The sequence below is a fragment of the Nocardia sp. NPDC051911 genome (genome assembly GCF_040681035.1).
In the GTDB taxonomy this organism is placed as follows: Bacteria; Actinomycetota; Actinomycetes; order Mycobacteriales; family Mycobacteriaceae; genus Nocardia; species Nocardia sichangensis.
The window spans coordinates 114,305-161,422 of record NZ_JBFAXY010000019.1; the positions used below are offsets into that span (position 1 = coordinate 114,305).

Sequence of the window (47,118 nt, forward strand, 5' to 3'; positions counted from 1 at the left end):
CGGTGTGCCGTGGTTCGACAAGCGCGTCTCGCTGCACGGCTACCAGTCGAACACCCTCATGCTCGTGCTGTTCGGCGTGGCGCTGGCATTGGTCGGTTGGTACGCGCTGCGGGAGGACTACACCGCGCCGCAGCCGTCGGCCAAGACGGCACGTGGCAGGCGGATCCGCCGGTTCGCGGCGATCCCGCTGACCGTGGTCGCCGCGCTGATGGTCGCGCTCGAGGTGCTCTCGCTGGTGAAGGGCGCGGTCTCGCAGTATCCGGCGTACTCGCTGGCCCGGTCGAACATCGACGCGCTCAGCGGCAGCACCTGCGGCCTGGCCAATGACGTGCTGGTCGAGCCGGACCCGAACGCGGGCAAGTTGCAGCCGATCATGGATCCGGCGCACCCGCCGACGAATCCGTCCGATCCGCTCGCCGGTGTCGATCCGGTCGGTTTCGACCCCAACGGCGTGCCCAATGATCTGTCCGCCGACAGCGTCGAGGTGAAGCCGGGCACTGGGAACACTTCCACGCAGTCGGTCGGCGCGGCGTTCGCGGAGGGGCAGAGCGCGGGCACGGGCGGCGGTCAGGGCGCGCGCGGCGTCAACGGCTCCACCGTCGCCCTCCCGTTCGGCCTGGATCCGGCGACCACACCGATCCTCGGCAGCTACCAGAACGGCGTGCAGCAGCCCGCGAACGTCACCTCGAGCTGGTACCAGTTGCCCGCGCGTTCGGCGGACAAGCCGCTGGTGGTGATCTCGGCCGCCGGTCGCATCCTCTCCTTCGACGACACCGGCGCGATGAAGTACGGCCAGTCGCTGACCGTCGACTACGGCAAGCGGCAGCCCGACGGCAGCGTGCAGAAGCTCGGCACCTACCTGCCGCGTGACATCGGCCCGTTCCCGTCCTGGCGCAACCTGCGGGTGCCGCTGGACGAGATCGCGCCCGACGCCGACGCGGTGCGCATCGTCGCCAACGACCCGATCCTGATCGGGGATCAGTGGCTGGCCTTCACGCCGCCGCGGATGCCGAAGTTGCAGACGCTCAACAGCCTGCTGGGTTCCCAGCAGCCGATCCTGCTGGACTGGGCGGTGGGCTTGCAGTTCCCGTGCCAGCGTCCGTTCGACCACCGCAACGGCGTGGCCGAGGCGCCCGGCTACCGCATCCTGCCGGACCGCCCGCTGGCCATCAGCTCGACGAATACCTGGCAGGCCGAGGAGTTCGGCGGCGTGCTCGGCTTCACGCAGATGCTGGCCAGGTCCATCTCCGTGCCCACCTACCTGAAGGACGACTGGGCACGGGACTGGGGCTCCCTGGAGCGCTACGAGCAGTACGACCGCAGCGCCGTCCCGGCGAAGCTGGACACCGGCACCGCGACGCGCTCGGGCCTCTGGTCGCCGGGCAGTATGCGGGTGTTCTGATCCGTTTCGGGCAAACACCAGGCCGTCGCATCGGTACAGGGACCGGATGCGACGGCCTTTGCCTTATCCAGGACATCGTCGCACGGGCTGAGCAGTGCGAATCCGTACCGTGAAATGCGCGAGCCGGCCGGTAGTCTCAGGGCATGACGAGCAGCGCACCCAGCGACTGGTACCGCTGGATCCCGGACCAGATCACGGCGCGGGACTACGAACAGCTGCCCCCTGATTTCTGCCGGACCATCGAGGTCATCGACGGCCATATCGTCAAGTGCGAAAGCCCCTCACGGCTGCATAATCGGGTGGCGCGGCGCATGGCCGCGCATATGGAAGCAGCGCGCAAGCCGGAACCGTGCTTGATGGTCGAGACCGACGTGGACGTCCGGCTCAGCGACGTTCCGCTCAGCCTCCGCCGACCGGACGTCGTCGTGTATCGCTGTCTGGACGACGATGCGCGACTGTATGCCGATGACACCGTGCTCGTGGTCGAGATCGTCTCTCCCGACAGTTCACACCACACCGATACGGTGGAGAAAAAGGCCGCATACGCGGCGGTCGGTATCCCGGTCTACCTCATCGTCTTCCTCACCGAGCCCGGCGATGGAATCGAGCAGATCGAGGAGTACCGGCTCTCCGAAGGTCGCTACCACCTGGTCTGTCTGCATACTCGCCGTCTGGCTGTGGACGTGCCGATACCCATCGACGTCGCGTTCAGCGAGCTGGCCACGGGGTAGGTGCCCAGAACACAGGGCCGCCGCGCAGGTGAATCCTGCGCGGCGGCCCTGCCGTATGTCGCCGGTGCGTTACCGGGCGCTCAGACCTTCAGCCGAAGGCCGAGTTCGCGCCGGAGCACCTCTTGCGAAGGGAGGCGGCCGAGCACGCGCAGCACCGCAGGCCGCAGCTCCCGTTGTTCCTCTTCGTTGAGCAGTCCGACAAGATCGCGCAGATCCATTTCATCGAATGCCGTTGTCATGGATTCAGATTAAGGCCAGCGGCCCGATTCGTCCTGCGATGCATAGCCACAGGTGGGAGCATATTTTTCAGACCGGACAACCGGTTTATTGGACGGTGCGGTCGTAGCGCGCCCGCGCGGCGATCACGTCGTCCATGCGTGTCTCCGCCCATGCTTTGACCGCGCTCATGACCGGCTGAAGACTGTGGCCGAGCGGGGTGAGTTCGTAGTCGACGCGGACCGGGACTTCCGCGGTGATCCGTCGCTCCACCAGGCCGTCGCGTTCCAGTCCGCGCAGCGTTTGCGTGAGCATCTTGGGACTCACGCCCGCGATGATCCGGTTCAGTTCGCCGTAGCGCAACGGCCCGTCGGCGAGGGCGGCCAACACGAGGCTCACCCATTTGTCGCTGATCCGGTCCAGGAGTTGCCGGGTCGGGCACTCGGCGATGTACGCGTCGTACCGCTGTTTTGCCAGCTCACGGCGCTGCGCCGCGGTCTTCGTCGCCATCGGGAGCACCTCGCTGCCTCTAACGCACTTTCGGGTAACTACTACCCATTGGATAGTAACCGTTCCTAGATTGGTCGGCAGCAGACAGGAAGGAACATCATGCGTGCAGTGGTAGTCCGCCGGCCGGGACCGGAAGCCGTGGTGGAGATCGTGGAAGTGCCGACTCCGCAGCCCGGCCCGGGTGCGGTTCGCATCGCGGTCGCGGCGGCGACGGTGAACCCCGTGGATCTGATGGTGCGGGCGGGCGTGGGCGGCACGCCGTTCGCCGCGCAGCGCGATCAGTGGGGCGTCGGCTGGGATGTCGCGGGCACGGTCGACGCGCTCGGCGCGGGCGTCACGGAGTTCACGGTGGGGCAAGCGGTGATCGGCATCAGCGACCGGCTCGACGTCTCGCTCGGTGCGCAGGCCGACTACGTGGTGCTGGAGGTCGGGAACGTCGCGCCCGCTCCGGTTTCCGTGTCGCCGGTGCAAGCGGCGACCCTCCCGCTCAACGGTCTCACCGCGCTCCAGGCGCTCGACGCGCTGGATCTCGCGTCCACCGACACGCTCCTGGTCACCGGCGCGGCGGGGGCTGTCGGCGGCTTCGCGGTCGAACTCGCGGCGGCGCAGGGTATCCGAGTGATCGCCGCGGCCGCACCCGCCGACGAGGACGCGGTGCGCGCCTTGGGCGCCACCGATTTCGTTCCGCGCCAGGCATCCTTGCCGGATGCCGTCCGCGCCATCGTCCCCGGCGGCGTCGACGCCGCCCTGGACGCGGCCGCCCTCGGCCCGGCGACGCTCGCCGCGGTGCGCGGCGGCGGGCGATTCGCGTCGATCAGCGTTCCCGACACCCCGATCCCGTTGCGCGGCACCAAGGTCCACACAGTCCTGGTCCGCGCCGACCGCATCCGACTCGACCACCTCGTAACCCAAGTAGACGCGGGCAAACTAACCCTCCGCGTAGCGGCGACCCACCCCCTCACCGCCGTCCGAGAAGCCCAATCCCGCCTATCCCTCGGTGGCCTCCGCGGCCGCCTCGTCCTCACCCCCTGACACCCTCCACGAGTGGCACACGGCTGCGGCGGATCGCGAGAAGCCCGCTCCACCGTGTGCCACTCGCGGAGTCAGCGGATGCGGATGGGGTCGTCGGTGGAGAGGCCGGTGCGGGTTCGGGTCGTGGTGGTGATGGGGGCAGGAATGGCGGTGGGGTCGTAGGGGGTGAAGCGTTCGAGGGAGCCCCAGTCGCGAGCCCAGTCGCGGTCGAGGTATGCGGGGACGGTTTGGGATTTCAGCAGCAGGCCGGTCCAGCCGAGTGGGCCGCCGCCGATGTCGTCTTGCCAGGCGTTCGAGGCGTCGGAGCCGACCCGGTCGGGCAGAATGCGCCACTGCGGAATCTCGCCCACGCCGTCCTTGTGGTCGAACGGCCGCTGGCACGGGAAGGCGAGGCCGACGTGCCAGTCGAGTAGCACGGGAGCCTGCGATCCGACCACGGAATTCAGCGTGGCCAGCTTGGGCAGCCGGGGCGGGGTGACGGCCAGCCACTGCTTGGGCGTGATGTCGTTGTCGATCGCGACCAGCCGCACCGCGTTCACTTCCGCCGGCAGCCGGTCCAGCGGCACCCGCAGGTTGCGCCAGGACGGCGCTGGGCCGATGTCCAGCGGATCGATCGAGCCGAGCGTGCGCACCTCGCCGTCCGCGCCACGGACGCCGTACTCCAGGTGCAGTTCCTGTCCGTAGGTGAGCACACCGTCGGCGTCCACCGAGCGGATCCGGCCCGCCGCCGTGATCGCGAGCACCTGGTAGGCGGGGTCGTTGCGCATGCTGTCGGTCAGGTCGAGCCGGTACCACTGGGTGGTCAGCTTCGCCTGCTGTTGCTCGCCCTCCTGGTAGCTGCCCAGCACCGGGGTTCTCGCCGGGTCGAGACCGAACGGCAGCGCGACGGTGCTGCCGTTGATGCCCGCCTGCTCGGTGGTGCCGCCGCCGGTGCCCGCGCCGGTGGTGTTGGTGGTCTTGTTCTCCGAATCCTTGTCCACGGAGTTCGCGCCGCCGCTGACCGTCTCCTCCGCGTCCGCGGTGAGGTCACGCGCGACCCCGTTCGGGGTGAATCCTTTGTTCTGCGCGGCCAAGCCGTCCGCAGGCGATCCGGTGAAGGGCTGCAGCAGCGAATCGGCGGTGTCGGTCTCGACGAGCACTTCGTTGGCCAGCGCGCACGAATCCCCGCCGACCGATTGCACATTCGACTTGGTGATCGAGTACGCGGGGTACTGCGTGGCAGCGGCCTTGGCGAGCGAGGCGACCTCGAAGATCACCAGCAGCGCGGCGGCCACGGTCAGCGGCGCGGAGGCCCACCGGTCGAATCGCCGTGGCGCTCCGGGCCGCTCACGCCGGTACGGCTCGCGATAGTGCTGCCATATCGCGACCAGCAGCGCGAGGACACTCAGCCCGAGGAACAACGTGGACAGCCCCTTGCCCGCGACCAACGGCGCCTTGTCCCACCACGGGACACCATAGCTGGACACGTACCACCACCCGTTCGAGCCGGTGAACGTCACGGCGAGCAGGAAGAGCACGGCGGCGGCGAACAACGCGCGGTTGCGCGGCGAGCGAATACCGGTGGTGCCCACCGCGACCGCCGCGAGCGCGGCCAGCGATCCGGCCAGTCCGGCGTACACGCCGAAGTGGTGCGTCCATTTGGTGGGGGTGAACATCATCAGGAACAGCGATGCGAACACGATGCCGAGAATGCGCACCGAGGGGCCGCGCGAGGTGCCCGGAATCCGGCCCTTGCGCAGAACTTGCAGCACGCACACGAGCAGGCACAGCAGCATCACCAGCACGCCGAACCGCCGCGCCAGCGAACCGTCCGGCGAGAGCATGAGCAACGAGTCCCAGCGGGTGCGCTCGTCGAACCACGCGACGTTCGGGCCGACGATCGTGCGCACCCGGGTGGCTTCCAGCACCGTCGCCAAGGTCTGGTCGGCGAAGATCACCACCAGCACCAGCGTGCCCGCGGCGAGGCCGGGGGCGACCAGCGCGGCGAACCGGAACACCGCGCCCGCCCGGGACGGCTCGCGCACCTTCGCGGGGGCGTTCACCGCGGCCGCGGCTTCGGCGGAACCGGCGGCGGCCGCGTCGGCGTCGGGCCCGGTCCGGGCCGGGACGGCGCCGCGAGCGCGCTTGATGATGATCAGCAGCACCGGCCGGGAACCGGCGATCAGCGCCGCGATGCAGATCAGGCCGGTGGGACCCGCCGCGAGGGAGAACGCGGCGATCAGGACGGCCACCGCGGCGGGCAGCAGCCGTCCGGTCGCGATGGCGCGCTCGATCGAGCACCAAGTGAGCAGCGCGCCCGCCGCGATCAGCGGTTCGGGGCGCAGGCCGTTGTCGTAGGGCAGCCAGAACGCGAGGAAGACCAGGCCCGCCGTCCACAGCGCCACTTTGTTGCGGCGCACCCGCGCGCCGAGGCGGGGCAGCACCTCGCGGCTGATCACCAGCCAGCAGATCACGCCCGCCAGCAGCGTGGGCAGTCGCATCCAGAGACTGGCGTCGGAGATCCGCGACATCCACGCCAGCACCTCGTACGACCACCCGAACGGGGCCTCGGGGACCGCGAACCACCGGTAGTAGTTCGCCATGTAGCCCGCGTGCCCGGAGACGCGCGCCATGTTCAAGATGTAGCCGTCGTCGGACGTGTTCGCCCCGATGACGTGCCACAGCGCCAGCGTGCCCAGCACGACGCCGTCCGCGGGGGTGACCCGCCACCAGTGCGCGGGCAGGAACCGGCGCGGTCGGCGCCCGTCGGCGGTGTCCAGCAGATGCAGTGCGACGAGTGCGATCAGCGTGAACACGGCGGCGGCGATCATGGCGGCCAGCTTCAACGGCGTCGGCGTGGAGGAGAAACGCGAGTCGATGTCCGCGTGCACCTGCGCTCCGGCGAGCCGATCGGCCTTCAGATCGGTGAACACGCCCACCAGCTGCGGCCGGATGTCCCGGCCGACCGTGGACTGGAACGGCGTGCCGTCCTGCCGGGTGACGCCGGTGAGTTCAGCCGTCGTCGCGGCGGCGGTCGACTCGATGCGGATCGTGGCGCAGGACCCGACCTCGGCCAGCGGCGCGGACAACAGCGGGATGTCGCGTTGCACCACCGAGAGGACGCCGTCGGCGACCGAGACCACCAGGCCCTTGGTAGCCGCCCGCCCGGAGGCCACAGGGGCGGTGGACAGCAGCGTGCCGCCCGATCCGAGCTCTCCGGTCATCGAGCAGGGCAGCGTCGCACTGAACCGCAGCGGCTCGTAGGACACCAGCGGCGCCGCCACGCTCCTGGCGCCGGACTCGGGCCAGTCCAGGCTCGCCCGATCCTGCCGCACCGGCAGCAGCGGGGTCAGCAAGGCCAGCAGGAATCCGAGAAGCCCGGAGAGGAGGGCGATCAAGCGGATACGGGTGAACGCTGGAGAAGATCGGTCCGGTCGCACGGTGGTTGATGCTAGCTACCGCCCGGTGTGATGCCGACTGCCCCCGACGCGCGCAGCGAATGAACGTCCCACAGCCAGACGTCCTCGACCCGCGTCGGCGTGAATCCGAGCAGCTGGGTCACGGTCTCCCGCAACACTTCGCCGTTCTTCGTCGCGGGCAGCACCAAGACGTCGGCTTGCCAGAACCGCAGATCGTCCAGCGCACGGGTACGCACGCCCGCGTCGATCGGCGGTACGACTCCAGTGTCCTGGGCCTGTACCAGCAGAGCGGTGGTCGGACGGGCCTCGGGACCGTAGATGCCTTTCTTGCTGGTACCGGTAGGGCCGACGAAGTAGCCGCCCGCCAGCGGGAAGGTGAAACCCGCGTCGGCCTGCCAACGTAGCGCCCGTGCGTCGGGTGGCCGGGGCGGCGGCACCAGGACCACCGATCCGTCGCCGACGTAACGGCGGACGGCGCCGTCGGCGAAGAAGTCCGGTGTCGGCGGTCGCTCGACCACCGGCAGGATGGTCGGGATCAGCGGCAGCAGCGCACCGGTGAGCGCCGCGAACCAGGCCAGCGGCTTCCAGTCCACCGCCGATTGCGTCCATGTCCCCACCGCGCGGTCGCTGGCCAGCGCGAGCACCACCGCGATGGCCGGGATCGCGGCCATGCTCATCCTGCTCTCCAGCACGGTGTTCAGCAGCGGAACATGTTCGGCCCAGCGCCACGGCAGATCGATGCCGGTCGGCTGTTTACCGATCGTGGCGACCGCCCCCAGCGACAGCAGGCCGAAGACCGCGATCACCACGCCCGCGGCCCGCACCACGCGGTCGCGCCACAGCATTCCCACCGTGAACACGACCGACAGCAGCAGCGGCCAGCCGAAGTACGCGTTCTGCTCGGTCGGATTGATCGCCACGTTCGCGCCGGGCGCGAACACGCCGCCCAGCGATTCGGACGGGAACTGCACCAGCGCTTCGAGGTCGTTGCCCATCGGGCCGTGGTCGATCGATCGATAGCTCTGCGGGCCGAAGAATTGCCACCACAGCGGAATCTCGGCGAGTGCCAACGTGATCACCGCGGCCAGCGCGAAAGTCGGGGCGACCACTCGCGTCACGCGCAGCGCGGTGCGCGGAGCATGCGCGTAATACACGATCCCGAACAGGCCGAACGCGAGGGCGAAGATCAACAGCGGTTCCTCGCCGAGCGCGATCTGCGTCGCGACCAGAAGTCCGAGAACGGCGGCATCCCGTACCCGCCCGCCCGGCCGCTCCCGTTCCGCCGCGGCCGCTCGCCGCGCCATCCGGATCAGCAGGCCCGCGATGATCGGAAGCAACAGCAGCAAGACGAAATTCGGGTGGGCGTTGGCGTGCGAGATCATTCCGGGCGCGAATCCGCAGAACAGTCCGCCGATCACCGCCGCGACCCGGGACCGGACGAGCTCGCGGACGAACAGGCGATACCACGCGAACGCTGTTCCGGCCAGACCGAGGGTGAGCACGAGTACGAACGTGACGGTCGGCCCGAAAAGCAAGGTGACCGGTGTCAGCGGCACGCCGACACCGAACATGGCCGTGTTGGCCATCATGTTCACCCCGGCCGGGAAATTCTGCAGATCGGTACCGAGCGGGTTGTGCAGGGCGGCCACCGAGTGCGCGGTGACGGCGAAGAACCACTCCCACATCGTCTGGTCCTGACCGCTCTTGATCAGGTATCCGTTGTCGGTATCGCGCCACTGGCCCGACAGCACCGTCGCGGCCAGCGCCAGGTAACCGGCGCATACGAGCAGATCGGCGAGCGGAAGTCGGGACAGCCGCCGGGTACGCGCGGGAGTGGTGAGCACTCCGGTCGCCGTCGCCTCTTTCGTCGCGATCGCGACCGTCGCCGATTCCGCCGGTAGGTCGGTCTCGGCGTCTTGTGCCTGTGTCACCTGCGCATCACTCCTCGCCAGCGCCCTCCGTTGCAACCACGCTGTGCGTGGACCGCCAAACGAGAGGGGTATCCACTGCGCGCGAGTTCAACCGCCGCGATTTCAGCGGTGGACGGTGACCAGCGTGAACGGTCCGATGTCGGTGGTGGTGAAACGCGGGTCGGCGAACAGTTCCTTGGGGAAGCTCACCGAATAGCGCGCCACGTTCGGGTCGTTCGGGTAGACGTCCTTGGCCAGCCGCAGTGTGTAGGTGTCGCCGCTGCGCCGGAACAGGAACGCGTCCGGTGCGCGCCACGGGCTCGCCGCGAGCGCGTCGATCAATTCCTGCGGCGTCTTCAGCTTGCTCCAGCTCTCGATGGTCGCCGCCCGGCCCGCGAAGTCGGCGAGCGGGTTGGCGTAGTGGGAGGTGAGCGCCTGGAAGCCGAAGTAGGGATAGAAGGACAGGAAGCTGGTGTCGGCGGTGAGTACCACCGTGTCCGAGCGTGGCCGCCCGGTCTGCGCGGTGAGCGCCGCATCCACTTCGTCATAGAAAGACACGGCCGACACAGGCCGTTTGTCGGCTCGCCTTCCGTCTCCGTCGGTGTCTGTGTAGGCAGTCGTGATCTCCGGAGTCAGCACGTGCGGGATGTCTTGGGCGAACGCCAACGCGCCGATCGTCGCGACGACGATCGCCACCAGCCGGAACCGGGCGGGCTCGTTCAACGCCTGGTAGATCGCCCGCGCGCCCTCCACGAACCCGAACGCGCCCGCGACCGACAGCAGCACCAACAGCACCGGCTCCAGACGGAACGACAGCAACGTGGTGCCCGCCGCGGTCGCGGCCATGGACAGCAGCGCCCACAGGTAGATCGCCGCCACCCCGATGCCCAGCGCCTGCGCCCGTCGCGACGACGCGCCGCGCAGCACCAGCCAGATGATGCCGACCAGGCACAACGCCCCGAGCAGGGAGAACTGGAACATCGGCAACGGCAGTTCCGCTCCCGCTTCGGGCAGATAGTGCTGGGCGGTCCCGGAGCTCGCCGTCGCGCTGCGCAGCGCCTTCGCCAGGTACGGCGCCCACACGACGAGCGCGAACAGCCCGGCGATCACCGCGATCACCACGAGCCGCACCAGCGGCGGCGCCACCGCGCGCCACGCGGGACGGGTCGGCCCGGTCGCCGCGCGTGCGCGGCGCGGACGGTCGGCGCGCCGCGCACGCACCGCGAGGAAGGCCGCCACCAGACCCATCAGGGCCACCGCGAAGGCCGCCACGAGGAAGTATAGGGTGTAGAACGTGGCCGCCCAGCCGAGGAACAGCCCCGTGCCGACGACCGCGCCCCAGCCACCGGCCGTGCGATGCTCCTCCGTCACGCCCTCCAGCGGGCGATACAGCGCCCCCCAGGCGAGCACCAGCGCGGGCGGCAGCAGCAGCACGATGACGGCGCTGTAGGCCTCGGGGGCGGCGTAGGCCAGGGTGACCGCCGTGCTCGCCGCCGCGACGCCCACCGCCCAGTCCGCGCGGATCAGCTTCGACCACAACACCAGCGCGACCACCGCGGCCACGGCGAGGAACGTGATCGCGTACGGCTTGAATACTTCCCAGCCGTCCATCCCGAGCAGATTCGCCACCCGCCCGCCGATCCAGAACCAGCCCGCGGGGTAGAACGACGGTAGATCCGCGTACGTCATGTCGCGCAGCGCGGCGGAATCGGTGAGCCGGGTGAGGAACTCGGTGCGGAACTCCTGATCCACCGAGACGCCGAACAGGTACAGCTTCGTCGCCGCCAGCGGCATGCCGACCGTGAACGTGACGAACGTCGAAAGACCCACCCAGGACAGCAGTTTCGCTATCCGGGGCCACTTGCGCAGCCGCAGCAGCGCGATCGCGACCGCGAGCACGACCGCAGCGCCGACCTGCCCGACCGTGGTCAGCGCCCGCGTCACGTTGGAGGAGTTGAACGCGGGCCACTGCACCAGCGAGAACGCGACGAGCCCGACGACGGCCACCACGGCGGCGACCACCGCCGCGAGCGCGGCCTCGCCGACGCCGACCGCGATCTGACGTGCCACGAGTGACCCGCGCCCCGGCGCGGGGGCCGGATCGACGGGACGCGGCGGCGCTTCGTCCGCCGCGGTCACCGTGCTCAACGGACCGCTCCGCGCTCGTCGCACTGGATTACTCGCATGGCGCCTCCGGGTTCACAGGGTCACTCCGTCAGACGATAGGTGCCCGCGCGATCACTGATCACGCGGGCACCATGTCCGAGTTCGGTCGCCGATCAGATCGGCAGTCTGCGGAAGATCGAGCGCGGGATGTGCCGCAGCACCATCATCACGTAGCGGAAGGTTCCCGGCGCCCAGACCAGTTCCTTCCCCCGCTGCGATGCCGCGACCGCCAGCGCCGCGACGTCTTCCTTGTCGACGGTGAGCGGAGCCTCTTTGACATGCGCGGAGAACTGGGTCCGCACCATGCCGGGCCGGATCACCAGTACACGCGGGCCGTGCGGCCGCAGCGCTTCGCCGAGCCCGAGGTAGAAGCCGTCCAGACCGGCCTTGGTCGATCCGTAGACGAAGTTCGAGCGGCGCACCCGTTCGCCGGCGACGGAGGACATCGCGATGATCCGGCCGAAGCCCTGCGCCTTCATCTTCTCGCCGACCAGCACGCCGACGGAGACCGCGGCGGTGTAGTTGATCTGGGCGACTCGCACGGCCTTGGCCTGGTTCTGCCACAGCTCTTCGGGATCGCCGTCGAGGGCGAAGGCGACGATCGCGACGTCCACGTCGCCCGCGTCCCAGGCGGCGTCGATCACCTTGGCGTGCCCATCGGTGTCGAGCGCGTCGAAGTCGATGACCTCGACCTGGCTCGCGCCCGCGGCCTTCATCTGGGCGACCGCGCCCTCGCGCAGCGGATCACCGGGCAGCGCCGCAAGGGTGATGCGCGCGGGCCCCTTCTTCAGGTACTCCGCGCAGATTGCCAAGCCGATCTCCGACGTGCCACCCAGCAGCAGAATCGACTGCGGGTTACCAACGGCATTGATCACTGCAGCTCCAGCCTTCTCGCCATATCGGACATGAAAACGCCTGTGGGGTCGACGCTACGGCGGACCTTGATCCACTCGTCGATCCGGGGATACATCTTGTGGAAGGTCTCGGCGGTGGTCCGCGAATCCTTCGCGGTGTACAGCCGCCCGCCGAACTCCAGCACGCGCCGGTCCAGCTCGCCGACCAGCTCGTTGAGACCGGGCTTGATCGGGAAGTCGACGCAGATGTTCCAGCCCGGCATCGGGAAGCTCAGCGGGGCCTGGTTGCCCGGGCCGAACAGCTTGAACACGTTCAGCGCCGAGTAGTGCCCGGAGGCCTGGATGTCGACAATGATCCGCTTGAACTCCTCGACCGCCTCGGTCGGCACCACGAACTGGTACTGGAGGAAGCCGTTGGAGCCGTAGCCGCGGTTCCACTCCGCGATCATGTCCAGCGGGTGGTAGAACTGCGTCAGGTTCTGCACCTTGCCGGTGTAGTTGCCGCCCATCCGGTAGTAGGCCTCGCCGATGGACATCAGCGTCAGCTTGTTCATCGTCCAGTTCGGGAAGATGTCCGGGACGGTCATCAGCTGCGGCGCGTCGAACTTCAGCGGCTTGCTGCGCAGCCGCTTGGGCAGCTCGTCGAGCTTCGCCAGCCTGCCCCGGGTGATGGTGGCCCGGCCCAGCTTGGGCAGCGGGCTGATCACGTCGAACCAGGCGCTCGAGTAGGTGTAGTCGGCCTCGCTGCCGTCGCTGTGCGCGGCGATGGTCTCGTCGAGGGTCGTGGTCTTCACGCCGTCGTTGAGGAAGTAGGCCGTCTCCGTCGGCACCATCTCGATGGTGGCGCGCAGGATGATGCCGGTGAGCCCGTTGCCGCCGACGGTCGCCCAGAACAGCTTGGCGTTGCGCTTCGGCGTGATGTGCTGCACCTGCCCGTCGGCGGTGAGCAGATCGATCGAGCGCACGTGATTGCCGAAGCTGCCCTCGCTGTGGTGGTTCTTGCCGTGGATGTCGGAGGCGATCGCGCCGCCGATGGTCACCTGGCGGGTGCCGGGGAGCACCGGGACCCAGAGGCCGAACGGCAGCGCGGCCTTCATGAGCTGGTCCAGGCTGACGCCGCCGTCCACGTCCACGATGCGGGTGTCGCGGTCGATCCGGTGGATGTTGTTCAGCGCGGTCATGTCGACGACCAGACCGCCGGCGTTCTGCGCGTGGTCGCCGTAGGAGCGGCCGAGGCCGCGCGCGATCACGCCGCGCCGCAGGTGGGCGGGCTTGCCGTCGTTGTCCTCGGCGACCATGGCGACTGCCTTGGCGATCAGTTCGGGATCGCTGGTCGAGAGCACTTCGGAGGAGGTGGGTGCGGTGCGACCCCACCCGGTCAACGTGCGGGTGCGCGTCGGAAGAGTGAACGCGGTGCCCGCGGCCGGGCCGTCGTTCGCGACGCCGGCGCCTTTGTCGTTCCCGGTTGTCTTGGTGGCGGTCGGAGCTTTCGTGGACATCGGCATAGAGGCTACAGGTATGACGGCAGATGGGGACGCGGTCGCTCTACCCATGGGTAGTGACGAACACGTCGGTTTAGAACCGAAATGAGTGCCCAACCCGGTCCGGCGCTACGCTCGTCGGCGTGCAAGCCGAACCCCAACTGCCGCTTCCGGCCGAGTTGCCCCTGGTCGACGAGCCCGGCGGCACCGAGGTCGACCTCAAGACGCAGATCATCCGGTTCACCCTCACCGGCGGGTTCTCGGCCGTCGTCGACTACGGGCTCTACAGCCTGCTGCTGAACCTGGTCGGTCTCCCGGTCGGCGTCGCCAAGTCGATCAGCTTCGTGGCGGGCACCACAACGGCTTACCTGATCAACCGCCGCTGGACCTTCCAGGCTCCGCCCAGCCGCATCCGCTTCCTCGCGGTGGTCGTTCTCTACGCGGTGACCTTCGCGGTGCAGGTCGGCATCAACAACCTGCTGTACTTCTCGCTGGCCGACGAGTGGTGGCGCCAGCCGCTTGCCTTCGTCGTCGCCCAGGGCACCGCGACCGTCATCAACTTCATCGTCCAACGCTTGGTGATCTTCAAGCTCCGCTGAGTTATCCGCTCGTCGCGGCGTGGTCGGCCAGGAAGGCGCCGACCAGACGATTCACTTCGTCGGGGACCTCCGCGGCCGCGAGGTGTGCGGCTCCGTCGAGGACCACGAGCCGCGAGCCGGGGATGGCGTCGGCCATGACCTCGAGCTCGGGCACGGGGAAGGTGCGGTCCTCGCGACCTCCGATGACCAGCGTGGGGCAGGTGATCGAGGAGAAGAGGCGCCGCTGGTCCGGGCGGTCGGTCACCACGGATCGGACGGCGTGCACGAGCGACGCCGGATCATTGCGGCGGGCGACGTCGAGAACCTGTCGGACGACCTGCGGGCGCGTGCGTTCGGTCGTCGGACCGAGAAATGCCCGGACCACCGATCCGGTGAGCGGCGGGCGAATCCCGCCGAGTATCCGGACCGCCATCAGCAGCATCCGGTACTGCGCCCGCTGGGCGAGCGGGGCCGATGACGCCGTGCCGTTCATCAGGATCGCGGATTCGACGCGGTCAGGGAAACCGGCGGCGAAGGTGCCGCCGATCATGGCGCCCCAGGAGTTCCCGAGGAAATGGGTCTTCGGTAGTTCCAGCTGATCGAGGATGTCGGCGACGCACGCCGCGCACTCGTCGAAGGTGAAGGGTCGTTCGAGGCGGCTGGACCGCCCGTGCCCGGGCGGGTCGACCGCGATGGTCAGGAAATCCCGGGCCAAATGGTTCACTTGGGCGTCCCAGAGGGCAGCGTCCATGAGAAGGCTCGGCCACATCACGATCGGATCGCCGCTGCCGGTCAGGACGACATGCAGCAGCCCCAGCCGAGTCGGTAGATGAATATGCCTGCGGTCCATGACTGTGCTCATTCCTTGCAGTGAGCGGGCGGCCGATCTGCGTCGCATGTTCCCGCACACGGTGAAACGCCGGTGTCCTGGTCTGTGATCTGTACGATCGGGACTCACGTTAAGCGTGGACCGCTGCGCGCTCGACCTGATCCGTGCACGGGTCTGACGGAAACGCGCACGTCGGTCTGGGAGGTTGCTGGTGTCGGTCGCCGAGCCGTATTTCGTGGGGCGGGTCGATACCGGCGCGGTCCTGCCCCGGGAGTCGGCCGACCTCTGGGCCGAGCACGTCGGTCGTAATCAGGGCACCTTGCAGTGCCGTTTCGCCAGTCCGTCGTCGTTCCGAGGAGCGATGGCCGTGCAGCGATACGCGGGCTATCAGCTGATCGACTTCTGGTCGGACAGCATCGTCTATTCCAGATCCCGTGCGGATATCCGGCGTGACGGCGATGAGGGTCTGAGGGTGATGATCGCGACCGACGGAGAAGTGCGGCTCCGACAGGACGACGCCACCGCCCAGGTGTTGCCGGGGTACGGCGCGGTCGTCACCAAGACGCGTCCCGTCGACTTCGGCCAGCCCCTCGCTGCGCGCGGGTGGGTGATGAACGTCCCCGCGGGCGCTCTGCCGCTCGAAGTCGGCGCGGGACCTGCGCTGATCGACCTGCGCGAGGGCTTGGGCGCGGTCGTCTCAGGCCTGATCAGCGAACTCGGAGAGCAGCGTGCGACTGTCGACGGTCCCGAGTTCGCCGCCGCTTGCGACACGATCATCGATCTGCTCCGCCTCTGCCTGCTCCGCCGCGCCGCGATGCCGACCGTGCTGGCCACGGTGGACACCGCGGTTCGTGACCACGTGCTCCGGCACGCCGACGATCCCGATCTGACTCCGATCGAGATCGCACGAAGCCTCGGTTGGTCACTGCGCCAGGTCCAACTGGCCTTGCATCACACCGGCACGACACCGAGCGAGCTGATCCGCGGCGCGCGGCTCGACCGCGCCCACCGCCGCCTGCGCGAATCTTCCTCCGACCGCACGGTCGCCGAAATCGCCTACGCCAGCGGCTTCCGCTCCCTCAGCGCCTTCGGCTCCGCGTTCAAGGCACGATTCGGGGTCACCCCGCAGGACGTACGACCTCGTTGACGGCGTCCGGGCGCTTCTCGGATCCGCGGAGCGGTGGCCCAAGCCTCGCCCCGAATTGATCAGTCGAGAGAGGTTCGAGTCGAGGAATCGCGCTCAGCCGGTCAGAACGAGCAGTCGGTGGGACGGCCTGCCCAGCCGCCCTTCAGGAATTTGATGACGGCGCAGAACAGATCCTCCGACCAGGAACCCACCGGGGTCACGGCCGAGATCGTGGCGACGGGTGTGGAGACAGGTGCGGCGACAGGTTCCGCGGCGGCCGAGCCCACCGGAACGACGAGTCCTGCGATCACGGCGGTGACGACGACAAGCTTCTTCATCAGGTGGCCTCTTCCGTGGTTGTGGATGGCGGCTCGTAGTGCCGCACAACCGACTGATCGGCAGCAATTACCCCGACGTTACGAAGTATGTTGAGCACCAAGCAATTAGACCTCGCTGTCGGCCAGGCACACGGCTGTGGCATTGCCCGAGAGAGGTCTCGATGATGTGCCGCTCGCGGGCAGGCTGATTGATTGGCAGTGCCAACGATGTATGGTGGCTGTTGTGGAGGAGACACCCGCGCGCCTGGCCGCGAAGCCGAGTTGGCTGGTCACCCAGTTGGCCGTGCACGCCCACCGGTTGGCGTCCGACAGCTTCGGCGAGGTGGGTGCGCGTGGGTACCACTACCGCATTCTGGCCGCGCTGGACGAGTTCGGGGCGGCGAGCCAGGCCGAGCTCGGGCGCCGGTGCAACATGGACCGCAGCGACGTGGTGGCGGCGATCAACGAACTGGCCGGCCAGGGTTTCGTCGAGCGGACGCCGGACCCGGACGACCGAAGGCGCAATATCGTGACCCTCACCGAGGCGGGCAAGGGGCAACTGCGGCGCATGGATCAAGCGCTCGAGAAGGTGCAAGACGACCTGCTCGGACCGCTATCGGCCGAGGACAGAAACGATCTGACCCGCCTGCTCACCCGCCTGCTCGCGCACCATCAGCGGGGTTGACGGGCCTGGTCCACCGCTGGCGGCGCCCGGCAAACCTCGCCGCAGCCGGTGATCCGCCGCGCCACGCCCTTCAGGAGCCGCTGATCGTCGTGTCGGCCAGCTCGCGTTTCTCCGCCTTCGCCCCGAAGTAGTCGCCGCCTTTGGCGCGAATGTTGTCGGTGCCCCACTCGCGTTGTTCGCGCGGGGCGGGGATCAGGTGTGGGATGTGCTTGCGGCAGTGGATGTATGCCTCTTGCACATCGACCACCACCCACTGCTCCGCGGCGCGGCCTTTGTGGTTGACGGGCAGGTCGGGCACGGTGGTGCGAAGTGCCGGGTCGGAGACGATGCGGGCCGAGCCGTTGATGTGCAGTCCGATGAGGTCGCGCACGAAATCGATGAGCAGAATCCCGACGTGCGGATTCTCCAGGATATTGCCGAGACTCGCCATGACGCCGTTGCCGCGGTATTCCGGATAGGCGATCGTGCGGTCGTCTATCACATGGAGGAAACCGGGCAGTCCGGCGCGGAAACTCGAGTCGCATTCGCCGTGTTCGTCGGCTGTGGCGATGAACGCCATATCCATCCGGCCGATGAAATCTATCATCGTCGGATTGAGCCGGTCGAGCACCTGATCATCGTAGAAGCGCTGTGCTCGATCTGCTGTTCCGTACCGTTCTTGCAGCTCACGCTCTCCGTCGCTGCCACTGTGTCCACCGGGCATCGCAGCCCCCTCCGGTCGCCGGAATGCGGGTTACACCAGGCTCGACGTTGAACCGCGGTCGTCTCGAGATCGCGTCCATTTTAGATGAGATCCACGCGGCAAAACGTCGAAATCCCCGTCGAGAATGCCCCTGATTCGGCTGCGGCGCAAGTATTTCCGACGGTTAGCTAAAAGCCGACCGGCCGGAATAATATCCGGCCGGTCGGGATTTGCGGGATCGGTTGGAGAGATGTCAGGCCGGAGTCAGTGTCACCGGAACGCCGTTGAACACGGCGTTGCCGGAGGGCGCGTCGACCACCGAATCATCGGTGAGCACATTGGCATTGACGCCCGCGTGCGTGCGGGCCACGGTCTGCGCGCTGTCGGCGTGGCCCCACCCGTGCGGCAGGCTGACCACCCCGGGCATGATGGCCTCGGTCGGCTCCAGCGGGACCGTCAGCGTTCCGGCGGCCGATTTCACCACCGCCTCGTCCCCCAGCCCCAGTCGCTCCACATCGGCCGGATTGATATGCAACGTGCACCGATTCGATCCGCTCACCAGCGTCGAGATGTTGTGCATCCAGCTGTTGTTCGACCGCAGCTGCCGCCGTCCGATCAGCACGATCTCCGGCGCGGCGTCGGCCAGGCGCGCCCGCATCCGTGCCACGTCGTCCAGCAGCGGCTGCGGGGCCAGGTCCACCCGCCCGCTCGCCGTACGCAGCGCGCCCGGCAGGCGCGGCTGCAACGGACCCAGGTCGATACCGTGCGGGTTGTCCAAGAGCACTCGCAGATTGAGTGTGCCGCCGTTCCATTCGCCGTACGGCCCGAGGCGCAGCATCAGGTCGATGCGCTGCTCGGTGCTGTTCTCGCCGATCAGGTCGCCGCGCCGTTCGGGGAAACCGGCCTTGTGCAGCATCCCCGCGATGACGAGTTCGTCCACGGCGGTGAGCGGATCGATCCCGTCGGAGCCGTCGTGCGGCCTGCCGGTCAGCGCGGCGGCGAGGCGAGCCAGGACGGCGGGTTCGGAAGGCCGGTCACCCAGCGGCACCAGCGGGCGCGAGTAGCGCGTGTAGTTGCGCACGGCGAATTGCAGCAGCGCGAAGTCGTAGTGCGGGGATTGCGTCGGACGCGGGGGAGGCAAGATCACATCCGCGTGCCTGGTGGTCTCGTTCACGTACCGGTCCACGCTCACCATGAACTCGAGCTGGGCGAAGGCCTCGTCCAGACGCGCGCCGCTCGGCGCGGACAGCACCGGATTGCCCGCGACCGTCACCAGGGCACGGATCTGCCCTTCGCCCGGCGTGGTGATCTCGTCGGCGAGCGTCGCGACGGGCAGCTCGCCCATCGCCTCGGGCAGCCGGCGGACTCGACTGGTCCAGCGCCCGGCGCGGAACGGCTTGGTGCGGGGGATGCCGCCGGCCGCGGCGGTGGCGAACATCGCGCCGCCGGGGGAGTCGAGGTTGCCGGTGAGCGCGTTGATCGCGTCGACGAGCCACTGCGTGATGGTGCCGAATTCGGCGGTGCACGTGCCGATACGGGCGTACACCGCGGCGGTCGGCGCCGCCGCGAGCTCACGGGCGAGCCGCACGACCGTGGACGCCGGTACGCCGGTGCGGGCCGCGACCGTCTCCGGGTCGAACGTGGCGGCGGCCGTGCGCAATTCGTCCAGGCCGGTCACCTCGACGCGCAGATCGGTCAATCGCTCGGCGAAGAGCGTGTGCACGATGCCGAACAGCAGGTACGCATCGCTGCCCGGCCGGATGAACAGGTGCTCGTCGGCGAGTTTCGCGGTGCGGGTGACCCGCGGATCGACCACCACGAAGCGGCCGCCTCTGCCACGCAGCGCCTTCAGCCTGCCCGGGAAATCCGGTGCGGTGCACAGCGAACCGTTCGATTCCAGCGGATTGGCCCCCAGCATCAGCAGGTAATCGGTGCGGTCGAGGTCGGGCACCGGCACGGTGAGCGGATCGCCGAACATCAGCCCACTGGCCACCTGCTTGGGCATTTGATCGGCGGTGCTGGCGGAGTAGATGTTCTTGGTGCCCAGCGCGCGTAGCAACGCCGGTACGTACAGCGTGCCCGCCACGGTGTGCGCGTTGGGATTGCCCAAGTAGGCCGCTGCCGACTGGGTTCCGTGCTCGGCCACGACGGCGGGGAACCGCTCGGCGATGTAATCGAAGGCTTCGTCCCAGGTCACGGTGCGCCAGGCACCGGTAGCGCGGTCACGAATCAGCGGGTCGGTCACCCGGTCCGGGTCCTCGTCGAGATGACCGAAGCTGGCTCCCTTCGGGCAGATGAAGCCTTTGCTGAAGGGATCACTGCGGTCGCCGCGGACCGAGGTCACGTGGTCGTCGGGATCCAGGGTGATTTCCAGGCCGCAGACCGCCTCACAGAGCGGGCAGGTCCGCAGCAGATTGCGCGATTGCGTGATCGGGGCCATACCCCATCTTCGCGTTCGACAGTGGAACTGAAAAGAGAACGCTTGATATCGGCGACGCCGAACGACCGGTACCCGGCAGCGCTCCGGGGTGGGGATCCGGAGCGCCGGGACGGATACCGGTCGCAAACAGGCCGGGTAGCGCGGGCCCGGCCCGCGATCAGCAGGTGAACTCGCTCAGGGGTGCGTTGCTCAGCAGGCGATGGTCAGCTTGGCGCGGCGCGACGTGGTGGCGGCGCGCACGGCCGCGGCGATCGCGACGACCGGCGGAACCCAGCGGGCCTCGCCGGGCGCGACGCCCCAGCAAGCCGAACCGGCCGAGAGGTGGGTGGGCGGCAGCGGGATGCCCGCGCCGTCGGTGTACGCGGTCGCTCCGGCCTCGCGCAGCGCCTCGAGCGCCATCGCCGCCTTGCGGACGCCCGTGACCAGGTGAATCTCGCGACGCTCCGTGCCCGGGATCTCGATAACCGCACCCGACAGGTTGTTCGCCCGCAGGAAGCGGCGGACCTCGCCGGCCAGCTCGCCGGTGACCTCGATGCCGGACAGGTCGTCGTCGGTGATCAGGCTCAGACCGTTGGCCGTTTCGGCGACCGTCCACCCGCGCTGGTTGTAGTCCTGCGCAGCGGCGGTCAGCTCGGCCGCCGTGACGGAAGTCGGAAACGTGGTGCGCACTGTCTTCTCCATTCCCCGGTAGATCTCTGGGTCCTGCATTCATGGGTCGTATCGGCGGGGGACGCCGTGGGCGTTACGGGTTCTCCGAAAGAATTTCCAGAGTGTCGCCTACGTCTCATTTCCGGAAGGTTCGTCCGGGTATCGCCGGGCATCCCGAGGTGGCTCGCCATGCTTGCCACGCAGCTACTTTCGGCCGTGGACCTGGCCACTCGCTGCGCCGGAGCTGTGAGATCGCTGTGGGGTGGGCGTGATGGGTGTTGCGGGTGCGAAAACATACCGGGGGCGTGTGTTTCCGGCTGGATCCCCCCGCCTCGGACAGGGAGGATTCTCGGCATGAGCGTCAGGCTCGAAGGAGGACCCGGCATGAGTGACGAAGCCAACGGACCCGGCGCGCCCGCGGACGCCGACGAGTACGAGGCCGAATCGCGCTGGATCACGTGGAAAGAGTCGGCGGCCGAGCGGTTCTCCAGGTCCGCTCCCGGCGAAGAGCAGCCCGCCGAGCCGTTCCGCAGCCCGCGCGCGTTCGCGCAGTGGAGCGCCGCGGCCGCGCGCGCCCTGCTCGACGTGCAGTTCCACCGCCCGGCCACCGGCACTCTCTTGCCGCTGGCCTACATCCTGGGACTGGTGTTCGCCTTCGCCGTGCCCATCACGTTGACGGTATCGGCGTGGCGGGTGTCCGCGGTGCTCGGCGTGCTCGCCGCGGTGCTGGGCGTGCCGCTCGGCCTGACCATCGCCGCCGCCGTGCGCCTGATGCTCGAGTTCCTGGTGAACGCCTCGCGTCTGGCGACCAGGGTGGAGCACATCAGCGAGTTGGCCGACGACCTGTTCCAGGCGTTGTCGGACGTGGCCGAGCCGGTCAACCAGCTGTCCGAAGACGTTCGGGCGGTGCAATTCTGGCGCTTCCGCAAGCGAAACCCGCGCAGGTAGGGACGAAATCGCGTCATGCGGAAGTAGTTTGACTCGCAGGGGCCACCGGCCTGGCTGGGACACGCGCCGTGACCGCTGCGAGCTTCACTGTGAACAATGCTGTTCGGATACCCGGCATCCACCTCGGGTGTCCGAGGGCGTGCCGCGTCGCAGACCGAGGATGGTTCACGGTGCGCGCGGTGCAGGGCGAACAGGGGGGAAGCATGGCTTTACCGCAGGGAACGACCGGATCGACCATGCCGCGGCGGCAGCTCGGCAGGCATTTGCGTGATCTGCGCAACCGGGCCGGGATGACCACGCGGGTGGCCGCGCAGCAGTTGGAGTGGTCGGAGGCGAAGATCTGGCGGATCGAGACCGGGCAGACCTCGCTGCGCGGACTCGATGTCGAGGCGATGTGCAAGGTCTACGGCGCGCCGCCCGACCTGCTCGAACCGCTGCGCGCGTTGGCGCGCGACACGAAGGCCAAGGGCTGGTGGACCACCTACGGCGACGTGATCGCGGAGGGCTTCGACGTCTATATCGGGCTGGAAGAGGCGGCCACCAGGCTGTCCACCTACGAGAACGAACTCCTACCCGGCCTGCTGCAAACCGAGGGCTACACTCGCGCGCTGTGCACGGCGGCGCACCCGGAGTTGGCCGCGTACGAGATCGACCGCCGGGTGCGCTTGCGCCAGGCCCGGCAGACCCTGGTCACCCGGGCCGACGCGCCGCTGCGGCTGGACGCGCTGATCGATGAGGCGGTGCTGCGACGGCGCATCGGCGGCCCGGCGGTGACCGCCGAGCAACTCGACCATCTGCTCCGCATGGCGCAGCTGCCGAACGTCCGGATCCGGCTGGTGCCCGCGGATTGCGGCTATCACGACGGCATGGCGTCGGGTCGTTTCGTGCTGTTGGAGTTCGCCGAGGCGGGTTCCGGCGAGCGGCCGGAACCGCCGGTGGTCTACCTGGAGACGTTCACCGGACCCGTCTACGTGGACAAGGAGCACGAGATCGCGCGCTTCCGAGCGGCGTTCGCGAGCATCGAGGCGGCGACGATCGACGCGCGTGAGCGCATCGAGGACGCACGGAAAGCGCTCTGAGTAAAACGCTTCAGGCCGCGCTGATCAGCACTTCGGCGGCCCCGGCAATTCCCAGGTGTCGCTCAATACCGCCCGGTGGGTGGGCAGGGCCCGGTCGTAGACCTCGCGGCCCTTCTCGGTGAGGCAGACGAACACGGCGCGGCGGTCTTCCGCACACATGGTGCGCTGAACGAGGCCGTCGCGCTCCAGCCGTGCCACGGCCCGCGACAGCGCGCTCTGGCTGAGGTAGATGTCGTTGGCGAGGTCGCTCATCCGGTAGTCGCCACAGTTCGCGTCGATCAGCCGGTCCAGCGTCTCGAATTCGCTGAGCCCGATGTTATGACCGTTCTGGAGCGCTTTCTCGAGCGCACAACTCACCGCCGCGTGTCGGTCGAGCAGCTCGCGCCACTCTCCAACCAGCCCGGCCGGCGCGGGAGCGCGCCGGGCTGTGCTCACGGTGGTCGGCTTCGACATGGCCCCATCTTAGTGGGCACGGCATGTCCATGCAACCGCATTAAATGTGTTGGCATTTAATGCGTGCGCATGTAATGTTCCCCGCATGACTTCACCAGCAACGCTCTCGGCCGCTCAGGCGACCGATCCGACCAGATGGTCAGCCCGGCTCTGGGGCATGCTGATCACGCTGTGCATCGTGTTGTTCCTCGACGGTCTCGACGTCTCGATGATCGGCGTCGCGCTGCCGTCCATCGGCACGGAACTCGATCTGTCCACCTCGACCCTGCAATGGCTGGTCAGCGGTTACGTCCTCGGGTACGGCGGTCTGCTGCTGCTCGGCGGCCGCACCGCCGACCTGCTCGGGCGGCGCAAGGTCTTCCTGATCGCGCTCGCCGTCTTCGCGGTCGCCTCGCTGGCAGGCGGTCTGGTCAGCTCCGGTCCGCTGCTGATCCTCACCCGCTTCGTCAAGGGCCTCGCCGCCGCGTTCACCGCACCGACCGGCCTTTCGATCATCACCACCAACTTCGCTGAGGGCCCCGCCCGCAACAAGGCGCTGTCCATCTACACGGTGTTCGGCGCGGGCGGCTACTCCATGGGCCTGCTGTTCGGCGGTCTGATGACGGGCGTCGGCTGGCGCTGGACGTTCCTGCTCCCGGTGCCGATCGCGCTCGCCGCGCTGGCCGCGGCCTACGTGCTGGTGCCCAAGGACAAGCCGGCCGAGGAAGGCGGACACGACCTGTTCGGGGCGCTGCTGTCCACCGCCGCCATGCTGCTGCTGGTCTACACCGTGGTCGCCGCGCCGGAAGCCGGGTGGGCGTCCGCGCGCACCATCGGTTCGTTCGTCGCGGTCGCCGCGCTGTTCGCCGGATTCGTCGCGGTGGAGAAGCGGGTGCGCTACCCGCTGGTGCGCCTCGGGATCCTGCGCAAGTCCTCGCTGGTCCGGGCCAGTCTCGCGATCGTGGCGGTGGCGGGCTCCTACTTCAGCTGGCAGTTCATCGTGACCCTGTACATGCAGGACACTCTCGGTTGGTCTCCGCTGAAGCTGGCCATGGCGCTGCTGCCGGTCGGTCTGCTGGTCGTGCTGTCGGCCTTCTTCTCCGACCGACTCGTCGATCGTTTCGGCACCGGGCCGGTGATCGCGGTGACCATGACCGTGATGGCCGTCGGTTACCTGCTGTTCCTGCGGTTGGACACCGCACCCTCCTACCTGACCATGCTGCTGCCCGCGGTGCTGCTCATCGGCATCGGGTGGGTCGGCTTCCCCGCCATCAACATCCAGGCCACCAACGGCATCGATGACGAGGAGCAGGGTCTCGCCGCAGGCGTGCTGCAGACGTCCATGCAGGTCGGCGCGGCCATCGTGCTCGCGGTGACCACGGCGATCATCGCCTCCGGCGCACACGCCGACATCTCGGCCGCCGGGATGCTCGACACCTACCGTCCCGGTCTGGAGTTCGCCGCGGGCGTGTCCATCGTCGGCGCGCTGGTCGCCCTGCTGGCCTTCGTGCCGCGATTCCGCGGCCGGGAGCAGGCGGCGGACGAGGTGAAGGAACTGGAACTCGTCGCCTGACTGCCGTGCCGCCGAGCGCTGTCACCCGTATCGGGTGGCGGCGCTCGGCGCTATGCGGCCTCGCTGAGCCCGGACTTCCGGACTGCCTTCGCGCCGCTCGGCTCGGCGCGGACCGCGTCTGCTGCGCGTCTCACCACGCTCGGCTCGGCGCGGGCGATATCCTCATGCCGCTCATGAGAACGGCGGGGCCGCGGTGTCTTTCGCGGAGCGGACGAAAGTGAGTTCCCGGCCGTCGCGCCCCACCCGCGGCCACTCGATGCCGAGCGCGGGATCGAACGCGTCGATATCGTGGTCGAACTCCGGCTGATACTCCAGGGAGCACAGATACGTGACCGTCGAGCCGTCCTCCAGCGAGAGGATCGCGTGGCCGAGCCCTTCGGACAGGAACACCGAGCGCCGGTCGACGTCGTCGAGCAGCACGCTGTCCCAGCGGCCATAGGTCGGCGAGCCGGGGCGCAGGTCGACGACCACGTCGAGGAAGGCGCCGCGCACGCAGGTCACGTACTTGGCCTGTCCGGGCGGGTCCTCGGTGTAGTGGATCCCGCGCAGCACCCCCGCGGCCGACACCGAGCAGTTGACCTGTCGCAGGTCGAACGGCCGCCCGGTCACCTTCTCGAACTCCGAGGCTTTGAACCCCTCGAGGAACATGCCGCGACTGTCGCCGTGCTGGCGCGGCGTGATCACCCACGCGCCCGGCACCGCGAGTTCCCGGAACTCCATGCTCACCAGTCCCGTCCGCGTTCGAGCAGATCGAGCAGGTAGCGGCCGTAGCCGGAGCGGACCAGCGGCTCGGCCAGCGCGCACAACCGCTCGTCATCGATGAAGCCCATCCGCCAGGCCACCTCCTCGGGGACGCCGATCTTGAGGCCCTGCCGTTCCTCGATGGTGCGTACGTAATTGGCGGCGTCGAGCAGGGAATCGAAGGTACCCGTGTCCAGCCAGGCGGTACCGCGGGCGAGCACGTCCACGCTCAGACGATCCTGTTCCAGGTAGGCGCGATTGATGTCGGTGATCTCGTACTCGCCACGGGCGGACGGACGCAGCGACCGGGCGATCTCCACCACGTCGTTGTCGTAGAAGTACAGCCCTGGAATGGCGTAGTTCGACCGCGGCGTCTTGGGCTTCTCCTCGATGGACACCGCGCGTCCCTCGGTGAACTCCACCACGCCGTAGGCGGTCGGGTCGGACACCCAGTAGGCGAACACCGCGCCGCCGTCGATTCCGTGGAAGCGATTGAGGCTGGTGCCGAGGCCGGGGCCGTGAAAGATGTTGTCGCCGAGCACCAGTGCGGCGCAATCGCCGCCGATGTGGTCGGCGCCGAGGACGAAGGCCCTGGCCAGGCCGTCCGGCTCCGGCTGGACCACGTAGCTCAGGGACAGCCCGAACTGCGTGCCGTCGCCCAGCAGCCGCCGGAACGCCGCCGCGTCCTCGGGCGTGGTGATCACCAAGATGTCCCTGATCCCCGCGAGCATCAGCGTGGAAAGGGGGTAGTAGACCATGGGTTTGTCGTAGACCGGGACCAGCTGCTTGCTCACCCCGCGCGTGATCGGGTGCAACCGGGAGCCGGTGCCGCCCGCCAGAATGATTCCGCGCATGCCTTGGAGTCTGCCAGTTTCGCGGCTCCGGGATTCGGTGAGGTTCCGAGTAGTCCTCGATTCGGTTACGGGCGTTCCGCGGCGGCGGGCTTCGAGCGATTCTGTTGCGTAGGTCACGATGCGCATGGTGTTCTGAAAAGACGCTGTGTGAGATGTCAGCGCCGACAGCTCGCCTGGGCACGGTCCGGTCGTGATTCGGCGCGCCAGTTGTGAGGTAGGTGCGCGATGTCGACCAGAGACGGCGAGCCCGGTGCGGTGATGAATCCGAACGGCCCCAGCGCGCAATCGCGTCTGCTGCTGGCCACTTGCATGGGCGTGGTCCGCCCGGTGCTGCGAACCTTCCCGGTGACGAGGACGACCATCCCGGTCGGCGCGGCCACCGTCGACGGGCTGGCGCGGCTGCGTCCTCGACCGCAGGGGATCGATCGAGAGCAGGTGTCGCTGCACGGCATCCGCCTGGAGATCATCCGCCCGGCCGGTGCGTCGCGTGCGTTGCGCCACGGCGCGGTGCTGTACATGCACGGCGGTGGCTTCGCGATCTGCAGTACCCGTAGTCATCGCCCGGTCGCGGCGAGCCTGGCCCGGCGCACCGGCCTGCCCGTGATCAACGTCGAGTACCGCCAGTTGCCCCGGACGCGGATCAGCGATTCGGTGGGGGACTGCCTCGCGGCCTATCGCTGGCTGCTGCGCCATGGCGCGGATCCAGGGCGGATCATCTTCGCGGGTGATTCGGCGGGTGGATACCTCACCTTCGCGACCGCCCTGCTGGCACTGGAGTCGGGGCTGCCCGCACCGGCCGGGTTGGTCGGCTTGAGCGCGCTGCTCGACCTGGACTACGCGGCGAAGCGGGACTACGTGAACGTCGCGCGCGATCCGTATATCCCGCTGTCGGCGCTGGAAGCGGTGGTGCGCATCGGCGCGGAGGTCGACGGGACGCTGGATCCGAGCCTGTCGCCGGTCAACGCGGTGCTGTCCGCGCTTCCGCCCGTGCTGCTGGTCGCGGCCGAGGACGAGGTGCTGCGCTTCGATTCCGAACTGATGGCGCAGCGGCTCACCGCGGCGGGCGTGCCGAACGCCTTGGAGTTGTGGCGCGGCCAGGTCCACGCCTTCATGAGCATCGCGCCGAATCTGCCGGAGAGCAGGGCGGCGCTGGCGCGGGTCGCGCGGTTCGTGCGGGCCAGGATCGAAGGGGACCAGCGGGCTCGGACGGCGTAACCGGTCGGGCCCTGCCCAGGCGAGCCCCGCCCCGCATCAGACGGGACGGGGCTCGCGCCTGTGCGGGGGTGGTGCGCTGCTCCGGGCGAAATTATTTCCGAATCGAAGTTATCTGTCCTTGATAGCCGAGGTCACGACGTCGCAATCTTGGCGCTTCACTTTTTGTTCAGGATTAGTTAACTTTCGTTCGCGGCGGCGATGAATGAAGCCCCATCCGCGTGGACAGCGCGGAGGGGGCTTCGATTCGTTTTCAGTTGTCCGTACGGTCGCGGATTACTTCGGGGCGACGAACGGCTGGTTGATGGTGGTGAAGTACTGGATCGCAGCACCGATGGCGACCGGGGCGGTGATCAGCAGCTGGCCCGCGAGGGTGCCCAGCGCGCCGACGGCGATGATGCCGCCGAGGCAGCCGATGGCCGCGGCCGGGATGAACGCGCCGAACAGGCCGACGATGGCCGCCGAGGCGACGGTCGCGCCGGCGATGCCGCCGAGCACGCAGCCGACGGCGCCGCCGCCGATGCCGCCGACCAGGGTGCCGATGGTCGCGCCGGTCGAGATGGTGTCCTTCATGCGGTTGAAGGCGGCCTGCTCACGGTCGTACTCGGACTTCCAGGGCGCCTTGTCCTCGAACGGCAGGGCGACGGGCTTGTAGGTCGCGTGCGCCATGTCGAACTGCGGGGTCAGGGTGGCGGTGTGGTCCGCGATCTCGGCAGCGATCGGGAACTCGAAGTCATCCACCCGGAAGGTCATCGGCATGCCGGTCAGCACGTTGCCGTTGGCCGCCTTGACCTTGAAAACGCCATCCTCGACGACCATGGAACCGGCATCGGTCGTGATGATGGACTGGGTGTCGGTCGCGTGAGCGGTGAAGTTCACCGCGTCATCGGCCTCGGCGGCCGGAGCCGCGTTCACGGTGCCGGCGGTGACGCCGAGGGCGGCGATCAGCAGTGCCGACGTCGCGGCGAATTTCCTCATCAGCATTTTGTTTGGAACCTCGATTGAAGCGTTCGGAGGGGACTAGACGAGCAAAATCTAGACCAGCTAACGCGTGGTGAACCCCTTGTGACTGTTTATTCAAATTTTGTTCACCATCGAGACCCATGGCTTGGTGGGGTCGCGGAAATAGGGGCGCTGACCGGGCTTTTCCGTGCAATATCAATCTGAGGGTTCCAATCGATGGGAAGTCAATGAGACGAATATCACAGATCGAAAACCTGGGAGTTCGGTTTGGCCGCACGGGGTTTCGAGTCCGTCGCCGGTGCGGCGGGCCCCCACGTACAGTCATGGGGTGCGATTGCTCGTCACCGGTGGCGCCGGATTCATCGGCGCGAACTTCGTCCAGCAGACCGTGTCCGCCCACCCGGATACGGCCGTCACCGTCCTCGACGCCCTGACCTATGCCGGGAACCGAGCCTCGCTCGACCCGGTGGCCGATCGCATCGAGTTCGTGCACGGCGACATCGCCGATCTCGACCTGGTCGACGAACTGGTCAGCGGCGTGGACGCGGTGGTGCACTTCGCCGCGGAGTCGCACAACGACAACTCCCTCGCCGAGCCGTGGCCGTTCGTGCAGACCAATATCGTCGGCACCTATTCCCTCCTGCAGGCCGTGCGCAGTCACGACGTGCGCTACCACCACGTGTCGACCGACGAGGTCTACGGCGACCTCGCCCCGGACGATCCGGCCTTCACCGAGACCACCCCCTACAACCCGTCCAGCCCGTACTCGGCCACCAAGGCCTCGAGCGATCTGCTGGTGCGCGCGTGGACCCGCTCGTTCGGCGTACGCGCCACGATCTCCAACTGCAGTAACAATTACGGGCCCTACCAGCACGTGGAGAAATTCATCCCACGCCAGATCACCAATCTGATCGATGGGCTCCGTCCCCGGCTCTACGGGGCGGGACACCAGGTACGCGACTGGATCCATGTCGACGACCACAATCGCGCCGTGTGGGAGATCCTGCGCCGGGGCCGGATCGGGCAGACCTACCTGATCGGCGCCGACGGCGAACTCGACAACAAGTCCGTGGTGCAGATGATCCTCGCGGAGTTCGGCCGCGACCCCGACGATTTCGACCACGTGACCGACCGGCCCGGCCACGACCAGCGCTACGCGATCGACGCGACGTTGCTGCGTTCCGAACTCGATTGGCGCCCCCGTTACGCGGACTTCCGCGCCGGACTGGCCGCGACGATTCAGTGGTACCGGGACAACGAGAACTGGTGGCGCCCGTACAAGGCCGCCACCGAGCACGCCTACCTCGCCGCGGGCGAGCGGACTCTCAGCGCGGCGGGCGACTGAAAGGCGCCCCGGGAGATACCCGAGACGCCGCGCCGCTCAGCCCCAGACGATGGTGTAGTACTTCGCCGCCGCCGCGATCAGCGCCACGCTCGTCGCCACCAGCACGGTGACGGCCGGGCCCACCGTCGGGGTCTTCCCCGCGGAGTCCGTGAGCCGCAGCGGCATCCAGCGCAGCAGCACCGCGAGCGTCACGATCGCCAGCGGCACGAAATAGCGGCCCTGCACGCCGTCGATGATGTAGTAGCCGACCGGCGTGAACGACATGTACAGCGTCACGTAGATCATCGCGACGCTCGCGGCCATGGTGAGCGCGACGATCAGGGTGCGGCGGAAGGCCGGGACGGTCATCCGTTCCGCGATGCCGATGCTCACCGCGAACGCGAGCAGGCAGGCCAGCATGGCGATGGCGGGCACGTCGACGTAGGCGAAGCCGAGTTCACCGAAGAACTGGCTGAACCAGCGCTGGTCGCGCAGGGCGATGCTCTCGCCGAACACGTGCACGAACTCCGGTGGATCGCGCAGGATGCCGCTGAGCTGGTCGCCGGGACGCACCGAGTGCCACTGGTGCGGCGGCCGCATCAGGCCCATGCCGTCGCCGGTCGGCGCCGCGATCTTCATCCACACCGCGAACGCTAGCGCGCCCGCCGCGGCGAACACCCACGGAATCCCGCGCCGCCACCCGCTGAATCCGAATCGGTCGGCGGGAACCAGGGCGACCAGCAGCGCGAGCAACACATAGGTGGGCTTGCTCACCGGCAGCAGGATCGTCGCGGCCAGCAGCGCGCCGATCTCCACCCGGCCCAGTCGCATGCCGAGGAACATGGCCTTCACCAGCAGCGCGGAGACCAAGATGGCCAGCGCGTTGGTCATGGTGTCGGCGGTCACCGTGCCCGCCTGGAACACCGCGATCGGCAGCACGGCGACGGTGAACGCCAGCCACTGCACCCGGTGCGCACGCAAGGCGTACAGGCCGAACCCGACCACAGCGAGATAGGCCACCAGTCCGGCGAACCGGGTGAGCAGGAGCAGGCCACCCACGTTCAGCCCGAAGAGTTCGCCGAGGCGGATGCCGATAGCGGCCGGAATGTAGGGGATCGGCGAGTAAGCCGCGGTATTGGTGAACCACACCGGTTCGGTGGCGTCCGAGACCGCGGCGCCGGTCAGTTGGTCGTAGCGGGCCGGGTCGGCCACCATGGGATCCGGCTCGTCCGGGTTGGTGGAGTAGTCCCGCAGCGCGTAGCCCATCAGCTCGGTGATGCTGGACGGGACGTCGCCGCCGTAGGCGATGCCGCGATCGTCGTGGATCCGCTGCGGCAGGAACCCGCCGTGCGCGACCTGGTAGGCGCGACCGAACTGAGTGATCTCGTCATGACCCCAGAACGGCGGGGTGAGAACGGTGAACAGCGCACCGAAGATCGTCGCCAGCAGGGTGAATGCGATCGTCGCCGCGCCCAGGCGCGTCACCACTCGCTCCGCGAGACCTTTCGCCGACCGGTCCGTGCCGGTGGTCGCCGCCTCGGCGTCCACAGCCGGTAGCGGGGCGGTGTCGGTGGCGGGTAGCGGCGCGGTGTCCGAACGCTCGCCCAGATTCTCCTCCGGCGTCGCGGCCCGATCCGCCGAGGTCGTCAACGCCCGGCTCCGCCGTCGCTCGCGCTGCGCGGGTCCTCCGCGCCCACCGCGGTGTAGCGCAGGTAGACCAGGCGCGCGGCCTCGTGGCGGGAGCGCCGGATGCCGTCGAGGATCAGTCCCGCGGTCCAGGCGAGGCTGCCGAGCAGCAGCAGCGTGAAGGCGAGGAACAGCGTCGGGAACCGCGGCACCGTGTGGGTGTTGTAGAACTCGACGACGATCGGAATGGTCAGGACGATCGAGACCAGCCAGCTCAGCGTGCCGAACAGGCCGTAGAACGCGACCGGCCGCTCGTGCCGGGCCAGCCCGATGATCAGGGCGAGGATCTTGAATCCGTCGTGATAGGTGCGCAGCTTGCTCTCGCTGCCCGCCGGACGATCACGGAAGCCGACCGGCACCGCCGTCCGCGGCACCCGCAGGTGCAGGGAATGCACCGTGAGCTCGGTCTCGATCTCGAACTCACGAGACACCGCCGGAAAGCTCTTCACGAACCGGCGGGAGAACACTCGGAAACCGGAGAGCATGTCCTCGACGTTCTCGCCGAACACCTTCCCGACCACGCCGTTGAGCACCTTGTTACCGGTCTCGTGGCCCGCGCGGTAGGCCGAGGCGCCCTCGTCCTGCTTGCGCACGCCGAGCACATGGTCGTAGGGGCCGTCGAGCAACGTCTTGATCATCAGCGGCGCGGCGGACGCCTCATAGGTGTCGTCGCCGTCGACCATCAAGTACACGTCCGCCTCGATGTCGGCGAAGGCGCGGCGCACCACGTTGCCCTTGCCCTTGGTGTGCTCGTGGCGCACGATCGCTCCGGCCTCGCGTGCGCGCTCGGCGGTTTTGTCCGTGCTCAGATTGTCGTAGACGTAGACGACGATTCCCGGCACGGCGGCCTGCAGATCGGCCACGACCTTGGCGATCGAGGCCTCTTCGTTGTGACACGGAACCACGGCGGCAATACGGAGCTCGGTGGAGTCCACCCGGGTCAATCCTCGCGATCGGTGGTGAATGTGGGAACACGGGGAGGGTACAGGGAACTCACAGTTTGCGCGTGGCCGACCTCACCGTGTGCGGAGGCGGAATTTCCCCGCGCGGGCGCTTCGGCGCTCCTGCGGTACCGTCGGGCCGTGCCATCCAGTGAGTCCACCGCGCCCGCGGACGAGCCAGTGACGCAGGAGACCGAAGCGATCGTTCGCAAGGTGCTCACCGCGCTGCGCCGAGGCGGGGCTTTCCTGGTGGTCGGCGCGATCGGGTTCCTGGTGGACGCGGGCACGTACAACCTCCTGGTCTTCTGGGGTGGCGAGGGCGTGCTCTATCACTACCCACTGCCGGCAAAGATCATCGCGATCGCGGTGGCCACGGTGGTGACCTATTTCGGCAACAAGTGGTGGACCTTCGCGCACAAGCGGACTGACAATCCCGGTCGCGAATACCTGTTGTACGCGGTGTTCAACGTCGTCGCGATCGGCCTGCAACTGGGCTGTCTCGGCTTCTCCCGCTACGTGCTCGACCTGTCCAGCCCGCTGTCGGACAACATCTCCGGTACGTTGATCGGGCAGATCGTGGCCGTAGTGTTCCGGTACTGGGCCTATGACAAGTTCGTCTTCACCGGAGCGCGAGCGGGTACCGGCAGCGCCACCGACAACGAATCGGCGAACGTTTAGCAATGCTTCGAGCACACGTCGGCGTGGCCGTACGGCGGGCATCCGCACAGGGCGGTTGATATCCTCACCCCCGCCGTGAAGGCATCGAGGGGCGTGTCTGTCCCGTCCGGCACAATGAGAATTTCGAGGATTTCATGGATCAGTCGGCTATCGAGGCCGTTACCGAAACAAACGATCGCTCGACGGCCGCTGAGGCGCCTGCCGCGCTGCGCGCCGACCATCGGGCGCCGGACCGGCTTGTGCTCCAGCGCGGTATCTTCGCCGGTCCGTCGGCGAAGGTGAGCGACGAGCTGTACGCCGTCGTGAAAGGTGGCGCGCACCGAGAACGCCAGACCCTGCGTTTGGACAAGGGCGCGACCGCGCACACCAACACCTATTTCGGCCGGTTCGCCGCGAGCTACTGGCAGCGCTGGACCACGGTCACCGATGTGCGGGTCAGCATGGTGCTCGACGTCGCCGCCAAGGCGAACATCCGTCTGGTGGCCTCCGACATCGCCGGTCACCGCAGGATCATCGACACCCAGCGGGTCGACGCGAGCGGTTCGGTCACCCTGACCGCCCCGCTGGACCAGTACGTCGACGGCGGCGCGCTGTGGCTGGAGTTCGACGCCATCGGCGGCGCGCTCGGCATCGCGGAGTTGAGCTGGACCGCCGTCGCGCCGGAACGCGTCCGTCCGGTCGCCATCGCGATCTGCACCTTCAACCGTGCCGAGGACTGCGCCGAGACGGTCGCGGCGCTGTCCTCCGACCCGACCGTGCTCGCCGCGATCGACGCGGTGTACGTCGTCGACCAGGGCACCGATCTGGTCGAGAACCGGCCGCGTTACCAGGAGGTCGCACCGGTCCTCGGTGAGAAGCTGCGCTACCTGCGTCAGCCCAACCTGGGCGGCGCGGGCGGCTTCACCCGGGGGCTGTATGAGGTGTCCGCGGTCAACGAGCACGCCGACGTCATCCTGATGGACGACGACATCCTGTGCGAACCGGAGACGGTGCTGCGCCTGAACGCGTTCGCCAACCTGACGGTCGAACCGACCCTGGTCGGCGCGCAGATGCTGTTCCTGCTCAACCCCGACTACCTCAACGTCGGCGCCGAGGAAGTGCATCTGAACCGGCTGCGGCACGGCCAGAAGGTGCCCAAGGCGCTGCGCAACACCAGCATGTTGAAGAAGAACCAGGAGCGCCGCGTGGACGCGGGCTACAACGCCTGGTGGACCTGCCTCATCCCGGCCGAGGTGGTCGCGAAGATCGGCCTGCCGATCCCGATCTTCTTCCAGTGGGACGACGTGGAGTACGGCATCCGGGCGCGCGAGCACGGTTTCGTCACCGTCACGCTCCCCAACGCCGCGGTCTGGCACGCGGACTTCTACTGGAAGGACTACGACGACTGGGCGCGCTACTTCAGCACCCGCAACTCGCTGATCGTCGGCTCGCTGCACACCGAGCTGGACGGTAAGGACATCTCGGGCCGGCTGTTCCGGGAGATGTCCGAGCAGCTGGTCGCGATGCAGTACGGCTTGGTGCACACCACCCTGCAGGGCATCGAGGACTTCTTGAAGGGCCCGAAGGTATTGCGGGACGGCGGTATCGAGGCGCTGGCCGCCGCGCGGAGCAGCCGGGCCGACTACGCCGAGACGATCAAGCATCCGGCCTCGACGCCGCCGGTCCCTTCCGCGGACATCCAGTTGCGCCGTGCCGGTGGGGAACCCAGCCGCGCGAAGCTGGTGCTGATCAAGCGCGCGATCAATCAGTGGCTGGGCCGCACCCAGCACGGCATCATCGGCGTCACCAGGGAAGACGCCTACTGGTGGCATGTCTCGCTGTTCGACCACGTGGTGGTCACCGACGCCTCGCAGTCCGGCGTCCGGGTGCGTCGGCGCGACAAGGCCCGCGCGCTGCGGCTGCTGCGTCGGATGGTGCGTGTGCTGCGTCGCCTGCGCCGTGAGCTGCCCACGGTCCAGGCGCAGTACCGCGCGGCCATGCCGGAATTGACCAGCCGCGAGAATTGGGAGCGGTTGTACGGGATCGAAGGTCAGCGCGACCGCTGAGTTCGTTGGTACATCGGGGACGGGCTGACCAGCCCGTCCCCGATGTAGCCGCGAACGCTGCTGCCGCGGCAGCTGAATCCGGCCTGAAGACGCGGAGAGGCCTACAGGAAGAGGTCGGTGGTGAGTTCGCCGTCGCCCGGGGTGACGCGATACTTGTCCAGGTCGGTGATGCCGTGGGCGGCCAGGACATCATCGTCGATGAAGAAGTTGCCGCTGGTTTCCTTGCCGGGTGAGGTGAGCACCAGGTAGGCGGCGTCGGCGTAGATGTCGGGGGTGCGCGAGGTGGAGACCATCTCCTCGCCGCCGAGCAGGTTCTTCACCGCCGCGGTGGCGATCGTGCTGCGCGGCCACAGTGAATTGACGCCGATGCCGTCGCCTTTGAGTTCCTCGGCCAGCCCCAACGTGGTCAGCGACATGCCGTACTTGGCGATCGTGTAGCCCAGCGCCATGCCCGCCCACTTGGGGTCCAGGTTCAGCGGCGGGGACAGCGTCAGGATGTGCGGGTTGCGCCCGGCCTTCGCCGATTCGCGCAGATGCGGGATGCTCAGCTTGGACAGCAGGAAGCTGCCTCGGCAGTTGATGTCCTGCATCAAGTCGTATTTCTTCATCGGCAGTGCGTCCGTGGGGGACAAGTCGATCGCGGAGGCGTTGTTCACCACGATGTCGATGCCGCCGAACCGCTCGACCGTCTGGCGCACCGCCTCGGCCACCGACTCGTCGACGCGAACGTCGCCGACGAACGGCAGTACCTGCCCACCCTCCGCCTCGAGTTCCGCGGCGGCGGTGTGGATGGTGCCCGGCAGCTTGGGATGCGGCTGATCGGTCTTCGCGATCAGGGTGATGTTGGCGCCGTCGGCCGCGGCCCGCTTGGCGATCTCCAGCCCGATGCCGCGACTGCCGCCGGACATGATCATCGTCCGGCCCGCTAGCGGCTTGGATCCCGGTTCCGTCATCTGACCTGCTCCTTCGTTTCCGCCGCAGGCATCAGCCCGCGGCTGTACGCGCTTGCAGACTAAGCGTAAACCCGCTCGTTATGCAACCAGTTGCATAGGTGGTGCGAAGAGAGGGCACCGGCGTGCCGGTGCCCTCTTCCGGTTCAGGCCGTGGCGGCGATGAGCACGATGTTCAGCAAGAACATCAGGCCGACCAGGGCCCAGACGATGTACAGGAACAGCAGGCCCGGCGCTTTCTGCGGAACCGGTCCGATCGCGCCGTTGAGGAAGATCACAACCGGCGGCTTGTAGTAGAACCGCGCGGCCTGTCCCTCGGCGATCGGCACGGTCACGTTGGCCGAACCCATGTCGAACAACCACGGGGTGGTGACCCGGACGTGGTACTGGCCCGGGCCGACCGGGATGTGGTTCGCGCCCCAACGGGTGTTGGGCACCCGCTGTCCGTTGACCAGGATCTTCGGCTTGGTCAGCCCGAGCATGAACGTCCAGAGCGAGTACGAGGCATCGATGGTGATGCCCGGCGGATCGGCGGGCCTGCCGTAGCCCTGCGGGCCGAACTGCTGCGGTTGACCGTACGGTTGCGGTTGACCGTACGGTTGCGGCTGGCCGTAGGGCTGCGGCTGCCCGTACTGCGGTGCGGGCTGGGCGAATTGGGGCGCGGGCTGCCCGTATGGCGACTGGCCCACCTGAGGTTGGGCGAGATGCGGTTGGCTCGGATGCTGCCCCGCGGGCGGCGCGTACTGCGCGGGCGCCTGCTGAGGCGGGTACTGGCCGACTGGCGGCTGCTGACCGAATGTCGGCTGTCCGGGCCATTGGCCGGGCTGCTGACCGGGTGGCGGGTACCCGCCGGGCTGACTCATCTATCCCTCCCAGATAGCGAACGATGCGAAGGGCACCCTACCGTGCCCCCGCTCGATCAGCGTCGCGAGTTCCGCTCCCGGAACATCTTGCGGTGCTGCTTGCTGATGTCCCGCCAGGCTCGCTCGCGTTCGGCTTGCAGCCGTTTGTCGGTGCGCGCCCGCATCCACTCGTTCTCCCGGGCCAGCTTGTCGTAGCTGTCGAGCCTGCGCTGGGTGAGTTCGCCGTTGTCGATCGCCTCCCGCACCGCGCACCCGGGTTCGCCGTGGTGCGCGCAATCGCCGAAACGACACTGGGCGGCAAGGGTTTCGATGTCGCTGAAGGTCTTCTCGATGCCTTCGGCGGCGTCCCACAGCCCGACGCCGCGCAGCCCCGGCGTATCGATCAGGGTGCCGCCGCCGGGCAGCGGGCGCAGCTCCCGGTGCACCGTGGTGTGCCTGCCTTTCTTGTCGGTGTCGCGAACCGCGGTGGTGGCGAAGACCTCCGCGCCGAGCAGCGCGTTGGCGAGAGTCGACTTCCCAGCACCGGAGGGTCCGAGCAGCGCGACGGTGCCGTCGAGCAGCGCCGTGAGCACGTCGAGCCCGAGGCCGGTGTTCGCGCTCACCTCGAGCACGGCAGCGCCCGGCGCGACGGCGCGTACCTGGGCGAGCGGGAGGTCGTCGGCCGCGTCGGCCTTGGTGAGCAGCACGATCGGCTGGGCATTGCTCTCCCAGGCCAGCGCGAGCATGCGTTCGATGCGGCCGAGATCCACGTCGCCGTCGGCGGCGGCACAGATCAGCACGGTGTCGACGTTGGCGGCGAGCACCTGGCCCTGGGACCGGCCGGAGACCGACGATCGCATGATCGCCGATCGGCGCGGCAGCAACCGGCGCACCGCCGAGGTGGCGTCGACGGTCACCCAGTCGCCGGTGCACAGCCCACTGACCTCGGAATCCGGGCGCGGGCAACGAGCGCGGGCGAGCCCGTCGGGCGTGGCCACATCGCATTCGCTGCGATCCATGCGGATCACTCGCGCGGGCACACAGTCTTCCTCGATCATCGAGGCGTACTGCGCGGCAACGGCTTCGGTCCAGCCGTAAGGGACGAGAAGGTCGTGGACGACCATGATGGAAGGAGTCCTTCGTCGGGCGCCGAACCCGACGAAGGGTTCAGCGAGCGGAGAATGAGGTGGAGTTTCGTGTGGCGGCATGACCGACGTCAGCTCGCCTGAACACGACAACCCGAACGTTCCTCGTCACGGTCCACACCTCCTTGCCTCTCTCGCAGTTCTGCCCACTCTTGCACTCGACTCCGGCTCCGCACAACCGAATTACCGATTCGGGTCGGAAGCGCCACGCATCGGACTGATCCGAGGCGCCGCGCGGGCGACCTTCCGAGCTCAGTCGGGCTTGCCGAACTGCTCGTGGCGGCCGAGTGAGCGTAGGTGGAACCATTCGCGCAGGCCGGCCGGGTCGCGGCGGGTGACGAGGAAGAACCAGGAGAAGCGAACCCACTCCTGGGGCAACAATTTCCGCATACCCGGCTGCGACATCAAGTAGCCGCGGTTGCGGTAGGTGAAGTAGCGCTTCACCGGATCGTCGGGATATTGCGTGTGCATCCGGCCGCCGAGAATCGGCTTGAACTCCGCCGCACCGTTGGGATGCAGATATGCCGTCTGCAGGCAGGTGCCGAACGGCAGCCCGGAGCGCACCAGCCTGCGATGCACCTCCACCTCGTCACCGCGCACGAACAGGCGCAGGTCCGGCACGCCGATCACGTCGACCGCCCGCGCGGAGATCAGCGCGCCGTTGAACAGCGAGGCGATGCCGGGCAGGAAGTCGTCGTCGCCGAGTTCCGAGCGCAGCCTGCGCCAGACCACGCCGCGGCGCAGCGGGAAGGCGAGACGGTCGGGTTCGTCGATATCGCAGACCACGGGCGAAACCTCGACCAGACCGTGCCGGTTCGCGCAGTCCAGCAGGGTGGACAGCACGTCGGGGCCTTCGGGCCTGCCGTCGTCGTCGGCGAGCCACACCCAGTCCGCGCCGATGCTCAACGCGTGCAGCATGCCGAGCGCGAACCCGCCCGCGCCGCCGAGGTTGTGCGCCGAGCCCAGGTAGGTGGATTCCACCGGCTGGTCGCGCACCAGATCGGCGACTTCGGTCTCGTTGCCGTTGTCCACCACGATCAGGTGGTCCACCGGCCGGGACTGCGAGGTGACGACCTTCAGTGACTCGGCGAGCAGTTCGCGGCGCTTGTGCGTGACGACGACGGCAACGATGCGCGGCTGCGAATCCGGGTCCGGCGCCGCGGATTCCGCGGCGGGATCGGCGAGCTCGACGGCATCCTCCGGTGCGGAGCCGATCCGGGCCTGCGCCCCTTCGTCGATCGGGGTGTCCTGCCCGGTCGGCTCACTCATGCTGTGGCCTTCCCGGCATGTGCGGGGCCCTCCGTGGTCACGCTTCGCTGCCGCCTCCGGGCCTGACCGCTCATGCCTGATTCCGCTCCAATTCTCGATCTGATTTCTCGCCCCGCTCCGCTTCCATCTCGCGCAGCACGGTCGCGACGTGATTCCCCGCCTCCGGCCCCTCATAGGCTCGCACCACTTCTTCGATGCCGCCACGCAAGCGGATCTGGCCGTGGTCGATCCACAACGCCGTGTCGCACAACTGCGCGAGGAATTCGTTCGAATGGCTGGCGAAGACCAGGATGCCCGAACGCGCCACCAACGACTGCAACCGCTTGCGGGCCTTCTTCATGAATTCCGCGTCGACGGCGCCGATGCCCTCGTCGAGCAGCAGGATCTCGGGATCGATCGAGGTGACCACGCCCATCGCGAGGCGCACCCGCATACCGGTGGAATAGGTGCGCAGGGGCATGGACAGGTATTCGCCGAGCTCGGTGAAATCGGCGATCTCATCGATCTTCGACAGCATCTGCTTGCGGGTCTGTCCGAGGAACAGTCCGCGGATGATGATGTTCTCGTAGCCGGAGATCTCCGGGTCCATGCCGACGCCGAGGTCGAACACCGGAGCCACCCGCCCGCGGATGCGCGCACTGCCCCGCGACGGTTCGTAGATGCCCGAGAGCAGGCGCAGCAGCGTCGATTTGCCCGCGCCGTTGTGCCCGACCAAGCCCACCCGGTCGCCCTCTTTCAGCGACAGGTTGATGTCCCGGAGGGCCTCGACCACGACGACGTCGGATTTGTTGCGTCCGATCGCGCCGCCGGCCTTGCCGAGGAACGCCTTTTTCAACGACCGTGATTTGGCGTCGAAGATCGGGAATTCGACCCAGGCTTCCTGGGTCTCGATACTCACACGACTCATCGGGGCGCTCCTATACCCAGTACGGTACGCGCGAACGGAACTGCTTCATCGCGAGGATCGCCACGATCCAGCCCAGCAGGGTGATCACGCCGACGACCAGCCAGTGCCGCAGTTCTTGCGGTTCGCCGAGCAGGGGCGCCCGGACGATTTCGAGATAGTGGAACGTCGGCACGAGTTCGGCCAGCTTCGCGCGGTCGCCGTTGTTCATCTGCGATTGCAGCGTCTTGGTCGTCCACATGACCGGGGTCAGCACGAACAGCATCAGCGTGGTGCTGCCGAGAATCGGCGCGATGTCGCGGTAACGCGTGCTGAAGATGCCGAACACGATCGATACCCACATCGAATTCAGGAAGATCAGCGCGATCGCCGGAATCGCCATGAGGCTGGCCACCCCGAGATGGCGCCACACGCCGAACGCGGCGAGCATCACCACGTAGATGACCATGTTGTGGGCGAAGAAGAGCAGTTGCCGCCACACCAGCCGGTAGACGTGCACGCTCAAGGCCGAAGGAAGCTGCTTGATCAGGCCCTCATTGGCGATGAAGACCTCCGAGCCCTCCAGGATGCTCGCGCTGATCACGTTCCAGATGATCAAGCCGACCGTCACGTAGGGCAGGTACTCCCGCAGCGGCTGGCCGAGCAGCGCCGCGTACAGCACACCCATCGCCACGGCCTGCAAGCCGGTGGCGATGGTGATCCAGAACGGACCGAGCACCGAGCGCCGGTAACGCTGCTTGATGTCCTGCCAGCCGAGCGACAGCCACAGCTCCCGCTGCGCGAAGCCGACCGCGAAGTCCTGGAACGCGCGCCGGAACGTCTGGGAGTCCGGCACGATCTTCGCCACGGTGGCTCCGGCGTGCAGGGTCTCCGTCTCCGGTGTTGCCGCGCTCACCGGGTCCTCCGGTGAGTCGTCGCCGGAACGCTCCGTGTGCTCGGCCGAGGGGGTCGGCGAGCTGTCATCTGAACGTGCTTGGTCATCGGAACCAACTGAGCTCTCTTCAGGACGCACCGCACTCGGATCGGAAACCGAGTCGGAGCGAGCGGCAGCGGCGGGCACGGTGCACGAGACTACCCCGGCCGCTTCCCGCCGCCGCGTGGCACACGCGCGTCACCGGTCTCACAGGTACTGGCCGGAACCGCCGGTGACGTGACCGGCTTGACCGCCGCGCGGGTCGGCGGCGTTGAGGCCGGGCGGTAGCGCGCCTTGGCGCATCTGTTCGAGCTGGGCGCGCGCGGCCATCTGCTGGGCGAACAGCGCGGTCTGGATGCCGTGGAACAGGCCCTCCAGCCAGCCGACCAGCTGGGCCTGCGCGATCCGCAGCTCGGCGTCGGTCGGGACGGCGTCGTCGGTGAACGGCAAGGTGAGCCGCTCGAGTTCCTCCCGCAGTTCCGGGGCGAGGCCCTGCTCCAGCTCCCGCACGGAGGACGTGTGGATCTCCTTCAGGCGATTGCGGCTGGCCTCGTCCAGCGGGGCGGCGCGCACCTCCTCGAGCAGCTGCTTGATCATGGTGCCGATGCGCATGACCTTCGCGGGCTGCTCGACCATGTCGGCGAGCGATTCGCCGGAGTCGTCCCGATCGCCCGACTCGTCCTTGTTATCGTCGGTCACGACCTGCGCGGTGAAGGGAGCCCCCGGTCCGGCCGCCGCCGGGATGGCCAACGGCCTGCCGTCGGGTCCGACAACGACGATGTGGTCCGGTGCCTCGTCCGAGTGCGTCATGGTCCCTATCATGTCGTGTTCGCTCCGAACGCGCTAAGCCGGTGTTCCGCGGACGGGGCACACTGGGCAGGGCGCGGCGCGTGGCGCTGGTACGCACCGCCCCGGGAGCCGGCGTTCTATTCTGTTCGGGTCGTGTGATTCGGATTTGTCGAAAGTCGGTCGCCATGCTGAGTCCCAGGTCGCTGTGCTCTCGCCACGATGTGGAGGGGAACGCGGTTACACAGGCTCGCCTGCTGGCCTTAGAGTGGCCAGCATGACTTACGACGTCGCGCGGGTTCGGGGCCTGATACCGTCCCTGGGCGACGGCTGGATCCATCTCGACCCGCAAGCGGGCATGCTGATCCCGGACGCGGTATCCCGGGCCGTTTCAACGGGTTTCCGAACTTCTTCCTTCTCGCATATCGGCCGAACCGCCGCGGCCGTGCGCAGCGCGGCGATTCTGGACGCGGCCCGCGAGGCCGTCGCGGACTTGGTCGGCGGTGACCCGGCGGGTGTCGTGCTCGGTCCCGACCGTGCGGTCCTGCTGGCCTGGCTGGCCGAATCGCTGAGTTCCCGCCTCGGACTCGGCACCGGCATCGTGTTGTCCAGGCTGGACGACGAGGCCAATGTCGCGCCGTGGCTGCGCATCGCCAACCGCTACGGCGCGCACGTGCGCTGGGCCGAGGTGGAGATCGAGACCTGCGAGATGCCGTCCTGGCAGTTCGAGGAGCTGATCGGACCGACTGCGCGGCTGGTCGCCCTCACCGCCGCCTCGCCCATCGTCGGCTCGGCGCCCGCCGTGCGGGTTGCCGCGGACCGGGTGCACGAGGTGGGCGGCCTGCTGGTGGCCGACGCGTTCGGCGCCGCGCCCTACGCGCTCATCGACATCGAGGAACTGAACGCCGACGTCGTCGCGTTGAGCGCACCGGCGTGGGGCGGTCCGCAGATCGGCGCGCTGGTCTTCCGTGACCCCGCGTTCCTGGATCGGATCCCGTCCATGTCGCTCAACCCCTATGCGAAGGGCGCCGAGCGGCTCGAGGTCGGCGGGCACCAATACGCGCTGCTCGCGGGCCTGACCACTTCGATCGATTTCCTGGCCGGGCTGGACGAGCGGGCCCACGGCACCCGGCGCGAGCGGCTGGAGATGTCGATCACCTCGTTGCAGGACTACCACGACCAGCTGTTCGAGCACCTGATGAGCATGCTCGACTCGATCCCGAGCCTCACCGTGATCGGCCGCGCGTCCACCCGCATTCCCACGGTCAGCTTCACGCTCGCGGGCATGCAGGCGGAGAAGGTCGCGGCGAAGCTCGCCGATAACCGGATCGGCACGGTGAGCGGTGTGCACGGCGGCAGCAGGCTGCTGGACGCGCTCGGCGTCAACGACGAGGGCGGCGCGGTGACCATCGGGCTCGCGCCCTACACCACCAAGTTCGAGATCGATCAGCTCGGCAGGGCGCTGCTGGCGCTGGAGTGAGCGCCGCTCAGAGTTCCGCCACCCGCAGCACGACCTTGCCGACCACCTCGCCGGAGTCCAGCAGCCGGTGCGCTTCGGCGGCCTCCTCGATCGGCAGTTCGGCCGCGATGACGGGCGCCACCGTGCCGTCGGCGATCAACGGCCACAACTGCCCGCGCACCTCCGCCACGATCTCGGCCTTGCCGCCCGCTCCGGTCGCGGGCCTCGCGCGCACGTTGGTGGCGTGGACGGTGCCCCACTTGCGCAACAGGGCGCCCAGGTTCAGTTCGGCGGTCACTCCGCCCTGCATGCCGATAACCACGAGGCGGCCGTGCTCGGCCAGCGCGTCGACGTTGCGTCCCAGGTAGGCCGCGCCCATGTTGTCGAGGATGACGTCCGCGCCGGAGCCGCCGGCGCCCGACCGCTCGGCACGCACGGCCGCGACGAAGTCGTCCTCTTTGTAGTTGATCAGCACGTCCGCCCCGAGTTCCGCGCAGCGCGCCAGCTTCTCGGCCGATCCGGCGGTCACCGCTACGCGCGCGCCGAGGGCCTTGGCGACCTGGATGGCGTGCGTACCGATCCCGCTGCCGCCGCCGTGGATCAGCACCAGCTGGTTGGCTCGCAGGCCCGCGGTCATCACCAGGTTCGACCACACGGTCGCCGCCACCTCGGGCAGCCCGGCCGCCGCGCCCAGGTCCAGGCCGTCCGGCACCGGAAGCACCTGGGTGGCGGCCACCACGACCCGCTCGGCGTAGCCGCCGCCGGACAGCAGCGCGCACACTCGATCGCCGACCGCCCAGTCGCGCACTCCGTCGCCGATTCCGGCGATCACGCCGGAGCATTCCAGGCCGAGTAGCGGGCTGGCTCCCGGCGGGGGCGGGTAGAAGCCCTGACGCTGCAACAGATCGGCCCGGTTGACACCCGCGGCGGCCACCTCGATCAGCACTTCTCCGTGTCCCGGCTTCGGCTCCGGCGCTTCGGCCAAGACCATGACATCGGGACCGCCGAAACCGTTCAGATCTATAGCGCGCACCATGCCATAGTGCTCCGCGCGGACGGACGGCCGCGCCCTGGCCCCCGGAGCCGTCCTTTCCGGACCGATCCGGCAAGCGGCCTGCGGTGACCGGCGTCACGGACTACCGTTCCGGTGATGAGTGGCGGCTTCATCGATTTCCAGAACGAGATCTACCTCGGCGGTCTGGGCGGCGTGAGACCCGAATTGCCCATGACCGCAGCGGGTCTGGAGTCGCTGGCGCGGGAGCGGCTGGATCCGGCCGCCTTCGCCTACGTGGCGGGCAGCGCGTCCGCGGAGCGCACCGCCGCCGCCAACCGATCCGCCTTCGACCGCTACCGCATCCTGCCGCGGATGCTGCGCGGCTCCACCGGCCCCGGCGCCCGGGATCTGTCCGTCGAGGTGCTCGGCACGAAACTGGCCGCGCCCGTGCTCACCGCGCCGGTCGGCGTCCTGGAACTCCTGCACGAGGGCGGCGAGGTGATCGTGGCGGAGGTGACCAAGGAACTCGGCCTCGGCACGGTGCTGTCCACGGCCGCTTCCTCCACCATCGAGGACGTCGGCGCGGCGGCCGGTGCGTGGTGGTATCAGCTGTATTGGCCCGCGGATGACGAACTGGCCTGCTCTTTCGTCCGGCGCGCCGAGCAGGCCGGAGCTTCGGCGATCGTGGTCACCGTGGACACTCCGACCCTCGGCTGGCGGCCGCGCGACCTGGAACAGGCGCACCTGCCGTTCCTGCACGGCAAGGGCATCGCCAACTACCTGTCCGACCCGGTGTTCCGGGCCAAGCTGCCCGCCGCGCCGGAGGAGAGCGAGGAGGCGATGCGGACGGCCATCCTCACCTGGGTCGGCCTGTTCGGCAACCACACGCTGCGGCTCGCGGACCTCGCGCTGCTGCGCGAATGGACGGATCTCCCGATCGCGGTGAAAGGCATCCTGCACCCGGACGACGCGCGTCAGGCAGTGGATGCCGGCGCCGATGCGGTGGTGGTGAGCAATCACGGCGGCCGCCAAGTGGACGGCTCGATCGCGGCGCTGGACGCGCTGCCCGCGGTGGTGGCCACCATCGGCGACCGCGCCGACGTCCTGTTCGACTCCGGCCTGCGCACCGGTTCCGACGTGCTCGTGGCGCTGGCCCTGGGTGCGAAGGCGGTGCTGTACGGGCGGCCGTGGGCCTATGGCCTCGGGCTCGCGGGCGCCGCGGGGGTACGGCACGCGCTGCGCACGTTGCTCGCCGATTTCGACTCCACCCTCGGCCTCGCCGGATGCACCAGCCCGGCCGCGGTGAACCGCGCACTGCTGTCCACGGTGCGCTGACCTGCGAGAGTTGCCCATTTCGGCAGTTCGTCGCGCATAGAATGACCACCGTGCATCCCGAACCGAGCGGTCGCGTCGTGGCCGAGCCCCGCTGGCTCACCCCGGCCCAGCAGCGCGCCTGGCGCGCGTACATGGACGGCCACCAGCGCCTGATGACGGCACTGAATCGTCAGCTGCAACGTGACAGCGACCTGACCGTCGCCGAATACCGGATCCTGGTCCTGCTCTCCGAGGCGCCCGACCGCTCGTTGCGGATGAGCGAGCTGGCCGACGGCGTGCTGTCCTCGCGCAGCAAGCTGACCCACCAGATCCGGCGGCTGGAGGCACAGAAGATGGTCCGCCGCAACACCTGCCTGGAGGACGGCCGCGGCGTGCTCGCCGAACTCACCGACGAGGGCCTGCGCCGCCTGCAAACCGCCGCGCCCGGCCACGTCGAAGCCGTCCGCCGCAATTTCATCGACCTGCTGGCTCCGGCCCAGCTCGAGGTGATCGCCGACGTCTTCGGCCGCGTCGACGAGGAAATCGGCAAGCACTCCGGCTGAGCCGTCCGCTACGATCAGGTCCCTGGAGACGTGGCAGAGCGGCCGAATGCACTCGCCTTGAAAGCGAGCGTCGCGAGAGCGACCGGGGGTTCAAATCCCTCCGTCTCCGCTCCACTCGTCGCTGGCTCATGCTCATGGAGAGCATGAGCCGGGCTCGTTTCGCAATGCTTTGTGGGGGTGCAACCCCCACACCCCTCCCGGCGGGCTTCGCCCCCGGACCCCCGCTGTGGGTTGGGCCGGGTCTTTCGCTGCTGGCTGGGTCACATTTCTGGTCCGGGCACCCGCTGATGGCCGGGGTTGCCGTTGACGGTTGGACCTTCAGTTGTTGGCTCGGCACTGTCCCGTTGGAACCGCCGCTGGTTATAGTCCCATGCCCACGCGGAAGTCTCTGCGGACGAAATTCGGCCGGATGTCCATGTCGGGTGGGTCGTAGTAGCGGTGGAAGGTCGGGGTCAGGCCGGAGGAGATCGGCGGGTTGATCCAGGACCAGTCGGTGGG

The 47,118-nt window shown here is 68.4% G+C and carries 43 protein-coding genes and 1 tRNA gene (1 of these 44 running past the window's edge); 17 read left to right on the top strand and 27 right to left on the bottom strand.

Translation table 11 applies throughout. The features are described from left to right. Both AB0L97_RS23220 and AB0L97_RS23225 read left to right on the top strand, forming a co-directional pair. A protein-coding gene (locus AB0L97_RS23220) for an arabinosyltransferase domain-containing protein (RefSeq protein ID WP_364433000.1) crosses the window boundary here: on the top strand, nucleotides 1-1,402 show its 3' end. The gene continues 1,916 nt to the left of window position 1, outside the view; only the last 1,402 of its 3,318 coding nucleotides appear in the window; its start codon lies beyond the left edge, outside the window; the stop codon is at nucleotides 1,400-1,402. A gap of 143 nt (nucleotides 1,403-1,545) precedes the next feature. After that, a complete protein-coding gene (locus tag AB0L97_RS23225; protein ID WP_364432909.1) occupies nucleotides 1,546-2,133 on the top strand; it encodes a Uma2 family endonuclease in 588 nt (195 codons plus the stop codon). Between the two features lie 80 nt (nucleotides 2,134-2,213). Here the strand turns inward: AB0L97_RS23225 and AB0L97_RS23230 are convergent, their stop codons facing one another. Both AB0L97_RS23230 and AB0L97_RS23235 read right to left on the bottom strand, forming a co-directional pair. Further along, nucleotides 2,214-2,372: a hypothetical protein gene (locus tag AB0L97_RS23230; RefSeq protein WP_169332658.1), complete on the bottom strand. Its 159-nt coding sequence runs from the start codon at nucleotides 2,370-2,372 to the stop codon at nucleotides 2,214-2,216. An 85-nt stretch (nucleotides 2,373-2,457) separates the two neighbouring features. Then, a complete protein-coding gene (locus tag AB0L97_RS23235; RefSeq protein ID WP_355073117.1) occupies nucleotides 2,458-2,859 on the bottom strand; it encodes a helix-turn-helix domain-containing protein in 402 nt (133 codons plus the stop codon). Nucleotides 2,860-2,958: 99 nt separating this feature from the next. On the opposite strand from AB0L97_RS23235, the gene AB0L97_RS23240 reads away from it, so the two are divergent. Continuing rightward, nucleotides 2,959-3,891, top strand: a complete 933-nt coding sequence (locus AB0L97_RS23240) for an NADP-dependent oxidoreductase (RefSeq protein WP_364432918.1) — start codon at nucleotides 2,959-2,961, stop codon at nucleotides 3,889-3,891. A gap of 71 nt (nucleotides 3,892-3,962) precedes the next feature. Here the strand turns inward: AB0L97_RS23240 and AB0L97_RS23245 are convergent, their stop codons facing one another. The 5 genes from AB0L97_RS23245 to AB0L97_RS23265 form a co-directional block, all read right to left on the bottom strand. Continuing rightward, nucleotides 3,963-7,310 carry an arabinosyltransferase domain-containing protein gene (locus tag AB0L97_RS23245; protein ID WP_364432921.1) on the bottom strand — a complete coding sequence of 1,116 codons (3,348 nt, stop codon included), beginning with the start codon at nucleotides 7,308-7,310 and terminating at the stop codon, nucleotides 3,963-3,965. An 11-nt stretch (nucleotides 7,311-7,321) separates the two neighbouring features. Next, nucleotides 7,322-9,220, bottom strand: a complete 1,899-nt coding sequence (locus AB0L97_RS23250; protein WP_364432924.1) for a glycosyl transferase — start codon at nucleotides 9,218-9,220, stop codon at nucleotides 7,322-7,324. A gap of 102 nt (nucleotides 9,221-9,322) precedes the next feature. Then, nucleotides 9,323-11,269, bottom strand: a complete 1,947-nt coding sequence (locus AB0L97_RS23255) for a galactan 5-O-arabinofuranosyltransferase (protein ID WP_364433003.1) — start codon at nucleotides 11,267-11,269, stop codon at nucleotides 9,323-9,325. Between the two features lie 209 nt (nucleotides 11,270-11,478). Then, nucleotides 11,479-12,240, bottom strand: coding sequence for a decaprenylphospho-beta-D-erythro-pentofuranosid-2-ulose 2-reductase (locus tag AB0L97_RS23260; protein ID WP_355073111.1), 762 nt, complete (start codon nucleotides 12,238-12,240; stop codon nucleotides 11,479-11,481). Then, on the bottom strand, nucleotides 12,237-13,724 hold the full coding sequence (locus tag AB0L97_RS23265) for an FAD-binding oxidoreductase (protein WP_355073109.1): 1,488 nt from the start codon (nucleotides 13,722-13,724) through the stop codon (nucleotides 12,237-12,239). Before AB0L97_RS23265 ends, AB0L97_RS23260 begins: the two co-directional genes overlap by 4 nt. A 119-nt stretch (nucleotides 13,725-13,843) precedes the next feature. Between AB0L97_RS23265 and AB0L97_RS23270 the strand changes: the two genes are divergently transcribed. Then, the gene (locus tag AB0L97_RS23270) at nucleotides 13,844-14,299 is read left to right on the top strand and encodes a GtrA family protein (protein ID WP_355073107.1); all 456 of its coding nucleotides are present in this window, start codon (nucleotides 13,844-13,846) and stop codon (nucleotides 14,297-14,299) included. Between the two features lies 1 nt (nucleotide 14,300). Here the strand turns inward: AB0L97_RS23270 and AB0L97_RS23275 are convergent, their stop codons facing one another. Then, nucleotides 14,301-15,140, bottom strand: a complete 840-nt coding sequence (locus AB0L97_RS23275; RefSeq protein ID WP_355073105.1) for an alpha/beta fold hydrolase — start codon at nucleotides 15,138-15,140, stop codon at nucleotides 14,301-14,303. Nucleotides 15,141-15,318: 178 nt separating this feature from the next. On the opposite strand from AB0L97_RS23275, the gene AB0L97_RS23280 reads away from it, so the two are divergent. Continuing rightward, nucleotides 15,319-16,254 (top strand): AraC family transcriptional regulator, encoded by a 936-nt coding sequence (locus AB0L97_RS23280; protein ID WP_364432931.1) that lies wholly within the window; start codon nucleotides 15,319-15,321, stop codon nucleotides 16,252-16,254. A 101-nt stretch (nucleotides 16,255-16,355) separates the two neighbouring features. Here AB0L97_RS23280 and AB0L97_RS23285 read toward each other — a convergent pair whose 3' ends face one another. Continuing rightward, a complete protein-coding gene (locus AB0L97_RS23285; protein ID WP_355073102.1) occupies nucleotides 16,356-16,571 on the bottom strand; it encodes a hypothetical protein in 216 nt (71 codons plus the stop codon). Between the two features lie 223 nt (nucleotides 16,572-16,794). Between AB0L97_RS23285 and AB0L97_RS23290 the strand changes: the two genes are divergently transcribed. Further along, on the top strand, nucleotides 16,795-17,235 hold the full coding sequence (locus AB0L97_RS23290) for a MarR family transcriptional regulator (RefSeq protein ID WP_355073100.1): 441 nt from the start codon (nucleotides 16,795-16,797) through the stop codon (nucleotides 17,233-17,235). A gap of 70 nt (nucleotides 17,236-17,305) precedes the next feature. Here the strand turns inward: AB0L97_RS23290 and AB0L97_RS23295 are convergent, their stop codons facing one another. The 3 genes from AB0L97_RS23295 to AB0L97_RS23305 all read right to left on the bottom strand — a co-directional run bounded on the left by AB0L97_RS23295 (nucleotide 17,306) and on the right by AB0L97_RS23305 (nucleotide 21,065). Further along, nucleotides 17,306-17,938 (bottom strand): pyridoxamine 5'-phosphate oxidase family protein, encoded by a 633-nt coding sequence (locus tag AB0L97_RS23295; protein WP_364432936.1) that lies wholly within the window; start codon nucleotides 17,936-17,938, stop codon nucleotides 17,306-17,308. A 232-nt stretch (nucleotides 17,939-18,170) separates the two neighbouring features. Beyond that, a complete protein-coding gene (locus AB0L97_RS23300; RefSeq protein WP_364432939.1) occupies nucleotides 18,171-20,357 on the bottom strand; it encodes a molybdopterin-dependent oxidoreductase in 2,187 nt (728 codons plus the stop codon). 189 nt (nucleotides 20,358-20,546) lie between these two features. Further along, nucleotides 20,547-21,065 (bottom strand): hypothetical protein, encoded by a 519-nt coding sequence (locus tag AB0L97_RS23305; protein WP_364432942.1) that lies wholly within the window; start codon nucleotides 21,063-21,065, stop codon nucleotides 20,547-20,549. A 324-nt stretch (nucleotides 21,066-21,389) separates the two neighbouring features. On the opposite strand from AB0L97_RS23305, the gene AB0L97_RS23310 reads away from it, so the two are divergent. Next, on the top strand, nucleotides 21,390-21,953 hold the full coding sequence (locus AB0L97_RS23310) for a DUF4282 domain-containing protein (RefSeq protein WP_364432945.1): 564 nt from the start codon (nucleotides 21,390-21,392) through the stop codon (nucleotides 21,951-21,953). Between the two features lie 203 nt (nucleotides 21,954-22,156). After that, entirely contained in the window at nucleotides 22,157-23,032 is an 876-nt protein-coding gene (locus AB0L97_RS23315; protein ID WP_364432948.1) for a helix-turn-helix transcriptional regulator, read from the top strand. A 24-nt stretch (nucleotides 23,033-23,056) separates the two neighbouring features. Here AB0L97_RS23315 and AB0L97_RS23320 read toward each other — a convergent pair whose 3' ends face one another. Beyond that, a complete protein-coding gene (locus AB0L97_RS23320; protein WP_356963355.1) occupies nucleotides 23,057-23,485 on the bottom strand; it encodes a MarR family transcriptional regulator in 429 nt (142 codons plus the stop codon). An 85-nt stretch (nucleotides 23,486-23,570) separates the two neighbouring features. Here AB0L97_RS23320 and AB0L97_RS23325 point away from each other — a divergent pair, with 85 nt between their 5' ends. Next, nucleotides 23,571-25,037: an MFS transporter gene (locus tag AB0L97_RS23325; protein ID WP_355073086.1), complete on the top strand. Its 1,467-nt coding sequence runs from the start codon at nucleotides 23,571-23,573 to the stop codon at nucleotides 25,035-25,037. A gap of 171 nt (nucleotides 25,038-25,208) precedes the next feature. Here the strand turns inward: AB0L97_RS23325 and rfbC are convergent, their stop codons facing one another. Further along, a complete protein-coding gene (gene rfbC / locus AB0L97_RS23330; protein WP_364433006.1) occupies nucleotides 25,209-25,757 on the bottom strand; it encodes a dTDP-4-dehydrorhamnose 3,5-epimerase in 549 nt (182 codons plus the stop codon). Between the two features lie 2 nt (nucleotides 25,758-25,759). Next, nucleotides 25,760-26,632 carry a glucose-1-phosphate thymidylyltransferase RfbA gene (gene rfbA / locus AB0L97_RS23335; RefSeq protein ID WP_355073084.1) on the bottom strand — a complete coding sequence of 291 codons (873 nt, stop codon included), beginning with the start codon at nucleotides 26,630-26,632 and terminating at the stop codon, nucleotides 25,760-25,762. Between the two features lie 225 nt (nucleotides 26,633-26,857). Here rfbA and AB0L97_RS23340 point away from each other — a divergent pair, with 225 nt between their 5' ends. Beyond that, nucleotides 26,858-27,847, top strand: a complete 990-nt coding sequence (locus tag AB0L97_RS23340) for an alpha/beta hydrolase (RefSeq protein ID WP_355073082.1) — start codon at nucleotides 26,858-26,860, stop codon at nucleotides 27,845-27,847. A gap of 273 nt (nucleotides 27,848-28,120) precedes the next feature. Here the strand turns inward: AB0L97_RS23340 and AB0L97_RS23345 are convergent, their stop codons facing one another. Then, nucleotides 28,121-28,828: a hypothetical protein gene (locus AB0L97_RS23345; RefSeq protein WP_355073080.1), complete on the bottom strand. Its 708-nt coding sequence runs from the start codon at nucleotides 28,826-28,828 to the stop codon at nucleotides 28,121-28,123. Nucleotides 28,829-29,135: 307 nt separating this feature from the next. On the opposite strand from AB0L97_RS23345, the gene rfbB reads away from it, so the two are divergent. Further along, the gene (gene rfbB / locus AB0L97_RS23350; protein WP_364432955.1) at nucleotides 29,136-30,152 is read left to right on the top strand and encodes a dTDP-glucose 4,6-dehydratase; all 1,017 of its coding nucleotides are present in this window, start codon (nucleotides 29,136-29,138) and stop codon (nucleotides 30,150-30,152) included. A 36-nt stretch (nucleotides 30,153-30,188) separates the two neighbouring features. On the opposite strand, the gene AB0L97_RS23355 is transcribed toward rfbB, so the two are convergent. After that, nucleotides 30,189-31,781, bottom strand: coding sequence for a DUF2142 domain-containing protein (locus AB0L97_RS23355; RefSeq protein WP_356963358.1), 1,593 nt, complete (start codon nucleotides 31,779-31,781; stop codon nucleotides 30,189-30,191). Continuing rightward, nucleotides 31,778-32,752, bottom strand: a complete 975-nt coding sequence (locus AB0L97_RS23360) for a glycosyltransferase (RefSeq protein ID WP_364432959.1) — start codon at nucleotides 32,750-32,752, stop codon at nucleotides 31,778-31,780. Before AB0L97_RS23360 ends, AB0L97_RS23355 begins: the two co-directional genes overlap by 4 nt. Nucleotides 32,753-32,899: 147 nt before the next feature. Between AB0L97_RS23360 and AB0L97_RS23365 the strand changes: the two genes are divergently transcribed. Together AB0L97_RS23365 and AB0L97_RS23370 are read left to right on the top strand one after the other, a co-directional pair. Continuing rightward, nucleotides 32,900-33,436, top strand: a complete 537-nt coding sequence (locus AB0L97_RS23365; RefSeq protein WP_355073072.1) for a GtrA family protein — start codon at nucleotides 32,900-32,902, stop codon at nucleotides 33,434-33,436. Nucleotides 33,437-33,570: 134 nt separating this feature from the next. Then, on the top strand, nucleotides 33,571-35,481 hold the full coding sequence (locus tag AB0L97_RS23370; RefSeq protein WP_364432963.1) for a glycosyltransferase: 1,911 nt from the start codon (nucleotides 33,571-33,573) through the stop codon (nucleotides 35,479-35,481). A 101-nt stretch (nucleotides 35,482-35,582) separates the two neighbouring features. Here AB0L97_RS23370 and AB0L97_RS23375 read toward each other — a convergent pair whose 3' ends face one another. The 7 genes from AB0L97_RS23375 to AB0L97_RS23405 all read right to left on the bottom strand — a co-directional run bounded on the left by AB0L97_RS23375 (nucleotide 35,583) and on the right by AB0L97_RS23405 (nucleotide 42,314). After that, nucleotides 35,583-36,434, bottom strand: a complete 852-nt coding sequence (locus tag AB0L97_RS23375; protein WP_364432966.1) for an NAD(P)-dependent oxidoreductase — start codon at nucleotides 36,432-36,434, stop codon at nucleotides 35,583-35,585. A 143-nt stretch (nucleotides 36,435-36,577) separates the two neighbouring features. Further along, nucleotides 36,578-37,294, bottom strand: a complete 717-nt coding sequence (locus AB0L97_RS23380) for a hypothetical protein (protein ID WP_364432969.1) — start codon at nucleotides 37,292-37,294, stop codon at nucleotides 36,578-36,580. Between the two features lie 56 nt (nucleotides 37,295-37,350). After that, nucleotides 37,351-38,397, bottom strand: coding sequence for a ribosome small subunit-dependent GTPase A (gene rsgA, locus AB0L97_RS23385; RefSeq protein ID WP_364432972.1), 1,047 nt, complete (start codon nucleotides 38,395-38,397; stop codon nucleotides 37,351-37,353). Between the two features lie 273 nt (nucleotides 38,398-38,670). Next, nucleotides 38,671-39,687, bottom strand: coding sequence for a glycosyltransferase family 2 protein (locus AB0L97_RS23390; protein WP_355073062.1), 1,017 nt, complete (start codon nucleotides 39,685-39,687; stop codon nucleotides 38,671-38,673). 70 nt (nucleotides 39,688-39,757) lie between these two features. Further along, a complete protein-coding gene (locus tag AB0L97_RS23395; protein ID WP_355073060.1) occupies nucleotides 39,758-40,594 on the bottom strand; it encodes an ABC transporter ATP-binding protein in 837 nt (278 codons plus the stop codon). A gap of 10 nt (nucleotides 40,595-40,604) precedes the next feature. Next, nucleotides 40,605-41,429 (bottom strand): ABC transporter permease, encoded by an 825-nt coding sequence (locus AB0L97_RS23400; RefSeq protein WP_355073732.1) that lies wholly within the window; start codon nucleotides 41,427-41,429, stop codon nucleotides 40,605-40,607. Nucleotides 41,430-41,711: 282 nt separating this feature from the next. Then, complete coding sequence (locus tag AB0L97_RS23405) at nucleotides 41,712-42,314, bottom strand: bacterial proteasome activator family protein (protein ID WP_355073058.1); 603 nt, start codon at nucleotides 42,312-42,314, stop codon at nucleotides 41,712-41,714. A 253-nt stretch (nucleotides 42,315-42,567) separates the two neighbouring features. Here AB0L97_RS23405 and AB0L97_RS23410 point away from each other — a divergent pair, with 253 nt between their 5' ends. Continuing rightward, nucleotides 42,568-43,770: a cysteine desulfurase-like protein gene (locus tag AB0L97_RS23410; RefSeq protein WP_355073057.1), complete on the top strand. Its 1,203-nt coding sequence runs from the start codon at nucleotides 42,568-42,570 to the stop codon at nucleotides 43,768-43,770. Nucleotides 43,771-43,777: 7 nt separating this feature from the next. Here the strand turns inward: AB0L97_RS23410 and AB0L97_RS23415 are convergent, their stop codons facing one another. After that, nucleotides 43,778-44,782, bottom strand: a complete 1,005-nt coding sequence (locus tag AB0L97_RS23415; protein ID WP_364433011.1) for an NAD(P)H-quinone oxidoreductase — start codon at nucleotides 44,780-44,782, stop codon at nucleotides 43,778-43,780. A 117-nt stretch (nucleotides 44,783-44,899) separates the two neighbouring features. Here AB0L97_RS23415 and AB0L97_RS23420 point away from each other — a divergent pair, with 117 nt between their 5' ends. From AB0L97_RS23420 to AB0L97_RS23430, 3 genes are all read left to right on the top strand, one after another. Continuing rightward, nucleotides 44,900-46,078, top strand: coding sequence for an alpha-hydroxy-acid oxidizing protein (locus AB0L97_RS23420; RefSeq protein WP_355073055.1), 1,179 nt, complete (start codon nucleotides 44,900-44,902; stop codon nucleotides 46,076-46,078). Nucleotides 46,079-46,209: 131 nt separating this feature from the next. Beyond that, on the top strand, nucleotides 46,210-46,620 hold the full coding sequence (locus AB0L97_RS23425; protein WP_364433014.1) for a MarR family transcriptional regulator: 411 nt from the start codon (nucleotides 46,210-46,212) through the stop codon (nucleotides 46,618-46,620). A 24-nt stretch (nucleotides 46,621-46,644) separates the two neighbouring features. After that, nucleotides 46,645-46,729 (top strand) — tRNA-Ser (locus AB0L97_RS23430). Between the two features lie 251 nt (nucleotides 46,730-46,980). On the opposite strand, the gene AB0L97_RS23435 is transcribed toward AB0L97_RS23430, so the two are convergent. After that, the coding region (locus AB0L97_RS23435; protein ID WP_364433017.1) for a nitric oxide synthase oxygenase at nucleotides 46,981-47,118 on the bottom strand (138 nt) is incomplete at its 5' end.

Bases quoted from the DNA above. Each gene is read 5' to 3' on its own strand.
- AB0L97_RS23225 (WP_364432909.1), top strand. From the start codon at position 1,546: ATGACGAGCAGCGCACCCAGCGACTGGTACCGCTGGATCCCGGACCAG.
- AB0L97_RS23230 (WP_169332658.1), bottom strand. From the start codon at position 2,372: ATGACAACGGCATTCGATGAAATGGATCTGCGCGATCTTGTCGGACTG.
- AB0L97_RS23235 (WP_355073117.1), bottom strand. From the start codon at position 2,859: ATGGCGACGAAGACCGCGGCGCAGCGCCGTGAGCTGGCAAAACAGCGG.
- AB0L97_RS23240 (WP_364432918.1), top strand. From the start codon at position 2,959: ATGCGTGCAGTGGTAGTCCGCCGGCCGGGACCGGAAGCCGTGGTGGAG.
- AB0L97_RS23265 (WP_355073109.1), bottom strand. From the start codon at position 13,724: ATGCCGATGTCCACGAAAGCTCCGACCGCCACCAAGACAACCGGGAAC.
- AB0L97_RS23275 (WP_355073105.1), bottom strand. From the start codon at position 15,140: ATGAGCACAGTCATGGACCGCAGGCATATTCATCTACCGACTCGGCTG.
- AB0L97_RS23285 (WP_355073102.1), bottom strand. From the start codon at position 16,571: ATGAAGAAGCTTGTCGTCGTCACCGCCGTGATCGCAGGACTCGTCGTT.
- AB0L97_RS23295 (WP_364432936.1), bottom strand. From the start codon at position 17,938: ATGCCCGGTGGACACAGTGGCAGCGACGGAGAGCGTGAGCTGCAAGAA.
- AB0L97_RS23300 (WP_364432939.1), bottom strand. From the start codon at position 20,357: ATGGCCCCGATCACGCAATCGCGCAATCTGCTGCGGACCTGCCCGCTC.
- AB0L97_RS23305 (WP_364432942.1), bottom strand. From the start codon at position 21,065: ATGCAGGACCCAGAGATCTACCGGGGAATGGAGAAGACAGTGCGCACC.
- AB0L97_RS23310 (WP_364432945.1), top strand. From the start codon at position 21,390: ATGAGTGACGAAGCCAACGGACCCGGCGCGCCCGCGGACGCCGACGAG.
- AB0L97_RS23315 (WP_364432948.1), top strand. From the start codon at position 22,157: ATGGCTTTACCGCAGGGAACGACCGGATCGACCATGCCGCGGCGGCAG.
- AB0L97_RS23320 (WP_356963355.1), bottom strand. From the start codon at position 23,485: ATGTCGAAGCCGACCACCGTGAGCACAGCCCGGCGCGCTCCCGCGCCG.
- AB0L97_RS23325 (WP_355073086.1), top strand. From the start codon at position 23,571: ATGACTTCACCAGCAACGCTCTCGGCCGCTCAGGCGACCGATCCGACC.
- rfbC (WP_364433006.1), bottom strand. From the start codon at position 25,757: ATGGAGTTCCGGGAACTCGCGGTGCCGGGCGCGTGGGTGATCACGCCG.
- rfbA (WP_355073084.1), bottom strand. From the start codon at position 26,632: ATGCGCGGAATCATTCTGGCGGGCGGCACCGGCTCCCGGTTGCACCCG.
- AB0L97_RS23340 (WP_355073082.1), top strand. From the start codon at position 26,858: ATGTCGACCAGAGACGGCGAGCCCGGTGCGGTGATGAATCCGAACGGC.
- AB0L97_RS23345 (WP_355073080.1), bottom strand. From the start codon at position 28,828: ATGCTGATGAGGAAATTCGCCGCGACGTCGGCACTGCTGATCGCCGCC.
- AB0L97_RS23370 (WP_364432963.1), top strand. From the start codon at position 33,571: ATGGATCAGTCGGCTATCGAGGCCGTTACCGAAACAAACGATCGCTCG.
- AB0L97_RS23375 (WP_364432966.1), bottom strand. From the start codon at position 36,434: ATGACGGAACCGGGATCCAAGCCGCTAGCGGGCCGGACGATGATCATG.
- AB0L97_RS23380 (WP_364432969.1), bottom strand. From the start codon at position 37,294: ATGAGTCAGCCCGGCGGGTACCCGCCACCCGGTCAGCAGCCCGGCCAA.
- rsgA (WP_364432972.1), bottom strand. From the start codon at position 38,397: ATGGTCGTCCACGACCTTCTCGTCCCTTACGGCTGGACCGAAGCCGTT.
- AB0L97_RS23390 (WP_355073062.1), bottom strand. From the start codon at position 39,687: ATGAGTGAGCCGACCGGGCAGGACACCCCGATCGACGAAGGGGCGCAG.
- AB0L97_RS23395 (WP_355073060.1), bottom strand. From the start codon at position 40,594: ATGAGTCGTGTGAGTATCGAGACCCAGGAAGCCTGGGTCGAATTCCCG.
- AB0L97_RS23405 (WP_355073058.1), bottom strand. From the start codon at position 42,314: ATGACGCACTCGGACGAGGCACCGGACCACATCGTCGTTGTCGGACCC.
- AB0L97_RS23410 (WP_355073057.1), top strand. From the start codon at position 42,568: ATGACTTACGACGTCGCGCGGGTTCGGGGCCTGATACCGTCCCTGGGC.
- AB0L97_RS23420 (WP_355073055.1), top strand. From the start codon at position 44,900: ATGAGTGGCGGCTTCATCGATTTCCAGAACGAGATCTACCTCGGCGGT.
- AB0L97_RS23425 (WP_364433014.1), top strand. From the start codon at position 46,210: ATGGACGGCCACCAGCGCCTGATGACGGCACTGAATCGTCAGCTGCAA.